39 protein-coding genes, 1 pseudogene and 1 riboswitch (2 of these 41 running past the window's edge) are annotated in these 57,671 nt (G+C 66.3%); of the genes and pseudogenes, 22 read left to right on the forward strand and 18 right to left on the reverse strand.

The window, feature by feature from the left end:
* Both XarbCFBP7408_RS02785 and XarbCFBP7408_RS02790 read left to right on the forward strand, forming a co-directional pair.
* Positions 1-491 carry the final stretch of a dicarboxylate/amino acid:cation symporter gene (locus XarbCFBP7408_RS02785; protein ID WP_046344222.1) on the forward strand. The gene continues 883 nt to the left of window position 1, outside the view, so 491 of the gene's 1,374 nt are visible here — the last part of the coding sequence; its start codon lies beyond the left edge, outside the window; the stop codon is at positions 489-491.
* A gap of 198 nt (positions 492-689) precedes the next feature.
* Positions 690-2,999: an NADP-dependent malic enzyme gene (locus XarbCFBP7408_RS02790; protein WP_024938976.1), complete on the forward strand. Its 2,310-nt coding sequence runs from the start codon at positions 690-692 to the stop codon at positions 2,997-2,999.
* Positions 3,000-3,321: 322 nt separating this feature from the next.
* On the opposite strand, the gene XarbCFBP7408_RS02795 is transcribed toward XarbCFBP7408_RS02790, so the two are convergent.
* Complete coding sequence (locus XarbCFBP7408_RS02795; RefSeq protein WP_104561178.1) at positions 3,322-6,684, reverse strand: GH92 family glycosyl hydrolase; 3,363 nt, start codon at positions 6,682-6,684, stop codon at positions 3,322-3,324.
* Positions 6,685-7,000: 316 nt separating this feature from the next.
* Between XarbCFBP7408_RS02795 and XarbCFBP7408_RS02800 the strand changes: the two genes are divergently transcribed.
* The 3 genes from XarbCFBP7408_RS02800 to XarbCFBP7408_RS02810 are packed head-to-tail and all read left to right on the forward strand — an operon-like array spanning position 7,001 to position 9,635.
* Positions 7,001-7,198: a zinc-finger domain-containing protein gene (locus tag XarbCFBP7408_RS02800; protein WP_104561180.1), complete on the forward strand. Its 198-nt coding sequence runs from the start codon at positions 7,001-7,003 to the stop codon at positions 7,196-7,198.
* Between the two features lie 9 nt (positions 7,199-7,207).
* The gene (locus XarbCFBP7408_RS02805) at positions 7,208-8,320 is read left to right on the forward strand and encodes a glycosyltransferase (RefSeq protein ID WP_104561182.1); all 1,113 of its coding nucleotides are present in this window, start codon (positions 7,208-7,210) and stop codon (positions 8,318-8,320) included.
* Positions 8,301-9,635: an O-antigen ligase family protein gene (locus XarbCFBP7408_RS02810; protein ID WP_104561184.1), complete on the forward strand. Its 1,335-nt coding sequence runs from the start codon at positions 8,301-8,303 to the stop codon at positions 9,633-9,635. Before XarbCFBP7408_RS02805 ends, XarbCFBP7408_RS02810 begins: the two co-directional genes overlap by 20 nt.
* Before the next feature lie 54 nt (positions 9,636-9,689).
* Here XarbCFBP7408_RS02810 and XarbCFBP7408_RS02815 read toward each other — a convergent pair whose 3' ends face one another.
* The gene (locus XarbCFBP7408_RS02815) at positions 9,690-10,610 is read right to left on the reverse strand and encodes an LpxL/LpxP family Kdo(2)-lipid IV(A) lauroyl/palmitoleoyl acyltransferase (RefSeq protein WP_104561186.1); all 921 of its coding nucleotides are present in this window, start codon (positions 10,608-10,610) and stop codon (positions 9,690-9,692) included.
* Between the two features lie 76 nt (positions 10,611-10,686).
* Here XarbCFBP7408_RS02815 and waaA point away from each other — a divergent pair, with 76 nt between their 5' ends.
* Entirely contained in the window at positions 10,687-12,003 is a 1,317-nt protein-coding gene (gene waaA / locus XarbCFBP7408_RS02820) for a lipid IV(A) 3-deoxy-D-manno-octulosonic acid transferase (protein ID WP_104561188.1), read from the forward strand.
* A 385-nt stretch (positions 12,004-12,388) separates the two neighbouring features.
* On the opposite strand, the gene XarbCFBP7408_RS02825 is transcribed toward waaA, so the two are convergent.
* The 3 genes from XarbCFBP7408_RS02825 to XarbCFBP7408_RS02835 form a co-directional block, all read right to left on the reverse strand.
* The gene (locus XarbCFBP7408_RS02825; protein ID WP_104561190.1) at positions 12,389-13,771 is read right to left on the reverse strand and encodes a TolC family outer membrane protein; all 1,383 of its coding nucleotides are present in this window, start codon (positions 13,769-13,771) and stop codon (positions 12,389-12,391) included.
* Between the two features lie 20 nt (positions 13,772-13,791).
* Entirely contained in the window at positions 13,792-14,448 is a 657-nt protein-coding gene (locus tag XarbCFBP7408_RS02830) for a protein-L-isoaspartate O-methyltransferase family protein (RefSeq protein ID WP_104561192.1), read from the reverse strand.
* Between the two features lie 128 nt (positions 14,449-14,576).
* Positions 14,577-15,230, reverse strand: a complete 654-nt coding sequence (locus XarbCFBP7408_RS02835) for a TetR/AcrR family transcriptional regulator (protein ID WP_104561194.1) — start codon at positions 15,228-15,230, stop codon at positions 14,577-14,579.
* Between the two features lie 276 nt (positions 15,231-15,506).
* Between XarbCFBP7408_RS02835 and XarbCFBP7408_RS02840 the strand changes: the two genes are divergently transcribed.
* Positions 15,507-18,509 carry a ligand-binding sensor domain-containing diguanylate cyclase gene (locus XarbCFBP7408_RS02840; RefSeq protein ID WP_104561196.1) on the forward strand — a complete coding sequence of 1,001 codons (3,003 nt, stop codon included), beginning with the start codon at positions 15,507-15,509 and terminating at the stop codon, positions 18,507-18,509.
* Between the two features lie 36 nt (positions 18,510-18,545).
* On the opposite strand, the gene XarbCFBP7408_RS02845 is transcribed toward XarbCFBP7408_RS02840, so the two are convergent.
* Positions 18,546-19,430: a LysR family transcriptional regulator gene (locus XarbCFBP7408_RS02845; protein ID WP_104561208.1), complete on the reverse strand. Its 885-nt coding sequence runs from the start codon at positions 19,428-19,430 to the stop codon at positions 18,546-18,548.
* A 120-nt stretch (positions 19,431-19,550) separates the two neighbouring features.
* Here XarbCFBP7408_RS02845 and leuC point away from each other — a divergent pair, with 120 nt between their 5' ends.
* The 3 genes from leuC (at position 19,551) to leuB (ending at position 22,877) form a co-directional block, all read left to right on the forward strand.
* Positions 19,551-20,990, forward strand: coding sequence for a 3-isopropylmalate dehydratase large subunit (leuC, locus tag XarbCFBP7408_RS02850; protein WP_104561210.1), 1,440 nt, complete (start codon positions 19,551-19,553; stop codon positions 20,988-20,990).
* 71 nt (positions 20,991-21,061) lie between these two features.
* Positions 21,062-21,709, forward strand: coding sequence for a 3-isopropylmalate dehydratase small subunit (leuD, locus tag XarbCFBP7408_RS02855; RefSeq protein WP_104561212.1), 648 nt, complete (start codon positions 21,062-21,064; stop codon positions 21,707-21,709).
* Positions 21,710-21,803: 94 nt separating this feature from the next.
* Complete coding sequence (gene leuB / locus XarbCFBP7408_RS02860; protein WP_104561214.1) at positions 21,804-22,877, forward strand: 3-isopropylmalate dehydrogenase; 1,074 nt, start codon at positions 21,804-21,806, stop codon at positions 22,875-22,877.
* Positions 22,878-23,202: 325 nt separating this feature from the next.
* Here the strand turns inward: leuB and XarbCFBP7408_RS02865 are convergent, their stop codons facing one another.
* The 5 genes from XarbCFBP7408_RS02865 to ilvC all read right to left on the reverse strand — a co-directional run bounded on the left by XarbCFBP7408_RS02865 (position 23,203) and on the right by ilvC (position 28,962).
* Complete coding sequence (locus XarbCFBP7408_RS02865) at positions 23,203-24,765, reverse strand: 2-isopropylmalate synthase (RefSeq protein ID WP_104561216.1); 1,563 nt, start codon at positions 24,763-24,765, stop codon at positions 23,203-23,205.
* On the reverse strand, positions 24,762-25,880 hold the full coding sequence (locus tag XarbCFBP7408_RS02870; protein WP_104561218.1) for a threonine dehydratase: 1,119 nt from the start codon (positions 25,878-25,880) through the stop codon (positions 24,762-24,764). Before XarbCFBP7408_RS02870 ends, XarbCFBP7408_RS02865 begins: the two co-directional genes overlap by 4 nt.
* A gap of 75 nt (positions 25,881-25,955) precedes the next feature.
* A complete protein-coding gene (locus tag XarbCFBP7408_RS02875) occupies positions 25,956-26,213 on the reverse strand; it encodes an ACT domain-containing protein (protein ID WP_104561220.1) in 258 nt (85 codons plus the stop codon).
* The gene (gene ilvG, locus XarbCFBP7408_RS02880) at positions 26,197-27,918 is read right to left on the reverse strand and encodes an acetolactate synthase 2 catalytic subunit (protein WP_104561222.1); all 1,722 of its coding nucleotides are present in this window, start codon (positions 27,916-27,918) and stop codon (positions 26,197-26,199) included. The genes XarbCFBP7408_RS02875 and ilvG overlap by 17 nt, the downstream gene beginning before the upstream one ends.
* A 42-nt stretch (positions 27,919-27,960) precedes the next feature.
* The gene (ilvC, locus tag XarbCFBP7408_RS02885) at positions 27,961-28,962 is read right to left on the reverse strand and encodes a ketol-acid reductoisomerase (protein ID WP_104561224.1); all 1,002 of its coding nucleotides are present in this window, start codon (positions 28,960-28,962) and stop codon (positions 27,961-27,963) included.
* Positions 28,963-29,604: 642 nt separating this feature from the next.
* On the opposite strand from ilvC, the gene ggt reads away from it, so the two are divergent.
* The gene (ggt, locus tag XarbCFBP7408_RS02890; protein WP_104561226.1) at positions 29,605-31,314 is read left to right on the forward strand and encodes a gamma-glutamyltransferase; all 1,710 of its coding nucleotides are present in this window, start codon (positions 29,605-29,607) and stop codon (positions 31,312-31,314) included.
* Between the two features lie 79 nt (positions 31,315-31,393).
* A complete protein-coding gene (locus XarbCFBP7408_RS02895) occupies positions 31,394-33,232 on the forward strand; it encodes a methyl-accepting chemotaxis protein (protein WP_181106155.1) in 1,839 nt (612 codons plus the stop codon).
* Positions 33,233-33,241: 9 nt separating this feature from the next.
* On the opposite strand, the gene XarbCFBP7408_RS02900 is transcribed toward XarbCFBP7408_RS02895, so the two are convergent.
* On the reverse strand, positions 33,242-35,215 hold the full coding sequence (locus XarbCFBP7408_RS02900) for a prolyl oligopeptidase family serine peptidase (protein ID WP_104561228.1): 1,974 nt from the start codon (positions 35,213-35,215) through the stop codon (positions 33,242-33,244).
* A 246-nt stretch (positions 35,216-35,461) separates the two neighbouring features.
* Positions 35,462-37,474 (reverse strand): annotated as a pseudogene (locus XarbCFBP7408_RS02905) (TonB-dependent receptor plug domain-containing protein); the annotation flags it as partial.
* A gap of 431 nt (positions 37,475-37,905) precedes the next feature.
* Positions 37,906-38,003, forward strand: a riboswitch (TPP riboswitch).
* Positions 38,004-38,117: 114 nt separating this feature from the next.
* On the opposite strand from XarbCFBP7408_RS02905, the gene thiC reads away from it, so the two are divergent.
* The 4 genes from thiC (at position 38,118) to XarbCFBP7408_RS02930 (ending at position 46,656) form a co-directional block, all read left to right on the forward strand.
* The gene (gene thiC / locus XarbCFBP7408_RS02915) at positions 38,118-39,995 is read left to right on the forward strand and encodes a phosphomethylpyrimidine synthase ThiC (RefSeq protein ID WP_104561232.1); all 1,878 of its coding nucleotides are present in this window, start codon (positions 38,118-38,120) and stop codon (positions 39,993-39,995) included.
* 425 nt (positions 39,996-40,420) lie between these two features.
* Positions 40,421-42,760, forward strand: coding sequence for a winged helix-turn-helix domain-containing protein (locus tag XarbCFBP7408_RS02920; RefSeq protein WP_104561234.1), 2,340 nt, complete (start codon positions 40,421-40,423; stop codon positions 42,758-42,760).
* 110 nt (positions 42,761-42,870) lie between these two features.
* Positions 42,871-43,764 carry a helix-turn-helix domain-containing protein gene (locus XarbCFBP7408_RS02925; RefSeq protein ID WP_104561236.1) on the forward strand — a complete coding sequence of 298 codons (894 nt, stop codon included), beginning with the start codon at positions 42,871-42,873 and terminating at the stop codon, positions 43,762-43,764.
* A 48-nt stretch (positions 43,765-43,812) separates the two neighbouring features.
* On the forward strand, positions 43,813-46,656 hold the full coding sequence (locus XarbCFBP7408_RS02930; protein ID WP_104561238.1) for a TonB-dependent receptor plug domain-containing protein: 2,844 nt from the start codon (positions 43,813-43,815) through the stop codon (positions 46,654-46,656).
* Positions 46,657-46,761: 105 nt separating this feature from the next.
* Here XarbCFBP7408_RS02930 and XarbCFBP7408_RS22280 read toward each other — a convergent pair whose 3' ends face one another.
* The 3 genes from XarbCFBP7408_RS22280 to ppa form a co-directional block, all read right to left on the reverse strand.
* A complete protein-coding gene (locus XarbCFBP7408_RS22280) occupies positions 46,762-46,965 on the reverse strand; it encodes a hypothetical protein (RefSeq protein WP_146093730.1) in 204 nt (67 codons plus the stop codon).
* The gene (locus XarbCFBP7408_RS02935; protein WP_181106157.1) at positions 46,962-48,110 is read right to left on the reverse strand and encodes an HDOD domain-containing protein; all 1,149 of its coding nucleotides are present in this window, start codon (positions 48,108-48,110) and stop codon (positions 46,962-46,964) included. Before XarbCFBP7408_RS02935 ends, XarbCFBP7408_RS22280 begins: the two co-directional genes overlap by 4 nt.
* 113 nt (positions 48,111-48,223) lie before the next feature.
* Entirely contained in the window at positions 48,224-48,760 is a 537-nt protein-coding gene (gene ppa, locus XarbCFBP7408_RS02940; RefSeq protein ID WP_005990841.1) for an inorganic diphosphatase, read from the reverse strand.
* A 198-nt stretch (positions 48,761-48,958) separates the two neighbouring features.
* On the opposite strand from ppa, the gene XarbCFBP7408_RS02945 reads away from it, so the two are divergent.
* Positions 48,959-49,441, forward strand: coding sequence for a hypothetical protein (locus XarbCFBP7408_RS02945; protein WP_104561242.1), 483 nt, complete (start codon positions 48,959-48,961; stop codon positions 49,439-49,441).
* 275 nt (positions 49,442-49,716) lie between these two features.
* On the opposite strand, the gene XarbCFBP7408_RS02950 is transcribed toward XarbCFBP7408_RS02945, so the two are convergent.
* Positions 49,717-51,744 (reverse strand): sodium-translocating pyrophosphatase, encoded by a 2,028-nt coding sequence (locus tag XarbCFBP7408_RS02950; protein WP_104561244.1) that lies wholly within the window; start codon positions 51,742-51,744, stop codon positions 49,717-49,719.
* 249 nt (positions 51,745-51,993) lie between these two features.
* On the opposite strand from XarbCFBP7408_RS02950, the gene XarbCFBP7408_RS02955 reads away from it, so the two are divergent.
* Positions 51,994-52,518 (forward strand): hypothetical protein, encoded by a 525-nt coding sequence (locus XarbCFBP7408_RS02955; protein ID WP_104561246.1) that lies wholly within the window; start codon positions 51,994-51,996, stop codon positions 52,516-52,518.
* A 265-nt stretch (positions 52,519-52,783) separates the two neighbouring features.
* On the opposite strand, the gene XarbCFBP7408_RS02960 is transcribed toward XarbCFBP7408_RS02955, so the two are convergent.
* The gene (locus XarbCFBP7408_RS02960; RefSeq protein WP_104561248.1) at positions 52,784-54,037 is read right to left on the reverse strand and encodes a 6-phosphofructokinase; all 1,254 of its coding nucleotides are present in this window, start codon (positions 54,035-54,037) and stop codon (positions 52,784-52,786) included.
* A gap of 156 nt (positions 54,038-54,193) precedes the next feature.
* Between XarbCFBP7408_RS02960 and XarbCFBP7408_RS02965 the strand changes: the two genes are divergently transcribed.
* The 4 genes from XarbCFBP7408_RS02965 to XarbCFBP7408_RS02980 form a co-directional block, all read left to right on the forward strand.
* On the forward strand, positions 54,194-54,757 hold the full coding sequence (locus XarbCFBP7408_RS02965; RefSeq protein WP_104561250.1) for an adenylate kinase: 564 nt from the start codon (positions 54,194-54,196) through the stop codon (positions 54,755-54,757).
* Positions 54,758-55,099: 342 nt separating this feature from the next.
* Positions 55,100-56,470 carry a UDP-N-acetylmuramate:L-alanyl-gamma-D-glutamyl-meso-diaminopimelate ligase gene (mpl, locus tag XarbCFBP7408_RS02970; protein ID WP_181106159.1) on the forward strand — a complete coding sequence of 457 codons (1,371 nt, stop codon included), beginning with the start codon at positions 55,100-55,102 and terminating at the stop codon, positions 56,468-56,470.
* Positions 56,467-57,063 carry an LON peptidase substrate-binding domain-containing protein gene (locus XarbCFBP7408_RS02975; RefSeq protein ID WP_104561254.1) on the forward strand — a complete coding sequence of 199 codons (597 nt, stop codon included), beginning with the start codon at positions 56,467-56,469 and terminating at the stop codon, positions 57,061-57,063. The genes mpl and XarbCFBP7408_RS02975 overlap by 4 nt, the downstream gene beginning before the upstream one ends.
* A 146-nt stretch (positions 57,064-57,209) precedes the next feature.
* Positions 57,210-57,671, forward strand: partial view of a bestrophin family protein gene (locus tag XarbCFBP7408_RS02980; protein ID WP_104561256.1) — the 5' portion only. 423 nt of this gene lie beyond the right edge of the window; 462 of the gene's 885 nt are visible here — the first part of the coding sequence; the start codon lies at positions 57,210-57,212; its stop codon lies beyond the right edge, outside the window.

Below are 57,671 nucleotides of genomic sequence, written 5' to 3' on the forward strand. Positions count from 1 at the left end.
CCTCGCTGATGGAGAAGATGGAAAAGGCCGGCTGCGAGAAGTCGGTGGTGGGCCTGGTGGTACCGACCGGCTACTCGTTCAATCTGGACGGCACCAACATCTACATGACCCTGGCGGCGTTGTTCATCGCCCAGGCCACCAACACCGAGCTCACCTTGGGTCACCAGATTGCGTTGCTGGCGGTGGCGATGCTCAGCTCCAAGGGCGCCGCTGGCGTCACCGGTGCCGGCTTCATCACCCTGGCCGCCACGTTGGCCGTGGTGCCGGAAGTGCCGGTGGCCGGCATGGCGCTGATCCTGGGCGTGGATCGCTTCATGAGCGAGTGCCGCTCGCTGACCAACTTCATCGGCAACGCAGTGGCCACCGTGGTGGTGTCGCGTTGGGAAAATGCGCTGGACCGCGACCAGCTGAAGCTGGCGCTGGACGGCGGTGAGCCACCGCTGCAGGCGCCGGTCGGACAGCCGGGCACCGCGCCGGCCAGCCTGCGCTGATGTTTCCTACGGCCCTGTATTCCGTCGGCCATGCCGGCGGGATGCAGGGCCGTTCTGCGTTGACCGCGAGCCCGGCCGCGGCGCACGACGCGCTGCAGCATGCGATCTCCCTGCCGCGCCGACAGCTGCGCGACAGGCCCTTGTTCAGGCAGGAGGGTAGAATTCAGCCCTCCTGCGCCTTCGAGACCCACACAGCCGATGTCCAACGACGACTTCAAACAGGCCGCCCTCGACTACCACCGCCAGCAGCCGGCCGGCAAGATCAAGGTCACCGCGACCAAGCCGATGCTGACCCAGCGCGATCTGTCGCTGGCGTATTCGCCGGGCGTGGCCTTCGCCTGCGAGGCGATCGTCGAGGAACCCACCCAGGCCAGCGAGCTCACCGCGCGCGGTAATCTGGTGGCGGTGATCACCAACGGCACCGCGGTGCTGGGCCTGGGCAACATCGGCCCGCTGGCCTCCAAGCCGGTGATGGAAGGCAAGGGCGTGCTGTTCCAGAAGTTCGCCGGCATCGACGTGTTCGACATCGAGATCAACGAGAACGACCCGGACAAGCTGGTCGACATCATCGCCAGCCTGGAGCCGACCTTCGGCGGCATCAATCTGGAAGACATCAAGGCGCCGGAGTGCTTCATCGTCGAGCGCAAGCTGCGCGAGCGCATGAACATCCCGGTGTTCCATGACGACCAGCATGGCACCGCGATCATCGTCGGCGCCGCCGTGCTCAACGCGCTGGTGGTCACCGGCAAGAAGATCGAAGAGGTGAAGCTGGCCACCACCGGCATGGGCGCGGCCGGCATCTCCTGCGTCAACATGCTGGTCTCGCTGGGCCTGAAGCCGGAGAACATCCTGGCGCTGGACCGCGATGGCGTGATCCACACCGGTCGTACCGACCTGGACCCGGACAAGCAGCGCTACGCGCGCGACACCGACAAGCGCACCCTGGCCGAGATCGTCGAGGGCGCGGACATCTTCCTGGGCCTGTCGGCGGCCGGCATCCTCAAGCCGGAGATGGTCGCCAGCATGGCGCGCCAGCCGGTGATCTTCGCGCTGGCCAATCCCAACCCGGAAATCACCCCGGAAGCGGCCAAGGCGGTACGTCCGGATTGCATCATCGGCACCGGCCGTTCGGACTACCCGAACCAGATCAACAACGTGCTGTGCTTCCCGTATCTGTTCCGCGGCGCGCTGGACGTGGGCGCCACCGGCATCAACGAGGAAATGAAGATCGCCTGCGTCAAGGCGATTGCGGCAATGGCGCGGCGCGAGGCCTCCGACCTGGGCGCGGCCTACGGCGGCGAGACCCCGAGCTTCGGCCCGGAATACCTGATTCCGCGTCCGCTGGACCCGCGCCTGCTGGTGGAGCTGTCGTCCGCCGTTGCGCAGGCGGCGATGGATTCGGGCGTGGCCACGCGCCCGATCACCGACATGGAGGCCTACCGCGACAAGCTCGGCCAGTTCGTCTACCGCACCAGCCTGATGATGAAGCCGGTCTACGACCGCGCGCGCGCCGACAAGCAGCGCGTGGTGTATGCCGAGGGCGAAGAGGAAGTGGTGCTGCGCGCGGTGCAGAACGTCGTCGACGAAGGCCTGGCGTTCCCGATCCTGATCGGCCGCCCGGACGTCATCGAGGCGCGCATCGAGCGCATGGGCCTGCGCCTGACCGCCGGAGTGGACTTCGAGATCACCAACATCCTCGACGACCCCCGCTTCAACGAATACTGGCAGTACTACCACGCGCTCACCGAGCGTCGCGGCGTGACCGTCACCGCCGCCAAGGAACTGATGCGCTCGCGTCCGACCCTGATCGCGGCGGTGATGGTGGCGCGTGGCGAAGCCGATGCGATGCTGTCGGGCGTGGTCGGCCGCTTCCACAAGAAGCTGGGCTACGCACGCAGCGTGATTCCGCTGGAGCCGCGGGTGAGCTCCACCTCTGCGATGACCGGCGTGATCAACCAGCTGGGCGTGTTCTTCTTCCTGGACACGCATGTGCAGGAAGACCCGACCGTGGAGCAGGTGGTCGAGGCGACGCTGCAGGCTGCGTACCGCCTCAAGCTGTTCGGCATCGAGCCCAATATCGCCCTGCTGTCGCACTCCAACTTCGGCAGCCACGACTCGCGCGATGCGCTGAAGATGCGCCAGGTGCGCGAAGCCCTGCTCAAGCGCAAGCCCGAGCTCAACATCGACGGCGAAATGCAGGGCGACACCGCCTGGGACGAGGCGCTGCGCAAGCAGATCATGCCCAACAGCACGCTCAAGGGCCGCGCCAACCTGTTCGTGCTGCCGAACCTGGAAGCGGCCAACATCGCCTACAACCTGGTACGCGTGTTCACCGACGGCGTGGCGATCGGCCCGATCCTGATGGGCATCTCCAAGCCGGTGCACATCCTCACCACCAGCGCCACCTCGCGCCGGGTGATGAACATGACCGCGATTGCGGCGGTGGATGCGCAGATCCGCCGGCAGCGCGATGCCGAGAAGACCGCCAGCGAAAAAAATAGCGATTGAGATTCCCCCACCGGGAAACATCAAAGACCGATCCGCTAGCGGCACCCCGCGTGCCGCGCCAACGCCCCTCTCCCATCGGGGCGACAAGGCACTGCTTGCGCGCCACTGGCGCGCGTGCCTTGAAGCGCCCGCGCCGCAAGCTCGGGCCGGCGCGCGGAGCGGGGGTTGGGGTGAGGGGACGGTTACCAGCGCTGCTGACCTTGCAGTAAAACCCCGCTCCGGCAGCCCCCGTGCAATTCCGTCGATTGCGTGAGCAGGTGCCTGCATCCTGCAGTCGCCTGCCTGCAGAAAGCAGCGCGATCAGCGATGCGAGACCTGCGCCTCAACGCGCCGCAGGCTCAGCCCCCAGCAACTCGATCTCCGCCAGCTGCAGTTTCGCAGGTGCGCTGAATCGCAGCCGATACTCGGCATACGCACCCGGGGAGGCAATGCGAAACGGCCGCGTCTGCAATGGCCAGTCAAACGTTTCCTCGCGGCGCTGATCGACCACCTTCCAGGCACCATCGGCCGTACGCGCTTCCAGCGTCCATCCGCTCGCCGCAATCGCCGCGTTGCCGCTGGTCAGCGTGTAGAGCGTCGGCGTGCCGCGCGCCATGCCGCTGAACGTCAGTGCCGATGCCGATGCAACTGCAGCGACCGTCCCGGCATCGTCGTCATGCAGTGCCGGGACATCGCCACCATCGGCCAGGGTGATGCGCGCCGTGTCTCCGAGCACATCACGCAAGGGGGCAGGGCGTTCACCCGCAGGCGTCAGCGATGGCGGCGCATCGTCCGGCCCGGTGCCCCAGCGCGAGGGCGTCGGCCCCGTGACGAAGTCCAGCGTCGCACCCCTGGCGATGTCTGCATGCGGCAACCAGGTCTTGCGCCAGGGCTTGCCGTTGACCTTGAGCGATTGCACGTACACGTTTTGCGGCGAATTCTGCAGCGCATTGACCGTCAGCGTCCCGCCGTTCGGCAAACGCAGGCTGGCGTGCGTGAACAGCGGCGAGCCGATCACATAGTCCGGCGTACCCATGCGCAACGGATACAAGCCCATCGCTGCGAACAGATACCACGCCGACATTTCGCCATTGTCCTCATCGCCGGGGTAGCCCTGGCCGATCTCGCTGCCCAGGTACAGGCGCGCCAGGATCTCGCGGGTCAGGCGTTGCGTCTTCCACGGCTGCCCGGCGTACAGGTACATCCACGGGATATGGTGCGCGGTCTGGTTGCTGTGCGCGTACATGCCCAGGCGCACGTCGCGCGCTTCGGTCATTTCGTGGATGGTGGAGCCGTAAGAGCCGGCGAACCTGGCCTCGGCGGTCTCGGGGGTGGCGAAGAACGTATCCAGCTTCGCTGCCAGACCGGCGCGTCCTCCATACAACGCGGCCAGGCCTTGCCCATCGTGCGGTGCGGTGAACGCAAACGTCCAGCCGCTGGATTCGGTGTAATCGTGGCCCCAGACGCGCGGATCGTACTGTGCCGCGTCCACGCGCCAGGTGCCGTCCGGGGTGCGGCCCTGGAAGAACCCGATCGCCGGATCGAACAGTGCCGAATAGCCTGCCGCGCGGTGACGGAAATACACAGCCTCGGTCGCGTAACGCTCGCGCGCCGTGGCTGTTTTCGCCTGCGTGGCCAGCGCATCGGCCATGTTGGCGATACCGAAGTCGTTGAGTGCGCCTTCCATCGACCACGACATGCCTTCGTGAGTGTCGGTATCGGCATAACCGCGAAAGGTCGAACGCGCCATGCCCTTGCGGCCGACATGCCTGTCGGGCGCCACCACGGTGGCGTTCTTGCGTGCGGCAACATACGCCTCGAGCGGATCGAAGCCCTGCACGCCCTTGAGCCAGGCATCGGCAAAGGCCACATCGGAACTGGTGCCGACCATCAGATCGGCATAGCCGGGCGACGACCAGCGCGCCACCCAGCCGCCCGCGCGCGATTGCTCCAGAAAGCCTTGCACCAGCGCACCGGCATCGTCGGGCGCGAACAAGGCGTACGCCGGCCACGCGGTGCGAAAGGTGTCCCACAAGCCGTTGTTGACATAGACCCGGCCATCGCGGATCGGCGCAAAGCTGCGCACCGCGCTGCCATCGATGTTGTCGTCCGACCAACTGCTCTGGCTGGCGTAACGCCAGTCCGGTGCGCTGGCGCTGCCGACGTTCTCATGGCCGGAGTTGGGATACAGGTGCAGGCGGTACAGTTTGGAGTACAGCGTGGTCTTCTGGTCGGCGGTGGCATCGGGCACCTCCAGGCGTCCCAGCAATGCATCCCAGGCGTCCTGCGCACGCGCGGCAACCTGCTCGAATGTTGCCTGCGGCGCGATTTCCAGGGACAGGTTGTGCCTGGCCTGATCCAGCGAGATCAGCGAGGTGGCAATGCGCATCTGCACCTGCCGGGTGCTGCCGGCATCGAACTTGATCCAGCCGGTGGGCCGGCCGGTATCGCTCAGGCCGCTGGTTTTCCACGGCGTGTCGAAGCTGGCATAGACATACATGCGCGTGGCCCCGGTCGATAGCCCGCTACGCACATCGGTGTAGCCGGAGAGCGTCTGTGTTGCCGCATCCAGGCGCAGCGCGCCGCGCGCGTCCACATTGTCGAACACCAGATTGGCATCGCCCTGTGCCGGGAAGCGAAAGCGGAACAGCGCGGCATGGTCGGTCGGTGCGATCTCGGCCTGGATCCCGTTGTCCAACTGCAGCGCGTAGCGATAGGGGCGCGCAGTTTCATTGGCATGCGAAAACGCCAGTGCACGTTGTTTGCGATCGGCTGGCGGCACGCCGGCGGCCAACGACGGCATCACCTGAAAGGTCTGGCGGTCGCCCATCCACGGGCTGGGCTGATGGCTGAGCGACAACGCCTGCAGGCGCGGGCGATTGTCCGCATCGTTATGTTCGTTCCAGCGATACAGCCAGGTCAGCGTGCCCGCATCGGTCACCGGCGTCCAGAAGTTGAAACCATGCGGCACGGCCGTTGCAGGGAAATTATTGCCGCGCGAGAACGTGCCATTGGATTGCGTGCCGCGCGTGGTCAGCACCCAATCCGACGGACGCGTTGCCGGCGTCAGCGGCACCTCGGCAAGCGCGATATCGTCGATCCAGCCGGCACTGGTCGCGCCTGCGGGCGGCGCAACGTCCAGCTCGATCGCACGCACACGGCGCCCACGCAGGCCGGGTACGTCGCCCAGCCGCACCGCCTTGCGCGCCCATTGCTGCGGATACAGCGTCTTCGACGCGCCTTGCGCCTGCGCAGCTAGCGCGACGCCATGCTGATCCCGCGCAGCGCTGGCAGACGCGCGCGTGCCGTCGTCCAGCAGCAGATCCAGGGACACATAGGTCGACGCCGCGTGCTCGCCGCCCACACTTTCAGGCAATACCAGCCACGACAGCGTCGTATCGGCACCGATCGGGACATCGGCGGTAAACAGGGTGCGCCGCCCACCTGCGGCGTGACTTCGATACCGCAAGGCATGCGCACCGCTGTAGCCGGCGTTGGGCTTGGCCGCATACGGCGCGGCCGGGCCGGTGCCGATGGCAATCTGCACATCGCCTGCCGCCGCGCTCACCGGCAACGGCTGCCCGGGCTCGAACGAACTCGACAACCCGGTTGCCGCGCTCACCGACAGCGGCGCAGCGCAGCCCAGGGCGACAACCAGCCGGAGCCACAGCTCACGCGGGTGCAACAGCACAACAGACGAGGTCACGTGGGAATGTCTCCTTGGGTGCGATACCGCAGGGCAGGTCCGGCCGAGTGCTGCGGGCGATCCGGACACGGGGCGCAGGCACGGGCGGTGCGCCACGGTCAGGCGATGATAAGCGCGATGTCCGGGTGGGTGGTCTGACCCCGCGTGCCTGCAAGGGGGCAGGCCCTGCCGGATCTCTCGCATCGCTCGACGTTGCCGGCGCCTGCGCTGGCGCGCAGACCCTCCCACCCGAGCCGGCGTCGCCCGCTCAATGGGCCGATCACCACGCAGGCTGCTAGAATCGTCGCTCTGCCTTTGCCTCTACGATCGTGCCGCCATGAGCCAGACCGCCACCGCGCCCGCCAATGCCGAATCGCGCTACACCGTGCAGCGCAGCGATCTGCCGCTGAGCTGCCCGACGCCTGCGATGGCGCTGTGGAACTCGCATCCGCGCGTGTACCTGCCGATCGAAGACGAGCCCAACGGCGAAGCCAAGTGCCCGTATTGCGGCGCGCTGTTCGTGCTCGCCGACTGATACTGGCCGGTGCACCGCCTGACCGTGGTGCAACTGCTGCCGGCGCTGCAGTCCGGCGGCGTCGAGCGCTCCACCCTGGAAATCGCCGCTGCGCTGGTGCAGGCGGGGCATCGCGCCGTGGTGGTGTCAGCCGGCGGTCGCCTGGTCCAGCCATTGCTGGACGCCGGTGGCGAGCATCTGACCCTGGATATCGGCCGCAAGTCCTTGTTGACGCTGCGGCATGTGGTCGGCCTGCGCCGGCTGTTCGCCGAACTCGGGGCCGACATCGTGCATGCGCGGTCGCGCCTGCCGGCCTGGCTGGGCTGGCACGCGTTGCGCGGGATGCCGCCCGCGACGCGGCCGCGCTTGGTCACCACCGTGCACGGGCTCAATTCGCCCAGCCGCTACAGCGCGGTGATGACCTACGGCGAGCGGGTGATCTGCGTGTCGCAGACGGTGAGTGACTACGTCCGCGCGCATTACCCGCAGACCGACCCGGCGCGCGTGCGCACCATCCCGCGCGGTGTGGATATCGCGCAGTTTCCGCGTCGCCCGCATCCGGATCGCCGCGCGCGCGCCTGGGCACAGAGCATGCTGCCCGGCCTGCCGGCCGATGCGCCACTGCTGCTGCTGCCCGGGCGCGGCACCCGTCTGAAGGGGCACGCCGACGGTCTGCAACTGCTCGCCGACGTGCGCGCTGCTGGCGTGCCGGCCTGGTTGTGGCTGCCGGGCGCGCGCGAGCCGGGCCGCGAAACCTATCTGCGCGAGCTGGAAGCCGAGGCCACCAGGCTGGGCGTGGCCGGGGCGGTCGCCTTCACCGAACCCACCGCGCGCATTGCCGAGGCCTATGCCGCCAGCGATCTGGTGCTGCAGCTGTCGCGCAAGCCCGAGGCCTTCGGCCGCACCGTGGTGGAGGCCTTGTCGGTGGGCCGGCCAGTGCTGGGGTGGGCGCACGGCGGCGTCGGCGAGCTGCTGGCCGAGTTGCAACCCGGCGGCGCGGTACCGGCCTTCGATGCCGATGCCTTGCGCACCCGGGCGCTGCATTTGCTGCGGCAGGCGCCGACAGCGCCCGCCGTGCTTCCCTGCACGTTGCAGGCCATGCAAGCGGCCACCCTGAAGGTCTATGACGAACTCCGCCGCTGAGGCCATCCCTCCCGCGTCCGTGCTGACGCCCGATGCCGGTCGCTGGGCGCCGCTGTGGGTGATCCTGTTCGTGGCGCTGTGGCCCACGCCCGGGCTGGCCGAGACGGTGTTGTCGCTGGGCGCGCTGTTTGCGACGTATCGCCTGCTGCATGCACGGTTCCGCGGCGGCACCCGGCTGCTCAGCGGTGCGGCCTGGGCGCTGACCAGCGTATTGTTCTTTGCGTACTGGTTGCCGCAGATGCTGTCGGCGTTCGATGCGGTGGACGTGGGCCGCGCGCTGCGCAAGTCGGCCACCGATCTGCGCTATCTGCCTTTCATGTGGTTGTGCGCGATCGCGGTGGCCAATGCGCAGCGGCGTCGGCGCACTTTCACCGGCCTGGCAGTGATCGGCGCGGTGTGGACGCTGGATGCGCTGCTGCAGGCCGCGTTCGGCAACAGCCCGTTGTTCTTCGGCCTGGATCAGATCAAGCAACTGATCAGCGGGCATGGCCTGTGCACGCCGCAGGAGCTGGCCCTGGTCGACCGCCTTAGCGGCGTGCTGGGGCCGTGCAACCTCAAGTTCGGCCAGACCCTGGCCAGCCTGTCGCCCTTCCTGTTGCTGGCGCTGGGCCGGCGCCATGCCTGGGCCTGGGCAGGCGCTGCGGCGGCGGTCGGGGTGGTGTTGGTGCTGGCCGGTTCGCGGGCGTCGTGGATCACCTACGGCGTGATCGTGCTGCTGTCCGGCTGGCAGTTGCTGGGTGGCCGTCGCCTGCTGGGAGTGGTGCTGGTCGGCGCGCTGCTGGCGGCCGGCGTGGTGGCGGTGGCGCCGCAGGCGCGCGAGCGCATCCAGCGCACCGCCCTGGCCTTCGGCGACGGCGAGCAGGGCGTCGACCAGGCCCTGTCCGGGCGTGCGCAGATCTGGGGCGCGGCGCTGTGCATGATCCGCGCGCATCCGCTCAATGGCGTGGGCGCACGCGGATTTCGGCAGGCCTACCCGGCCTGCAATCCGGCCCCCGCGCAGGCGCCGGCATGGGGTGACGGGCCGGCCTTCCATGCGCACCAGATCGTGCTGGAAATCCTGGCCGAAACCGGGGTGATCGGTTTGCTGCTGTGGCTGGCCGGTGCGGCGCAGGCGTGGCGTGCGTGGCGCTATTCGAGCGTGGTGGCACGTGAGCAGGCGCGTCCGGCAATGATTGCGCTGGTGGCCACGGTCTTTCCGCTCAACACCCACCTGGCGTTCTATTCCAGCTTCTGGGGCGGGCTTAGCCTGATGCTGGCGGGTTTGTATGCGGGCGCGCTGCTCAACGACGACGCAGAGCAGGCACCGCCGCGCTAGCGACGCCGGCCGATCGATCACCTGCTCCTGCAGCACGCTGCAGGGCCGCGGGCGTCACTGGTAGAACGCGCTGCGGCCGCCCGGTTGGCGCTTGAAGCGCCGATGGATCCACAGGTACTGGTCCGGTGCCTCGCGCACCATGTCCTCGATCGCCGCATTGACCTGCGTGGTATCGGCAATCACATCGTCGGAGGGGATGTCTGCCAGCGGCGCTGCGATCTTGAGGAGGTAGCGGCCACCCTCGCGGCGATGGAAGTACGGCACCACCGCGCAGCCGGTCAGCCGTGCCAGTTGGTGGGTGGCGGTGATGGTGGAGGCCGGGTGCCCGAAGAACGGCACGAACACGGTGTCCTTGCCGCGCATGTCCTGGTCCGGCGCGTACCACAGAAAACCGCCGCGCTTGAGGTGCTTGATGGTGGCGCGCAGGTCCTCGTTGGCGAACATGTGCGTGGCATAGCGCAACCGCCCGCGCTTGACCGCCCATTCGAACACCGGGTTGCGATGCCTGCGGTACATGCCGGCCAGCGGCACGTAATCGCATAGCAGCCGCCCGCACATCTCCAGCGTCATGAAGTGGCCGGACACCAGCAACACGCCGCGCTTTTGTTCCTGCAGACGCTGCAGATGTTCCAGCCCTTCGACCTGCACGCCCGGACGGATGGCATCGATGCTGCCCCACCAGGCGCGCGCGAACTCGAACAGGCCCACGCCCAGCGCATCGAAACTGTCGCGCAATAGCCGCGCCCGCCAGGCATCGTCCTGTTCGGGAAAGCATAGCTTGAGGTTGACCTCGGCAGCGCGCCGACGCGTGCCGGCCAGGCGCATCGCGATCCAGCCCACGCCGCGGCCCAACGCGCGTTGCAGCGTCCAGGGCAGGCGCCCGGCCAGCACCATGACGGCCAGGCCCAGATACATGGGCCAGTGCCTGGGATTGCGCAGGGACGGGCGGACGGCGACGTTGGCGGGTTCTGACATGCGCCAATTCTAAGGGATCACGCGCGCGCGTCGGCGTGCACATGCGCACGCCGCAACGCTCCCGTATCCTGCAGCAATGCGGAAAGACCCGATCGAATGGCTGTTGCGCGGGCTGTACTCGGCGCTGCTGTACCTGTTGTTGCCGGTGACGGTGTATCACCTGGTGTGGCGCGGCTTTCGCGTGCGCGAATACTTCAACCGCTGGAACGAGCGCTATGCGTCCTACACGCATGCCTGTGGTCGCCCGCGCGTATGGGTGCATGCGGTGTCGGTGGGCGAGGTCAATGCCGCCGCGCCGCTGGTCAACGCCCTGCGCGCGCAGCGTCCGGATATCCGCTGGGTCATCACCACCATCACCCCCACCGGCTCCGAGCGCGTGCGCGCGGTGTGGGGCGATGCGGTCGACCATGTGTATCTGCCTTACGACGTGCCCGGTAGCGTGGGCCGGTTTCTGGAGCACTTCCGGCCACGGCTGGCGCTGATCCTGGAAACCGAACTGTGGCCGAACATGCTGTTCGGCTGTCGCGACCGCAAGATTCCGCTGTACATCCTCAATGCGCGGCTATCGGCGCGGTCGTTGCGCGGTTATCGCGTGCTGGCCCCGTTGATCAGCCGCGCGCTGCGCACGGTGACCTGCGTGGCGGCACAGTCGCAGGACGATGCGGAGCGTTTCATCACCCTTGGCGCGCGTCCGGACCAGGTGGTGGCACTGGGCAATCTCAAGTTCGATATCGCCGCGCCGGCGCAGTTGCAGGCGCTGGTCGCGCAGTTTCGCGCGCATGTGCCAGCCACCCGCCCGGTGTGGATTGCCGCCAGTACCCACGAAGGCGAAGAGGCAGCGGTGGCCGATATCCATGCGCGGCTGCTGCTGCAATGGCCCGACCTGTTGCTGCTGTGGGCGCCGCGCCATCCGGAACGGTTTCCCAAGGTCGAGGCGCTGGCGCGCGAACGTGGCTGGGCCGTGTCCACACGCAAGACCCAGCAATGGCCGCAGGCGCGCGACAAGGTGTTCGTCATCGATACCCTGGGCGAGCTGATGAGTTTCTACGCCTGCGCGCAGGTCGCCTTCGTCGGCGGCAGCCTGCAGCCGATCGGTGGACACAATCTGCTCGAACCCGCTGCGGTCGGCACACCCGCAGTCACCGGCCCGCATCTGCATAACTTCTCGGAGATTTCGCGGCGCATGCGCGAGGCCGATGCCGTTGCCATCTGCGAGGACGCCGAGTGCGTGTACCAGGATCTGGCGCGCCTGCTGGGTGACCCCGCACAACGCGAAGCAATGGCTGCCGCAGGCCTGGCACTGGTCGCCAACGGCAAGGGCGCAGTGGCCCGCACGCTGGTGCAGATCGCAGCGGATCTACCGCCGGTGGTAAGCGATGGCGTGGCGTCTTGAAAGATATAGCTGTGCATGCCGCATCGTTGCAGTAAATCTGTTGCAGTCATGCCAAGTCACGTCATCAAGCGGTCTTGGAGCGACCAAGTCCGAACAACGAATGTCGTGCATTGCTTATAACCATGCACACCGACCATCATGATTGGTCCTTGCCCGCCTACCGTCGCAGGACCTTACGCGGCATGGATGCCGCGTAAGAGCTTACAGGGACGTACTTGCAGCGTGTCCTGCGGCGGTAGGCGGGCAAGGGCCCTCCAGCCAAGCCGCAGATCACCCGCGATGTGGCAGTCGTCGTAGGTATTGCGCGCAGTCGCGCATACGCGGTTGCATCGGACAGAAAAAAGGCGGGCCTGCGCCCGCCTTTTTAGTTACCTATCCGCTCGTCTTACTGCAGCGAGCCACTGCCCTGTAGCTTGGACTCGGCATCCTGCGACAGCAGGCGGTTCACGTCCTGCAGGTCGGTGATGTCGAGCTTGCCGATCGCCTGGCCCAGCAGCAGACGGTTCTGCAGGAAGTTGTAGCGCGACTGCGCATAGTTCAACTGCGCCTGGAACAGCGTGCGCTGGTTCTGCACCACGTCCAGCACCGTACGGGTGCCGACTTCCAGACCGACCTGCGAGGCGTCGTACGCGGCCTGTGCGGAGACCACGGCCAGGCGGCGGGCTTCCACTTCACTGATGCCGGCAACCACGGTCTGGTAGGCATTGCGCGTGTTGCGGTCCAGCGCGCGCTTCTGCTGCTCGTAGGTGTCTTGCTGGATATCGCGACGCGAGAGCGCCTGACGCACGGCGGACTGCGTGGCACCGCCAGCGAAGATCGGAATCGACAGCGTGATGCCGATCGAATCGGTATCGATATCGCGGCCCTGCGTGGTGAAGTTGCCCGCTGCCTGATCGGCCGCCCCCTGGCCGCCCCAGCTATTGCTGCGGCCGACATTGGCACCCAGGTTCAGGGTGGGGAGATGGCCGGCACGTGCAGCGTTGACCTGCGACTCGGCTGCGCTGACCTGCAACTGCTGTGCCTTCAACGCGGGGTTATCGGCAATGGCGGTGGCCACCAGTTGATCGACATTGGCGTAAGCGGCGGGCACTTCCGGGCGGAATTCTTCCGGCAGCGCGCGCAAGCCAACGACGGGCTGGCCGGTAAGCTCGGTCAGTGCCTGGTAGTAATCCTTGAGCGTATTGCGGGCATTGATGGTGTCGGCGCGCGCCTGATCGTACTGGGCACGGGCTTCGTGCACGTCGGTGATCGGGGCCAGGCCCACTTCCAGGCGCTTGTCGGCGTAGTCGAACTGCTTCTTGGCCGCCGCTTCGTTGGTCTCGGCTGCGGCCAGCGATTCGATCCCCACCAGCACCTGGAAATACGCCGCCGAAGTGCGGGTGATCAGGTCGTTGTTGGCAGATTCCAGCGTGAAGTCGGCCGCCTTGGCCACTTCACGCTGCGCGCGCAGATTGGCGAACTGGGCCCAGTTGAAGATGGTCTGGTTGCCTTGAACCGAATACTGGCGCTGCTTGGTCGTCGTTCTGCCATCGACGCCTTCCAGCTCGCGATGCGCCTGGGTGAATCCGGCAGTGCCGTCCAGCTGCGGCAACAACGCCGCACGCGCCTGCACCTGGCCTTCCCGATTGACCAGCCGCGTGGACTCGGCCACGGCCAGCTGCGGATCGCCGTTGCGGGCCATTTCGTAGACCTGCAGCAGGTCGGTGGCGTGCGCAGCCATCGGAGACAGGGCGGCGGCCAGCGCCAGGACGAGGGATCGGCGAATCATCGGGAAAGCTTCCTTGGGAATCAGAATTGGAATCGGGGCGTCGGTGCGGCGCCCTGGAGATAGGCGAGGTCGGTTTCGAACAACGATTCGATGCGCGGCGCGTTGACGTCGCCACGGACCAGGACCGCTTCCATCACCGGATCGTGACCGCGCACCACGAACAGCCGTCCGTTCGGACGCAGCCACTGCAGCCATTGCGTCGGCAGCGACTCGACCGCGCCGGTCACGCAGATGGCGTCGAAGCGGCGCTCGCTCTGCCAGCCGAACACGTCGGCGGTCTCGATACGCACGTTGCTGCCCAGGCCGCTGCTGTCCAGATTGGCGCGTGCAGCGGCAGCCAGCGTCGGGTCGATCTCCAGGCTGAGAACCTCGCGCGCGAGCGCGGCCAGGCAGGCGGTGGCAAAGCCGCTGCCGGTGCCCACTTCCAGCACCTCTTCGCCGGGCTGCAGATCCAGCGCCTGCAACATGCGGCCTTCGACCACCGGCTTCATCATCTTGTGGCCGGCCGACAGCGGGATTTCCACATCGACATAGGCCAGGGTCTTGTAGGCCTCGGGCACGAAGGCTTCGCGCGGCAGGCGCGCCAGCACGTCGAGCACGCGCAGGTCCAGCACGTCCCACGGCCGGATCTGCTGCTCGACCATCTTTTCGCGGGCCTGGGTGAAATCGATCGTCATGGTGCGGTTATCCAACGCGGTGGGGCGAACATTTTACCGGTGCGCGAGGCGCCTGGCGCATCTAGCATCGCCGCGCGCCGCCAACCGGCGCAGTGCCGGAAGTCATCGCCACCACAGGCCGGGGGCCCTCAGCGCGGCGCATACGCCCTCAAAAAGAAGTCCACGCTGGTGTCGATATGCTCATCCACCTGCGCGCGGGTGGGCTGGCCGTGCAGGCCGCACATCATCAAGGCGTACAGCTCGCCCTTGAGCAGGCAGAAGAATTGCGACGCAGCGCGCGCCAGATCCGGGATCTCCAACTGGCCGTCGGCGACCCGCGCGGACAGAAAATCCGCCAGCGCCTGTTGCGTGCGCTTGGGGCCTGCGTCCCAGAACATCTCGCGCACATGCACGTCGCCGGTGCCGGGCGCCATCATCATGCGGTGGGTGGAGATGGCAGATTCGGTGCTGACCATGGCGAAGAAGGCGTGGGCGATTTCGATCAGCTGATCGCGCAGCGCGCCCTCGGGGGCGTGGTCGAACAGGTCGTCCGGCATCATGTGCTGGCACTGCGCACGGATCGCCTCGGAAAACAGGCTCTCCTTATCGCCAAAATGACTGTAGACGGTGAGCTTGGACACGCCCGCCTGCGCGGCGATGCCATCCATGCTGACACCGGCATACCCCTGTTCCATGAACATGGTGCGGGCAGCGCCAAGGATGGCGGCGCGTTTCCCAAGATCCTTGGGCCGTCCGGGGCCGTTGCTCCTGGCCTTGGACTTGAGGGGGGGCGAGCTGGACATGCGTCAATACTAGACCATCGGGTTCTATATTTATACTCGCCGCCCGCGCAGCGCCTTGAAGCGCTCAGGAACGGTCGCCCCTTCGTGTTAGCTACGCATCGGTTTGGTGATGGCCGGTAATTGTTTCAGCTGAATGCCTCCCGGTGTCATGGTGCGTCCCATGCGTGTGGGGAATCCACCTAGGGCGTTGAAAAACCCCCGGTGATAGATTGCCTAACGGTCTGTTGGCGCACGTCGGCAGCACCTTCTGCCAGCACGACGAGGGGATGGGAGAGCGTGGACAGGGTTTGGGCGCATGTGCATGCAGGCTGCGTCCGCAGCACATGCGTGCGGCGGACCGGGCTGCTGTGGCGATGGGCATTGCTGGCCTGCATCCTGCTCGGCGCGTGGCCGGCCGGCGCCCAGCCGCCGACCCATACCGCGTATCACACCGTCACGCGCTGGAGCATGGACGACGGCCTGCCGCACAACCTGGTGCATGCGGTGGCGCAGGGCGCCGACGGCCTGATCTGGCTTGGCACCTGGGAAGGCGTGGCGCGTTTCAACGGCCGCGACTTCACCGTGTATGACCGCCAGAACACACCGGGCGTCGAGCTGGGGGGCGTGTTCGTGGTGGCACGCGACAGCACCGGCGGGATGTTGTTCGGCACCGCATTCGACGGGGTCTACCACTACCAGGACGGCCACTGGCAGCAACTGGGCGACGCTTCGGCGCGGCATCTGGCGGTCAGCGCGTTGCTGCGGCGCGCCGACGGCGCATTGTGGGTCGGCACGCCGCAGACGCTGTACCGCATCGAGCCGGACGGGCGGGTGGTGGATGTCGGTCGCCAGGCCGGCCTGCCGCGCGCGCGCATCACCGCGCTGGCGGCCGAGGGCGGCGGCGATTTATGGGTGGGCACCGAAGTCGGGCTCTATCGTCTGCCCCGCGACGGCAGCGCAGCCGAGGCCTGGGGCAAGGCACATGGGATGCGCGCCGCACCGGTGCGGCGGCTGGCCGGCGATCGTCAGGGCGGCCTGCTCGTTGCAGGCGACGACGGCGTGTGGTGGTGGAGCCGCGGCGGCGGCCTGCAGCGGTTCCGCCAGGGCCAGCGGGTGGATGCATTGCTGCTGGATCGACGCGGGCATCTGTGGATGAGCCTGCCCTCGGGCACGCTGGTGGTCCACAGCGGCGCGGATGCGCCCGACGAACAGATCGCCATTTCAGGAGTGGCCAGCCCGGCGCTGCTGGAAGACGCCGAGGGCCTGATCTGGGTCGGCAGCACGCACGGCCTGTTCCGCATTGCCGAGGGCGCCGCGCACGGCATCACCCACGAGGACGGGCTGGCCTCGGACTATGTGCGCACGGTGTTGCAGACCGGCGACGGCACCGTGTGGGTGGGCAGCGCGGTGGGCCTGGACCGCTGGCGCAATCGTCAGATCAGCCGTGTGTCGGTGGTGCCGAACCAGGGCGGACGCGTGCTGGAGCAGTCGGTGCTGGCCCTGGCCGACGCCGGCGATGGCGGCGTCTGGGCCGGCACCTACAGCCAGGGCGTGGTGCGGCTGGACGCGCAGGGTCGCGTGCTGGCGCGCATCGGCGCGGCCGACGGCCTGCCGTCGCTGTCGGTGCGCGCGGTGCTGCCGGACGGCCAGGCGCTGTGGATCGGCACCACGGCCGGGCTGGTGCGCTGGCGCGATGGCAAGGCACGCCGCTACACCGCCGCCGACGGCGTACCCGATGGCTCGGTGCAGGTGCTGTATCGCGACACGCTGGGCACTGTATGGATCGGCACCGATCGCGGCATGACCGCGCTGTCGGCAAACGGCAGCACGCGCGCGTGGCTGGGCGAGCAGGATTTTCCCGGGCAGAACGCCTTCGACTTCCTGCGCGATGCCAAGGGGGATCTGTGGATCGCCAGCGATCGCGGCCTGCTGCGCCTGAGTGGAGAGACCTTTCGCGTCTACGACCACCGGGTCGGGTTGCCGCGCGACAAGGTGTTCCGGGTGATCGATGACGGCCGCGGTTATTTCTGGTTGTCGAGCAACCATGGCGTGTTCCGTATCGCGCGCAGCGACTTCGATCAGCTCGATGCCGGTACGCGCGAGCAGTTGAGCGTGGAGGTGGTGGATCGCAGCGACGGCATGCCCGGCAATCAGGGCAACGGCAGCAGCGCGCCGGCCGGCTGGATGACGCAGTCCGGGCAGCTGCTGTTCCCCACCGCCGCGGGCCTGGGGGTGATCGATCCGGCGCGCGTGGGTACCTTGCAAGGCCATCGCGTGCCGATCGTGTTCGAGCGCCTGCTGGTCGACGGCACGGTGCAGCCGCTCAATGGCCTGCATCGCTTCGGTGCGGAGACCCGGCGCATCGCCATCGGCTATGCCGGGTTGAATTTCCGTGGCCCGGACAAGGTGCGCTACCGCTACCGGCTGGAGGGCTTCGACCCGGACTGGGTGGACGCCGACAGCGCCAGCGAGGCGGTCTACACCAATCTGCCGCCGGGCCGTTTCCGCTTCCGCGTCCAGGCGATGTCGCTGCCGGTGGACTGGCGGCAGACCGCGCTGTTGGGCGAATCCAGCCTGGCGATCGTACTGGCGCCACCGTGGTGGCGTCGCGGCGAAGTGATCGCCCTGGGCATCCTCGGCCTGGGCAGCCTGGTCTACGGGCTCTATCTGTGGCGCACCGCCAGTTATCGCCGGCGTCAGCGCCAGCTCAACACGGTGATCGACAAGCGCACACGCGAACTGAGCGACAAGAACCTGGCGCTGCAGCAGGCCAGCCAGGAACGCGAAGCGTTGATGCGCCAGCTGGAATACCGCGCCAGCCACGACGTGCTGACCGCCCTGCCGAATCGGCGCGAGGCCGAGCGTGTCCTGCAGCAATGGTTCGACGATGCGCACGCCGGTGGCGCCCCGTTGGCGTTGGCGCTGATGGATATCGACCACTTCAAGCGCATCAACGACGACTATGGCCACGAGGTCGGCGACGCGGTGCTGCGCGCGATCGGCGAAGCACTCAACGAGCGGGACCGGGCGCAGTGCTTTGCCGCGCGCCACGGTGGCGAAGAGTTTCTGCTCGCGGCAGTGGGTGTGGACGCGGCGCAGGCGCGCGCGCTGTTCGAACGCATGCGCCAGCGGCTCGCCGCGATCGCTGTCCAGACGCAGGGCACGACGGTGCGCTGCACCGCCAGCATGGGCATGGCGATGAGCGATGAGGCACCGAGCCGGCGCGAATTGCTGGCGCTGGCAGACCGCCGCCTGTACCAGGCCAAGCGGCTGGGGCGCGATCGGTTGGTGGATCAATAAGGCTGCTGCGTTGCCGGCTGCGTGGAGCTGCCGCGCTCACGTCTGCAGCGGATCCGCCTGCGCATGCAACAACGCAACAAACGCCTGCGCGGCGCGCGACAGGGTGCGCCCGCCATGGGTCACGCAGCCCAGCTCGCGCGACAGCGTCACATCCGGCAGCGGCAGCGCCACGATCTGATGGTCGATCATGCGCTCCGGCAACACGCTCCACGCAAGGCCCACCGACACCAGCATCTTGATCGTCTCCAGATAGTTGGTGGTCATGCGCAGGCTCGGCACCAGGGCGCGTTCGGCGAACAGGCCGGCGACGATGCGGTGGGTGAACGTGCCCGGGTCCGGCAGCACCGCCGGATGCGCCACCACATCGTCCAGCGACACCGCGCGCAAGGCGGCCAGCGGGTGATCCGGCGCCACCACGAACTGCAGGCGGTCATGCCAGATCGGCTGCGCACGCAGCGGCGCGCGCGTGTCTGGTGCCAGCGTGGTCACCGCCAGTTCCACCTCGCCGCGCAGCACCGCGGCATAGGCCAGCTCCGAATCCAGGAACTGGATGTCCAGCGCGGCCTGCGGGTGTTGTACGGCGAAGCCGCGCAGCAGGGCGGGCAGGCGGTGCAGGCCGACATGATGGCTGGTGGCCAGGCTCAGGCGCCCGCCGACCGCTGCGCCAAGATGCTCCAGCACGCGGCGGGTGTCCTGCAGCTCGGCCAGGATGCGTTGCGCGCGTGGCAACAGCGCCTGGCCGGCTTCGGTCAGCACCACTTGCCGACCCAGGCGGTCGAACAGCCGTGCCGACAGTTGCGCCTCCAGTTGCGCGATGCGTTTGCTCACCGCCGGCTGGGTCAGGTGCAAGGCCTCGCCTGCCGCCGAGAAGCTGCCGCTTTCGGCGATCGCCACGAACGCATTGAGGCTTGCCAGATCCATTGCCATTCCTGAAATTCATTTGTTGAATAAACAATATGAATTTGCGTTATCCAAGGCAAGCTCCTAGCATCGACCTCAGCCAGGTGGGTGCTCCCACCATCCGCCACTCGGGTTGCCGCGATGACTGCCAAGACGCTGTACGACAAGCTGTGGGACCTGCACGAGGTCACACGCCGTGACGATGGTTCGTCGCTGATCTATATCGACCGCCACATCCTGCACGAAGTGACCTCGCCGCAAGCCTTCGAAGGCCTGCGCCTGGCCGGGCGCAAACCGTGGCGCATCGACGCCAATATCGCCACGCCCGACCACAACGTGCCGACCACGCGTGCCGAGCGCCAGGGCGGCCTGGAGTCGATCTCCGACGAGGTGTCGCGCCTGCAGGTGCAGACGCTGGACGAGAACTGCGACGACTTCGGCATTCTCGAGTTCAAGATGAACGATGCGCGCCAGGGCATCGTGCATGTGGTCGGCCCGGAGCAGGGCGCCACCCTGCCGGGCATGACCGTGGTCTGCGGCGATTCGCACACCTCCACGCATGGCGCGTTCGGCGCGCTGGCGCACGGCATCGGCACCTCCGAGGTCGAGCACGTGCTGGCCACGCAGTGCCTGATCGCCAAGAAGATGAAGAACATGCAGGTGCGCGTGGAAGGCACGCTGCCGTTCGGTGTGACCGCCAAGGACATCGTGCTGGCGGTGATCGGCAGGATCGGCACCGCCGGCGGCAACGGGCATGCACTGGAATTTGCCGGCAGCGCGATCCGCGCACTGTCGATGGAAGGCCGCATGACCATCTGCAACATGTCCATCGAAGCCGGTGCGCGCGTGGGCATGGTGGCGGTGGACGAAAAGACCATTGCCTACGTGCAAGGTCGCCCGTTCGCGCCCAAGGGCGCCGACTGGGAGGCGGCCGTCGCGCTGTGGCGCACGCTGGTCTCCGATGCCGACGCGCACTTCGACACGGTGGTGGAGCTGCGCGCCGAAGACATCAAGCCGCAGGTCAGCTGGGGCACCTCGCCGGAAATGGTGCTGGCGGTGGATCAGCAGGTGCCGGACCCGGCCGCCGAACAGGATCCGACCCGGCGCGATTCGATCGAGCGCGCGCTGAAGTACATGGGCTTGCGCGCAAACCAGCCGATCACCGAGATCCGCCTGGACCGCGTGTTCATCGGCTCGTGCACCAACTCGCGCATCGAAGACCTGCGCGCGGCCGCTGCGGTCGCAAGGGGCCGCAAGGTCGCTTCCACCATCAAGCAGGCGTTGGTGGTGCCGGGCTCTGGTCTGGTGAAAGCGCAGGCCGAAGCCGAGGGGCTGGACAAGGTATTTCTTGACGCCGGTTTCGAATGGCGCGAGCCGGGCTGCTCGATGTGTCTGGCGATGAACCCGGACAAGCTGGGCAGTGGCGAGCACTGCGCCTCCACCTCCAACCGCAATTTCGAAGGCCGCCAGGGCGCCGGCGGCCGCACCCATCTGGTCAGCCCGGCGATGGCCGCAGCGGCGGCGGTGAGTGGGCATTTTGTCGATGTGCGTGCGTTGCAGGGAATCGAGAATCGGGAATAGAGAATCGCAACGTCCGTCCTGTCTCCGCTCTGCCAATTCCCCATTCTCCACTCCCAATTCCCGGCATTCCAATGACCCCTTTTACCCAACACACCGGACTGGTGGCGCCGCTGGATCGCGCCAATGTCGATACCGACCAGATCATTCCCAAGCAATTTCTCAAGTCGATCAAGCGCACCGGCTTCGGGCCGAACCTGTTCGACGAATGGCGGTATCTGGACATCGGCGAGCCCGGCCGCGACAACAGCCAGCGCCCGCTCAATCCGGAGTTCGTGCTCAATTTCCCGCGCTATCAGGGTGCCAGCGTGCTGCTGGCGCGCGAGAACTTCGGCTGCGGCTCCTCGCGCGAGCACGCGCCGTGGGCGCTGGACGAATACGGCTTCCGCACCCTGATCGCGCCCAGCTTCGCCGACATCTTCTTCAACAACAGCTTCAAGAACGGCCTGCTGCCGATCGTGCTGGCCGAAGCAGAGGTGGACGCCCTGTTCGAGCAATGCCTGGCCACCGAGGGCTACCGACTCACCGTGGATCTGGCCGCACAGCGCGTGCGCCGCCCCGATGGCGTGGAATACGGCTTCGACATCGATGCATTCCGCAAGCACTGCCTGCTCAATGGCCTGGACGACATCGGCCTGACCCTGCAGGACGCCGATGCGATCGGTCGCTTCGAGCAAGGCCATCGCGCGCGTCAACCGTGGCTGTTCGGCGCGCTGCGGTAATGTCGCCGGCGGTCACCGATGAGCCGGTCATGCCAGGTGCGTGTGGCGCGATGTTGATTTCCAAGGCGCTGCGGCGCCAACTGACGAGGATTGCATGAGCAAGCAGATTCTGATTCTTCCCGGCGACGGCATTGGCCCGGAGATCATGGCCGAAGCGGTCAAGGTGCTGACGCGCATCGATGCGCAGCACGGACTAGGCTTCAGCCTGGTGTACGACGAACTGGGTGGCGCGGCCTACGACAAGTACGGCAGCCCGCTGGCCGACGAAACGCTGGAGCGCGCGCGCGCTGCCGACGCGGTGCTGCTGGGTGCGGTCGGTGGGCCGCAATGGGACACCATCGACCCATCGCTGCGCCCGGAGCGGGGCCTGCTCAAGATCCGTTCGCAGCTTGGGTTGTTCGCCAACCTGCGTCCGGCATTGTTGTATCCACAACTGGCGGATGCCTCCACGCTCAAGCCGGAGGTGGTGTCCGGGCTGGATCTGCTGATCCTGCGCGAGCTCACCGGCGGTATTTATTTCGGTCAGCCGCGGGGCACGCGCACGCTGGAAAACGGCGAACGTCAGGCCTACGACACGCTGCCATACAGCGAAAGCGAGATCCGCCGCATCGCCAAGGCCGGCTTCGAGATGGCACGTCTGCGCGGCAAGAAGCTGTGTTCGGTGGACAAGGCCAATGTGTTGGCATCGAGCCAGCTGTGGCGTGCCGTCGTCGAAGAAGTGGCCACGGACTATCCGGACATCGCGCTGTCGCACATGTACGTGGACAATGCGGCGATGCAGTTGGTGCGTGCGCCCAAGCAGTTCGACGTGATCGTGACCGACAACATGTTCGGCGACATCCTGTCCGACCAGGCGTCGATGCTCACCGGTTCGATCGGCATGCTGCCCTCGGCCTCGCTGGATGCCAACAGCAAGGGCATGTACGAGCCGTGCCATGGCTCGGCGCCGGACATCGCAGGCAGGGGCATCGCCAATCCGCTGGCCACCATCCTGTCGGTGGCAATGATGTTGCGCTACACGTTTGCGCAATCCGCCGCAGCGGATGCGATCGAGCAAGCGGTCGGCAAGGTGCTCGACCAAGGCCTGCGCACCGCCGACATCTGGTCGGAAGGCACGACCAAGGTTGGCACGGTGGCAATGGGCGATGCAGTGCTGGCCGCGCTGTAGCAGCGCTCGCTTCCCCGAGGCTCCGTGGCTGTACTGGTGGCTATCGTTCTTCGGACGATAGCCACTTTCGTTTGGTTGACCGATTCGTGACCACATCATTCGACCGAGGCGCTGGCATGAAATCGGCGGATGTCGTGCGCAGGACTGGTCGGCACGCAGGGGCGGTCGGCGGCGCGGCGCCGCATCCGGTGTCGGTAGGTACACAGGCGCCCGCAGGAAGTCGACGCACTTGCAAGAAGGTTGGAACACCAAACACCAAAACCAAAACGGCCAGCAGATCACGCTGCCGGCCGTCAGGTTTGCATCGTCCAGCGAATGAGCGGTGTTACGCCACCGCAGCCGTCTTGCCGGCGACCACGCCACGCTCGCGCTGCCGCAGCAGGCGGTTGGCCACATCCAGCCATGCCAGGGCGCTGGCTTCGATGATGTCCTTGCTGGTGCCGGTGCCTTCGTATTCCACGCCGTCGTGGCGCACGCTCAGGCTGGCTTCGCCGCGCGCATCTGCGCCGATGCCCACGCTGTGCACCTGGTAGCTGTCCAATTCCAGCTTCACGCCCGTGGCCGAGGCCAGCGCGCCGAAGAGCGCATCCACCGGGCCATTGCCTTGCGCGGTTTCGGCCACGCGATTGCCTTCCGGGTCGGACAATTCCACCAGCGCATTGGCACGGCTGCCGACATCGCTGATGGTCATCGATGCCAGGCGGTAGCCTTCCTGCACGGTGACATCCTGCATCAAGGCCTGCAGGTCCGCGTCGGTGACCACGCGCTGCTTTTCGCACAATGCCTTGAACTGCTCGAAGACCAGTCTGACCTCCTCTTCCTCCAGCAGATAGCCCAAGGCACGCAGGCGCTGTTCCACCGCAGCGCGGCCGCTGTGGCGGCCAAGCACCATCTGCGAGGACTCCCAGCCCACGTCTTCCGGACGCATGATTTCGTAGGTGCCGCGATGGCGCAGCATGCCGTGCTGGTGGATGCCCGACTCGTGCGCGAACGCATTGCCGCCGACCACCGCCTTGTTGCGCTGCACCGGCATGCCGACCAGGCGCTGCAGCAACTGCGAGGTGGAGACGATGCGTGGGGTATTGATGTCGGTATCGATGTTGTAGAACGCACCACGCACCTTCAGTGCCATGGTGATTTCTTCCAGCGCGCAGTTGCCGGCGCGCTCGCCGATGCCGTTGATGGTGCATTCGACCTGCCGGGCGCCGCCTTCGATCGCCGCCAGCGAGTTGGCCACCGCCAGGCCCAGATCGTTGTGGCAGTGCGCACTGAAGATCACGGTGTCGGCACCTTCCACGCTGGCGATCAGGCGCGAGAACATGCCGCGGATTTCTTCCGGCGTGGTGAAGCCTACCGTGTCGGGCAGATTGATCGTGGTGGCACCGGCGGCGATCGCCACGCGCGCCACCTCGGCCAGGAAATCCTCTTCGGTGCGGGTGGCGTCTTCGGCGGAGAACTCGATGTCGTCGATATAGCCGCGCGCCAGCGTCACATGCTTGTGCACCGACTCCAGCACCTGCTCGCGGCTCATGCGCAGCTTGTGCTCGCGGTGCAGCGGGCTGGTGGACAGGAACACATGCAGGCGCGGATTGGCCGCCGCCTCCAGCGCGCGTGCGGAGGTTTCGATATCGGCCTGCAGGCAGCGCGACAGCACCGCCAGGGTGGGGCGGAGCAGTTCGCGGCCGATCATCGCGACGGCCTCGCGGTCGGAATGCGAACTGGCCGGGAAACCGGTTTCGATGATGTCCACGCCGAGTTCGTCCAGCGCGCGCGCCATCACCAGCTTTTGCTGGGGCGTCATGCTGCAGCCGGGGGATTGCTCGCCGTCGCGCAGGGTGGTGTCGAAAATTCGGATACGCGGGGTCTGGTTGGATACGGTCGTGTTCACCAGGAAGACTCCTCTACGGCGATGGCGGTGACAGGCGTTGAAGCGACTGCGGATGGGCGGGAAAGAACGGGTGTCTCGGGAAATGACTTGGCGCTGCGTTCGTTGCGAAGTCGCTCGGTATTGCGACGACGCGGCTTGCGTGGCGGCCGCGGCCGCACCTCGGACAAGAGTGTGGCCAGAACGGTTGCGTCGATATTACCGCCAGAGACCACCGCACACTTGCGTTTCCCCGAAACGCGGCGACCGGCGGCCAAGGCCAGCGCGCCAGCGCCCTCGGCGATGACGTGTTCTTCCAGGGCCAGGCGCACCAGCGTTTCGCGCAGTTCGGCCTCGCGCACGATCACCACATCGTCGAGCAGGCTCGAGCACAGGCGGCGGGTCAGAAAGCCGGGAATCTTGACCTTCACGCCGTCGGCCAGGGTGGGGACGGGAGCGATTTCGCGCAGATCGCCGCGGACGGCGCGCGCCATCGAATCGACCCCTTCCACCTGCGCGCCGACGATGCGCACGCCTTGCGATTTCAGCGCCAGCGCCACCCCGGAGGCCAGCCCGCCGCCGCCGATCGGCACGATCACCACGTCCGGCGCATGCGCCGCCAGCTCGATGCCGACCGTGCCTTGCCCGGCGATCACATCCGGGTCGTCGAAGGCAGACAGAAAGCGGTAGCCGTTCTGGTCGGCCAACTCGCGCGCGAACGCGAACGCCTCGTCGTAGCTGTTGCCATGCTGGCGCACGGTGGCACCCCAGTGGGCGACGCCGGCGATCTTGGTCTGCGGCGCGCCGTAGGGCATCACCGTGATCGCCTGCACGCCCAGCCGGTACGCCGACCACGCCACACCTTGCGCGTGGTTGCCAGCCGAGGCGCAGATCACCGGGCGCTCGTCGCCACGCTCCAGCCCCGCCAGCAACGCATTCAATGCGCCGCGCACCTTGTAGGAGCCGGTGCGCTGCAGGTTTTCCAGCTTCAACCACACGCCGAAGCGCTCGGCGTAATGCAGCGGCGTGGGCGACAGGTACTTGCGCAGACGGGCCTGCGCGGCCAGCACGTCGGCCACGCTGACCGCCACGTCGCCTACGTCTGGCTCCTGCGGGGAGGGGCGGCCGGAATCAGGCATTGCGGCACGCGCACGGCCGATCCGGGAGAAGACACCTCCGGACAGCGGTTTCATGCTCGCGCGAGGTCTGGGCGTTCACGCCGCGACCTCGACTGAGTCCAGCGCGGTGATCACCACCGCCTCGCAGTCGTAGACCTTTTCCAATTGCAGGCGCAGCGTTTCCGGCGGGCGGGAGCTGTCCACGTCCAGTTGCAGATGCCAGCGGCCGGCATCGTCCGGGGCGCTGGCGCCCTGGATGGCGTAGGGGCGGAAGCCGCGTCGCTCGGTCATGCCGAGCACGCGCACCAATGCGCCTTCGGCCGGCTTCAGCACCAGATCAAGCCGGTAACGCATGCGATGTCTCCTTGGCCGCATGTGCGGGATTGCTGTCCAGCATGGTGCTGTTGGCGTTGTTGGGCGGCACCAGCGGCCACACGTTGGCACGTGCGTCGATGGCCACATGCAGCAGGCCGGGGCCGGGTTGTGCCAGCAGGTCGGCCAGCGCGGCATCGACATCGCCGCGCGCGATGATGCGCTTGGCCGGGATGCCGAACACCTGCGCCAGCGCCGCAAAATCCGGGTTGTCGGACAGATCGATTTCGCTGTAACGCTCGGCGAAGAACAGTTCCTGCCACTGCCGCACCATGCCCAGCGAACTGTTGTCCAGCAGCACGATCTTCACCGGCAGCTTGCAACGCGCGATCGTCACCAGCTCCTGCACGTTCATCATGAAACTGCCATCGCCGGAGACCAGCACCACGGTGCGGTCGGGGCAGGCGAACTGCGCGCCCATCGCCGCCGGCAGGCCGAAGCCCATGGTGCCGAGCGCCCCGCTGGTGAGGTGATTGCGCGGATCGTTGAAGCGGCAATGCTGGGCCACCCACATCTGGTGCTGACCCACATCGCAGGCGATGATGGTGTCGGCCGGGGCCACTTCGCTCAGGCGCTTCAATAGCGCCGGCGCGTAGATATCGGTACCGGGCGCGTCGTAACGTGCGCCGAACTTTTCGCGGTTGGCAAAGCAGCGCGTGCGCCATGCCTGGCAATTGCCACGTGCTGCGCTCAGCGCTTTCAGACTGACCGCCACATCGCCGGGCACCGCGATATCGGCGGTGCGCAGCTTGGAGATCTCATATGCATCGGCATCCAGATGGATGACGCGTGCGAATGGTGCGAATTCGCTCAGCTTGCCGGTGGCCCGGTCGTCGAAGCGCGCGCCGACCACCACCAACAGATCGCATTCCTGGATCGCCATATTGGCCGCACGGGTGCCGTGCATGCCCAGCATGCCCAGATACTCCGGATGCGCATGCGGCAACGCGCCCAGGCCGCGCAAGGTCAGCGCGGTGGGAATGCCGGTGGCTTCGACAAAGCGCCGAAACGCCTCCACCGCACCGGCCAGGGCGATGCCACCACCGCCGTACACCACCGGGCGTTCGGCGCTGGCGATGGCCGCCAGCGCGTCGGCCAGTTTCGCATCTTCCGGAGCCGGGGGCGGCAGTACCGCCGCCGGCACATGATCGGGCAGATGCGAGGCGTCGGCGATCTGCACGTCCTTGGGCAGGTCGATCAGCACCGGCCCGGGGCGTCCCTCGCGCGCAATGCGGAACGCTTCGCGCACCACCTCCGGAAGCTCCTCCACACGCCGCACCAGAAAGCTGTGCTTGACGATCGGCATGGTCATGCCGAACACGTCCAGTTCCTGGAACGCGTCGGTGCCCAGCAATGGCGTGGCGACCTGGCCGGTCAGGCATACCATCGGCACCGAATCGAGCATCGCATCGGCGATGCCGGTGACCAGGTTGGAGGCGCCCGGGCCGGAGGTGGCCACGCACACGCCGACCCGACCGCTGGCACGGGCATAGCCGTTGGCGGCGAGCGCGGCGCCCTGTTCGTGACGGACCAGGATGTGCTTGAGCCTGGAATCCACCAGGGCGTCGTAGAACGGCATGATGGTGCCGCCCGGATAGCCGAACAGCGTTTCCACGCCTTCGGCTTCCAGGGCCTGCGTCAGCCAGCGCGCGCCGTTGCGGGGCGTGCTGTGTGCGGAGGTGTTCATGCGTTGCGGACCTTCGGTGTTAGCGGTGGGGGTGCGGCGGCATTACGCCGCTTGTTGATTCGCAGGTGCGGCAGCGGCCTGCTGTTCGCCGTTGAGCCACACCATCTTGGCGCGCAGCTTCTTGCCCACTTCCTCGATCGGGTGCTCCAGATCGGCCTGCTTGAACTTGGTGTAATTCGGCAGGCCGGCTTCGTACTCGGCCACCCAGTTCTTGGTGAAGGTGCCGTTCTGGATATCGGTCAGCACGTCCTTCATGCGCGCCTTGGTGCTGGCGTCGATCACGCGCGGGCCGCTGACATAATCGCCGTATTGCGCGGTTTCGGACACGAATTCCAGCATGCGGGTGATGCCGCCTTCGTAAAACAGGTCCACGATCAACTTCAGTTCGTGCAGCACTTCGTAGTACGCGATCTCCGGCTGGTAGCCGGCTTCCACCAGCACTTCGAACCCGGCCTGCACCAGCGACGAGGCGCCGCCGCACAGCACGGCCTGCTCGCCGAACAGATCGGTTTCGGTCTCTTCTTTGAAAGTGGTCTTGATGATGTTGGCGCGCGCGCCGCCCAGGCCGCCGGCATAGGTCAGCGCGAACTGCTCGGCCTTGCCGCTGGTGTCCTGGTAGACCGCATAGATGCACGGCACGCCGCGGCCGATCTCATATTCGCGACGCACCAGCGCGCCCGGACCCTTCGGCGCGACCAGCACCACGTCCAGATCGGCGCGCGGGGTGATCATGTCGAAATGCACGTTCAAGCCATGCGCGAACAGCAGGCAGGCGCCTTGCTTCATGTTCGGGGCGATGACCTCTTCGTAGAGCTTCTTCTGCACCATGTCCGGGGTCAGGATGGCGACCAGGTCGGCACTCTTGACCGCCTCGGCCGGCGCCACCACGGTGAAGCCGTCGGCCTGAGCCTTGGATTCGGTCGGGCCACCGGCACGCAGGCCGACGGTGACGTCGAAGCCGGAATCGCGCAGGTTCAGCGCATGCGCGCGGCCCTGGCTGCCGTAGCCGATGATCGCGATTTTCGGTTGGGTGTCGTTGCTCATGGAGTAGTCCTTGCGGGGTTGGCAGTGGGAAGAGGATCAGCAGGCAGCGTCAGCGGCTGGCCGGCCGACTAAGGCGGGGATGGACGACGGCACCGGCCACGCAGGCACTGCACCAGCGCAGTGGTCGGCGCGGGTAGGGCAGCTGCTGGCGATGTCGGTGATGTCGTTCATGTCATTCGAAACTTTTGGTGGTCCCTGAAACGCGAAACCCCGCGCCGTTGCCGGTGCGGGGTCTGATCGAAGCCTTGTGTGCCTGCTGCCTACACGAAGTCCCGTCCCGCACCGGTTGGCGAGGTAATAAGTACGAGCACGAGCAGCGACGCTGCCGACGCGCCTGTGGGCGCGGACACTGGGGCGTTCGAGGTGGTGTGGCGGTGCGACATGTGGCTGAGATAACCATCGCTGCAGGTGGGGTGTCAACCCTTGCGCATGAAACGGCCGCATCAATGGGCGCTGTGCCGCGCGAAACCGCGTGGCAGCAGCATGGTTGCTGTTGAAACCGCATCGCTGCAGGGCGGTGACGGGCGATGCGAGTCACCAAATGCGCGACATTTGTGCTGGCAGGCAGCGCTTGCCGAGCGAGGCGGCCCGACCCGCTGGTATGGTTGCCCACTCACCTGTGGTGTCCGGGGATCTATTGTCATGCGTCGTGTACCTGTGTTGTTGGTGTCTGCCCTGGCGCTGCTTGCGCCGCCCCTCAGTGCTGCCGACCGGATCACCGGGCAGCCGTTTGCCACCCGTTCGGAAGTCATCGCCCCGCATGCGATGGCAGCGACCTCGCAGCCGTTGGCCACCCAGATCGCGCTGGATGTCATGAAGAACGGCGGCTCGGCAGTGGATGCGGCGATTGCCGCCAATGCCGCGCTGGGCCTGATGGAGCCGACCGGCAACGGCGTCGGCGGGGATCTGTTCGCCATCGTCTGGGACCCCAAGACCAGCAAGCTCTATGGCTACAACGGCTCGGGCCGCTCGCCCAGGTCGCTGACCCTGGCCGAGTTCCAGCGCCGTGGGCTGAAGGACATACCGCCGACCGGCCCGTTGCCGGTCTCGGTGCCGGGCGCGGTGGATGGCTGGTTCGCGCTGCACGAGCGCTTCGGGCGCAAGCCGATGGCGCAGAACCTGGCCCCGGCGATCCGCTATGCCCGCGAGGGCCATCCGGTGGCCGAGACCATCGCCTATTACTGGGACCGCTCGGTGCCGCGGCTGTCGCAGTACCCCGGCTTCAAGGAGCAGTTCACCATCGACGGCCATGCTCCGCGCAAGGGCGAGCTGTGGAAGAACCCGAACCTGGCCAACACCTTGCAGCAGATTGCCGACGGCGGCCGCGATGCGTTCTACAAGGGCGACATCGCGCGCACCATCGGCGCCTATTTCAAGGCCAATGGCGGCTACCTGAGCTATGAAGATCTGGCCAGCCACACCGGCGAGTGGGTGGAGCCGGTGTCCACCCACTACCGTGGTTATGACGTCTGGGAGTTGCCGCCCAACAGCCAGGGTATCGCCGCGCTGCAGATGCTCAATATCTTGGAAGGCTACGATTTCTCCAAGATCCCGTATGGTTCGGCCGAACACGTGCACCTGTTCACCGAAGCCAAGAAGCTGGCCTTCGCCGACCGCGCGCGCTTCTATGCCGACCCCGCCTTCCAGCCGGCGCCGTTGACCAGGCTGGTTTCCAAGGACTACGCCGCGCAGCGCCGCGCGCTGATCTCGATGGACAAGGCACTCAAGGAAGTGCAGCCGGGCACGCCCAAGCAACTGGAAGAGGGCGACACCATCTACATGACCGTGGCCGATGCCGACGGCATGATGGTCTCGCTGATCCAGTCCAACTATCGCGGCATGGGCAGCGGCATGGCCCCGCCGGGGCTGGGCTTCATCCTGCAGGACCGCGGCGAGATGTTCGTGCTGAAAAAGGATCACCCCAACGGCTACGCGCCGGGCAAGCGGCCGTTCCAGACCATCATTCCCGCCTTCGTCACCAAGGACGGCAAGCCGTGGCTGAGCTTCGGGGTGATGGGCGGGGCGATGCAGCCACAGGGGCACGTGCAGATCGTGATGAACCTGGTGGACTTCCATATGAATCTGCAGGAGGCCGGCGACGCGCCGCGCATCCAGCACGAAGGCTCCACCGAGCCGACCGGCCAGGCCACCGCGATGAGCGACGGCGGCGAGCTCAACCTGGAAACCGGCTTCTCCTACGACACCATTCGCGCACTGATGCGCAAGGGCCACCGGGTGATCTTTGCCGATGGCCCGTATGGCGGCTACCAGGCGATCGCGCGCGACCCGGACAGCGGGGTGTATTACGGCGCGTCGGAAAGCCGCAAGGACGGGCAGGCCGCCGGTTATTGAGCAAGCGCCTGCGGTGCGCGGCGCCGCTCAATTGCAGCCGCAGTGCGCCGCTAATGATGGTGATGGATTAGGAATTCCCATGAGCTCGATGCAACAGCCCGACCCGCCGTCGCGAACGCACGCGACGCTGCTCCCCGATGCACCGGTCGCCCTGCTGCGGCTATCGGCCGAGGCCTGCGTGCTGGCCTGCAACCGTGCAGGCCTGGACGTCCTGGGCAAGACCGCCGACGAGCTGCAAGGCGCGCCGGCGTCGGTATTGTGGGGATTGCGCGCAGCCGATCTGGTCGGCGAAGACGGCGTCTGGGCGGCCCCGGGCGATGACCCGGCCCGGCGCGTGCGCTACGTGCGCGACCGCGAGCACGGTGGCTGGATGCTGTCGCTGCCGCATGTGGAAACCGCGATCCTGCTGCGCGAAGCCACCCGCCTGGCTGAAGACAGCCGGCCGGTACCGATCTCGCCGCTGCTGCAGCCGCTGGTGGCGCGCCTGCAGGCCGAGCACGAAGACCGCACCGTGCTGGAACGCACCGCCCTGGCGCTGGCCGGCTGCGAGCTGGAACTGCTGCTGCCGCCCGGTCTGGCGGAGACCGACATGGGGCGCCGGCTGCAGGCCGGCTTCGGCAATCTGGCCGAGGCGATCCGCCAGGCAGTGGCGTTGTCGGTGCAGATCGCCGCCGAAGTGCCGCCGCTGGTGGCCGAAAACGACGAGATGGTGCGTCAGTCGCAGGCGCAGACCGAAGCACTGGATGGCGCCCGCACGGCGGTGGAGCGCCTTGCTTCGAGCCTGCACGACGTCAATGCCGATCTGGCGCAGGTGATTGCGCTGGCCGCCAGTGCCGACGACAGCGCGCGTCAGGGCGTCGCCGCCGCACATGCGCTGGGCCAGGCCATGCACGAAGTGGAACGCCGCGCCGCACGTGCCGGCGAGGTCATCGAAGTCATCGACTCGGTAGCGTTCCAGACCAATATCCTCTCGATCAACGCCGGCATCGAAGCCGCGCATGCCGGCGATGCCGGGCGCGGGTTCGCGGTGGTCGCCACCGAAATCCGCCGCCTGGCCGAACGGGCGGCAGCGGCAGCGCGCGACGTGCGCGGGATCCTGGCCGAAACCAGCGCTGCGGTGGGCGAGGGCGCGGCCTCCGCGCGCGGCACCGAAGCGGTGCTCGATGGCATCACCCGCGTGCTCGGCCAGGCCAGCAGCGCGATGACCACGGTGGCCGGGCGGATCCAGGCACAGGACAGCGAGATCCGCGGCATCGAACGTGCCGTCGATGGCGTGGTGGCGCTGGGGCGCAGCAACCTGCAGCATGCCGCGCATGTGGCCGAACGCAGCGAGGCGCTGGAGCGCGGTACCGAAACGCTGCGCGATTGCGTGGGCCTGTTCCGTCTGCCGGCCGATCCGCTGACAGTGCCCCGGCACGCGCGCGTCAAGGAACTCGCCGTGGCGACCGCCGCGCGTATCGGTACAGCCCTGACACAGGCCATCGCGCGCGGCCAGATCGACGAAGCGGCGCTGTTCGCCCGCACCTACACGCCGATTGCCGGGGTGGAGCCCGCCAAGTTCAGCACCGACTTCGATGCGCTTTGCGACCAGGTGTTGCCCGCCCTGCAGGAGCCGTTGCTGGATGCGCATCCCTGGATCGTGTTCGCCATCTGCGCCAATCCCGACGGCTACGTGCCTACGCACAATCTGCGCTTCACCCAGCCGCTGACCGGCGATCCCAAGCGCGATCTGCTCGGAAACCGCACCAAGCGCAAGTTCACCGACCGCGTCGGCCGCAGCGTGGGCGCGCACACCGACCCGTATCGCCTGCAGGTCTACCGCCGCGACACCGGCCAGATCATGTTCGACCTGTCGGCCCCGATCTACGTCGGCCGCAAGCACTGGGGCGGTTTGCGGGTGGGCTATACGCTGGAATAGCTTGCGTGGTCACTGCGGCGCAGCGGATGCGGCACTGGACGTCGCCGCCGCGAGGTTGCCACCCAGCTGCTCGGCCAGAAAGCGTTCGAGGGTGCGATAGAACGTGACCTGATTGGCCTCCTTGTAGAAGCCATGCCCTTCCTTGGCAACGGCCATCCACTGCGGCGCGTTGCCGCTGCGCGTCAATGCCGCGCGCAGGCTCTTGGCCTGTGCAAACGGGGCGCGCTCGTCCTCTTCGCCGTGCACGAGCAGCACCGGCACCTTGATGCGGTCGGCCAACATCACCGGGGAATGCGCGGCCAGTTCGGCGGCATCACGGCCGATGGCGCGCTCCAGATAATTCAGGCCGTACTCGCTGCGATTGATGTCGCCCTTGCTGTACATCATCTGCAGATCGTAGATACCCGCCACGCCGACCGCGCAGCGGAACAACTCCGGCGCCTTGACCTGCACCATCATGGCGGCATACGCACCGAAACTGGCGCCATAGCTGCAGATGCGCGCCTGATCGGCGAGTCCCTGGCCCACCGCCCAGCGAACGCCATCGATCAGATCGTCCTGGATGCGTTCGCCCCACTGACGATACCCGGCGCGCTCGAACCGGTTGCCACGACCCTGGCCGCCGCGATAGTTGACCTGCAGCACCAGATACCCGCGGCTGGCCAGGAACTGGGCGTCGGTATCGAAGGCCCAGCCATCGCCATCCGCATGCGGGCCGCCGTGCGGCAGCAGGATCATCGGCAAGCGCACCCCGCTAGCGGCGGTGCCGGGAACGGTGAGCACGCCGTCCAGGGTCAAGCCGTCGCTGGCTTGAAAGCTCACCATGCGCCGCTCGCTCATCTGCGCCGCCTGCAATGCAGTGCGTGCCTTGACGACGAGTTTGAGCGTATTGCTCGGCCGGTCGAAGACGTACCACGCTCCGGCATCGCGGTCGCTGTAGGCCCGCAGCAGCAAGCCATTGCCGTCCTCGGTGAAATTGATGAAGTCCACGTACTGGCCGGCCAGGGTCTGGCTCAGGCTCCGGTGCAGTTGCGCTTCGGCGGTGTCCTGCCCGAAATAGCGCAGTGTCGGCCGCCCTGGTCCCAGTCGTGCAGCAAACGGCGTTTGCGGCGCCGGACCCCATTGCAGGTCGTCCACGCTGTAGAACGGGTCCGATGCGAGCACGCTGCGCTGCTGGCCATCGGGATCGGTGGCTACCAGGACTGCAGGGCCGCCGGCCTCGCTGTACCAGCCATAGAGGCGGCCCGGCTGGCGCGCGAATGCGATCGGTCGCCAGTTGGCCTGGACCTGGGTCATCGGCGACCAGCCATTGCCCGATCGGCGGAACAGCAAGGGGTTATCGTTGTCGTCGCTGCCGTACGCGTAATGCGCCACGCCATCGCGGTCGAGCACGAAGCGCAGATCGGGGACGTCGATGTCGGCCATCAGCCGATGGGTGGTGGTGTTGGCGTCGACGTCGTAGAGCATCGAATGGCGCGAGTCCAGCGACAGACGCCGCATGTAGAAGTGCCCGTTGCGGCGACTCGGCAGGCCCTCGATATAGCCGAATCCGCGCTCCAGACCGGCATTGCGGGTGCTTTGCAGGTAGCCATACACATAGCGCTGATTGCTGCCATCCAGGTCGGTGGCGATGATCTCGCCCATCGGCACGGGCTCTTCCAGCGAGCCGAGTTTGCGCCCCTTGCCGATCACCAGCCGGCGGTCGCTGACCCAGGCAATGCGCACCGGCAATTCATAGCGCGGCAAGCGCAGCATGGTGGTGGATTGCATGCCGGCGATGCGGTAGACCACCAGCGCATAGTTGCCATCGCCCAGATCCGCGCTGACCGCCAGATGCTTTCCATCGGGTGACATCGCCGGCGAGGAGATCGGACCGGATTCGACGAACGCCTCGACAGGCGGCGGGGAGGCGGCCTGCGCGGGCCCTGCAAACAACCCCATCAGCAGCACTGCTGCCCAGCCACACCGGTGCATCCCCTGCATCTGCGTCGTCCATCCCCTGTTTCACAGAACGATAACGAACCGGCGATGGCTGTGGCAAGTAGGTCGCAAAAAAAAGCCGCCGAAGATCGGCGGCAGGGAGAGAGAGCAGGTTTCTTGTTGTAGTGACTGCAGGCTAGCGGGGTGATGTGCCGTGGAAATGTCCCTGCATGGCGCCGCTGGCGTGCTGCGTGCCAGGCGGCCGCCTGCGTGTCAGCCCTGGCACATGCACAACGACCCCCCAAAGCAGGCCGCATTGTCGTCCTGCTTCTGCCCGTTGACGGCCACGTAGGTCGAATCCAGCGTCAGCATGAACTGGCCGATCGCGGTCTGCGGCAGCTTGTAGCGCGCGGTGAAATCGTAGCCCTGCATGCGTTGCTCGCCGACGTTCACCGGCTGGATCACCAGGCCGGTGATGGCGCCGGTGGCATCGCGGGTGACCAGGTCGCAGAACGCCGAGACATTGAACTGGTAACACTGCGACAGGATCTGGTTGGCGCTGAATTCGGTGATGGCGTCGGTGATCCTGATCTTCCACCAGTCCAGCGACACATCCAGGCCTTGCACCGAGGCGGGGCTGTAGACGAAACCGAGCGTGGCGTTCTTGGACTTTTACGGCTGCAGGTGGGCGTTGCTGGTGTAGGTGAACGGATAGATGGTCTGGCCGGAGTTGCCGCTGGCGCTGTTGTATTCGGCCACGTAATTGGCTGGCACGCCGCCGGCCGAGCACGCGGCGGCAATCGCGCCGGTGTAGGAGGCGCTGTTGGTCGAGCAGGGATCGGAATAGGTATCGAAGCTGTCCGATGCGCCCAGGTACAGGTTTTCGATCGATGGCGCGCGGAAGCCGGTGGCGTAGTTGCCACGGATCAACAGGTCGGCGACCGGCTTCCACTTGAAGCCGAATTTGCTGTTGGTGGTGCTGCCGAAGGTGTTGTAGTCCGAGTAACGCACGGCTGCGCTCAATTCCAGCAACTGCGCACCGGCCACATCCTTCAATAGCGGAATCGCCACTTCGGTGTAGTAGTCGTTGAGCGTGTACGAGCCGGAGGTCGGCGTGAATGAATTGCCCGAGGTGTAGCCGGCCGAAATCAAGGCGTCCGGCGAGGAGAAGCCGCTTTCCTCGCGGTGTTCGACACCGGCGGCGAAACTCATCCAGCCGGCGGGAAGCTCGAACAGGTCGCCGGTGAGGTTGGCGGTGAAGCTGCTGTTCTTGTACTGGTAGGTGTTGTGCGCGGTGAACAGGATGTAGTCCAGCATCTCCTGGGTCACGCCACCGGCCGGCGACAAGGGATTGAACGGCACGCAGCCGGCGATGACTGCGCCGCCGCTGTCCAGGCACGACAAGATGCCATTGACGATCACGTACAAGGCGTCGCGCTTCTGCGGTGTGACCAGGTAGTTGTCCTTGGCGTAGTTGTAGCCGTAGTCGGAGGTATTGAAGGCGGTGTACTGGTCCAGGCCGTAGCGCGGATAATTGCTGTCGCCGCTGGCGGTTGCGCTGCCGGGCAACACGGTCCAGGCACCGCTGTTGCCACCTGCACGCAGACGGCCACTTGCCGAGTAGCTGCTGTATGCCGACGACCCTGCGCCATACACCGGCTCGGCCGAGATCGCGCGGTCGCCTGCCATCACCGCGTCTTCCTTGACGCTGGACAGCCCGATCACCAGGTTGCCGCGCTCGCTGGTGGCGCCCACGGTGGCATCGAACGCGGTGCGCTGACCGTCGCCCTGGCCGTACTGGCCGACGTAGGCATTGACCTCGGCACCATCGAAATCGCTGCGGGTGATGATGTTGACCACACCGGCGATGGCATCGGAACCATAGATCGACGAGGCGCCGTCCTTGAGCACTTCCACCCGCTCCACGATGGCCGACGGAATGGTGTTGAGATCCACCGAGCCGGACAGGCCAGACACCCAGCGCCGTCCGTTGACCAGCACCAGGGTGCGCGAGGCACCCAGGTTGCGCAGGCTCACGGTGGCCGAGCCGTCGCCGCCGTTGTTGACGGTGGAGTTCATGGTTGCGCCGTTGGAGGGAATGCGCTTGAGCACATCGGCCACCGAGGTCAGGCCCTGCTTTTCGATGTCCTGACGCGTGAGCACCAGCGCCGGTTGCGAATTTTCCACATCGACCGAGCGGATGCGTGAGCCGGTGACTTCGATCTTGTCCAGATTGGTCGGACTCTTGTCTGTCTGTTCCTGGGCAACGGCACTGGTGGTGATGCACAGGCCGATGGCGATCGCGAGCGAGCCCCGACGCAGGGTCGGGTGGAGCGTGGACATAGTCATGTGTACGGCGATTCCCGGTAGAGGAGGAACGACAGCGCGATCCCCGTTGGATGGCACCTGCGCATGTACATCTTCATCGGCACGACACGCAGGCTTAGCGGAAATTTAACGAGCGGGTGTCGCCACCGTTTTTCGCCGATCGGTGTCTTGTTGCGGCGCGGCGCGCGCAGTGCGCGGTCGCGCCATGCAATGCCGTGGGGAGGCCGTGCATGTGCACCGTCGACCTGCGGTGGCAGGCGGAGACATATGTCCCTGTGGAAGGCGAGGCTACTGCTGCACGCTCTGCCAGGTGGGCAGCGTTCGCTGCCCAGAACGGCATGCGCCGCTGGCGCACTCGGTGCGGGCGCGTTGCCGACGCCCCGCGATATTTTTTCAGCCGCGCAGGGTGCGATGTGGTTTAATCGCCGCCGAAGTGGGGGTACCGCAGTGCGCTGCGGTTGAGATAGTCCCTTCGAACCTGATCCGGCTGATACCGGCGTAGGGAAGCTTCGTTAGATGCGATGGTCCGTGCCTGTACGGGCGCATCGCCATTGAGCGCCGCCGCTTCGTCCGCCTGCGAATCCTTCGCAGGGCCAGCGCCGTGGGTGCTGGTCTTCCAGCACACAGGACGAACGCCATGAATGCCGCGCCGACCGTTTTGCAGCAACAAGCCCAGTCGCTGTCCGAGGCTGTGACCCAGCCGATTCCAGGCTCCCGCAAGATTTTCGTGCAGGGCTCGCGCGCCGACCTGCAGGTGCCGATGCGCGAGATTGCATTGACCCGCACACCGACCCTGTTCGGTGGCGAGGACAATGCGCCGCTGAGCGTCTACGACACCTCAGGGCCGTATACCGACCCGCATGCCGCGATCGATCTTGCCGCCGGTCTGGCGCCGCTGCGCGCGCGCTGGATCGCCGAGCGTGGCGATACCGTGGCGCTGGATGGCCTGAGTTCCAGCTTCGGCCGCGGCCGCGAGCACGATGCGCGCCTGGATGCGGTGCGTTTTCCTGCGCGGCGCCTGCCACGCGTGGCGCGCGAGGGTGCCAACGTCACCCAGATGCATTACGCGCGGCGCGGCATCATCACCCCGGAAATGGAGTTCGTGGCGATCCGCGAAAACCAGCGCCTGGAAGCGGTGGCCGACGCGATGCTGCGCAAGCAGCATCCGGGGGAAGCCTTCGGTGCCGCGATCCAGCAACGCATCACGCCGGAATTCGTGCGCGACGAAATCGCACGCGGCCGCGCGATCCTGCCCAACAACATCAATCACCCGGAAAGCGAGCCGATGATCATCGGTCGCAATTTCCTGACCAAGATCAACGCCAACATCGGCAACAGCGCGGTGTCGTCCGGCATCGCGGAAGAAGTCGAAAAGCTGGTGTGGTCGATCCGCTGGGGCGGCGACACGGTGATGGACCTGTCCACCGGCAGGCACATCCACGAAACGCGCGAATGGATCATCCGCAACTCGCCGGTGCCGATCGGCACGGTGCCGATCTACCAGGCGCTGGAAAAGGTCGACGGGCGTGCGGAAGCGCTTACCTGGGAGATCTTCCGCGACACCTTGATCGAGCAGGCCGAGCAGGGCGTGGATTACTTCACCATCCACGCCGGCGTGCTGCTGCGCTATGTGCCGCTGACGGCCAAACGGGTCACCGGCATCGTCTCGCGCGGCGGGTCGATCCTGGCCAAGTGGTGCCTGGCCCATCACAAGGAAAACTTCCTCTACACGCACTTCGAAGACATTTGCCAGATCATGAAGGCCTATGACGTGGCGTTCTCGCTGGGCGATGGCCTGCGCCCGGGTTGCATTGCCGATGCCAACGACGCAGCCCAGTTCGGCGAGCTGGAAACGCTGGGCGAGCTGACCAAACTGGCGTGGAAGCACGACGTGCAAACCATGATCGAGGGTCCGGGGCATGTGCCGATGCAGCTGATCAAGGAAAACATGGACAAGCAGCTGCGCGAATGCGGCGAGGCGCCGTTCTACACCCTGGGGCCGCTGACCACCGACATCGCACCGGGCTACGACCACATCACCAGCGCCATCGGCGCGGCAATGATCGGCTGGTTCGGCACCGCCATGCTCTGCTACGTCACTCCGAAAGAACACCTGGGCCTGCCCAACCGACAGGACGTGCGCGACGGCATCATGGCCTACAAGATCGCCGCGCATGCGGCCGACCTCGCCAAGGGGCATCCGGGCGCGCAGGTGCGCGACAACGCCTTGAGCAAGGCGCGTTTCGAGTTTCGTTGGGACGACCAGTTCCATCTTGGCCTGGATCCTGAAAAGGCCAGGGAGTTCCACGATGAGACCCTGCCCAAGGACGCGCACAAGCTGGCGCACTTCTGCTCGATGTGCGGGCCGCATTTCTGTTCGATGAAGATCACCCAGGACGTGCGCGATTACGCGGCCGAGCACGGCATGAGCGAGGCGCAAGCGCTATCGACGGGCATGCAGGAAAAGTCCGCGCAATTTGTCGCGCAGGGTGCACAGGTCTATCGCGCCACCTGACGCGCGAGATGGCAGCGCTTCACAGACCGGATGTAGCGCCTGCTTAGGAAAAATTCAGTTTTGTATAAAACAGATTGCAGCGCGGCTCGCAAGTGCCGCGTTACGACCGGGTTGCAAGCGATTCCAGTCGATAAGGGTTTCGGCTGATTTAGCTGAATCGCAGATAAAAAAATCGCGCCAGAAGGCGCGAAGGGGACATCGTAATTATTCGAGTTCGTCGGCGAGAGAGAGAGAGCCTGACGTCGCCACCTGTCGTAGGAAGCAACGGGGCATAGCGTAAAATTTGCACCAAATGGATGCATGACACAGTTGGTCGTGGTCCTTTGCTGAATTTGGCGTTTCGCGCCAAGTGCGCGTTGCGTTCTTTGTAGTCCTTTGCATGCCGATGCGTGTTCTTGCCGATGAGTGTTCCTCCCGCTAATGCGATGCCGCCGGGCCGGTTACGGGTCGGCCAGTGCGTGGTCGACGTCGCCTCGCGTGAAGTACATGCGCCCGGCGCCAAGCGCGCCGTGCGCCTGGCACCGAAATCCCTGGCGGTGCTGCTGACGCTGGCGCGGCAGCCGGGCCAGGTGGTGACGCGCGAGCAGTTGCTGGCCGAGGTCTGGCCCGACACCTTGCCGACCAACGACGTGGTGACCCAGGCGGTCACGCAACTGCGCAAGGCATTGGCCAGCAATGGCAGCCAGCGCTTCGAACATATCGAGACCATCGCCAAGACCGGCTACCGCCTGCTGGCCCCGGTTGCGTGGGAGCAGCTGTCGGACAGTCCGGCCGATGTTGCCGCGCCTGCAACGGCTGTGACCGCATTGGGCAATGAGCCCGACGAGCGCAACCGCACCGCCGGCGTCACAGCCGCTACCGCGTTGGAGCGCAGCCCTGCAAACCAGCAGCCTCCAGCATCGGTTCCGCCTGCGTCGGCTGCAGTGCGGCAGCGCCGATGGATGGCACTGGCGGTGGCCAGCGTGGCCTTGCTGGTGGTGCTGGTGCTGGCGCTGGCGGCGCGGACGTTGTGGATGCGCGCGCCCGACCGAGAGGCGGCAGCGGCCTCGGCAGTGCTGGGCAGTCCCAAGCGCCCGTATCAGATCATCACCGCAGGCGGCGGTTTCGATCTCACGCCTAGCCTGTCGCCGGACGGGGCGATGGTGGCCTACGCCTCGCTGACCGGCGATCGCGCGGGCACCTCGATCCTGGTCAAGACCACCAACAACGCCTACCCGCGCGTGCTCGATACGCCGGCGGCCGGTATCTCCGATCGACTGCCGGCCTGGTCGCCGGACGGACGCGAGATCGCCTTCTCGCGGCAGGCGCCCGATGGCAGCTGTCGCATCATGATCGCCGCCGCCAACGGCCCGGCCGCCGCACGCGAGGTGGCGCGCTGTGACGGCGCGGACATGCTGAGTTTCAGTTGGTCGCCGGACGGTCGTGCCCTGCTGTTCGGCAGCATGACCGGCGCGCACGGGGCGCCGCGCATGCGGCGGCTGGATCTGGAAACCGGCCAATGGCAGCAGTTGAGCTACAGCGCGCAACCGACCGACTTCGATTACACGCCGCGCTATTCGCCCGACGGGCACTGGATCGTGTTTCTGCGCAACCCGCAGCTTGGCGATCTGTGGCGCATTCCGGCACGCGGCGGAGCTGCCGAGCGGCTGACCCACGACAACGCCGATATCCGTGGCTGGAGCTGGTTGCCCGACGGCAGCGGCCTGATCTTCGGGCGCCGTGTGGACAGCGAAGCGCGGCTGTACCGGCTCGATCTGGTCGACCGCAGCCTGCATGATCTCGGCGTGGACGATGCGCAGGCGCCGGATGTGGCGCAGGGCGATCTGGTCTTCGTGCAGCGCAAACCGCAATTCGGCGTGTATCAGGTCATTCACGACCCCATGAATGGCGGCTACATCCGCCGCCGGCTGTTTCCCTCCAGCGGGCGCGACGACCAGCCGATGATCGCGCCGGACGGGCGCCAGCTGATCTTTGCCTCCAATCGCTCCGGTGCGTACGGCCTGTGGTGGGGCGATGTCCGCAAGCCTGGTTCGGTGCGGCTGATCGAAGGCCTGCGGCCGGATGCGCGCCAGGCCGCCGACTGGTCGGCCGATTCACAACGCGTGCTGGTCAGCGGCAGCGACGCCCAGGGGCATGCGGCACTGTTCGAAGTGACCCCGGGCACCGGCAAGGCGCTGCGGCTACCTGTGCCGCAGCGGCGACCGTTGCAGGCGATCCATCTTCCCGATCCCGATCGGTTGTTGGTGGTGGCTGCCGCCGAGGACGGACGCACCTTCGCCACGCTCTACGACAGACGCAGCGTTCCATGGCGCGCGCTGGCGTCGCTGCAGGACGTCTCGCAGCTGCGGCTGGACCGGGTCAGCGGCCAGGTATTGCTGACGCGCCTGAGCGGTGGCGGGCTATGGCAGGTCGCCCCGTCGCTGGCGGCCGACACCTTGCAGCCGGTCGATCCGCAGCAACCCTCGCGCTGGCGCTACCGCAGCTGGGCGCCGGGCGCGCGGGGTCAGGTGCATTACCTGTCGTCCACCGACGCCTGCGCCGCCGATGACAGCGACCTGCGCGGCGGTGACCGCAACTGCCTGGATGTGGCCAAGTACACCACCATCAACGGCTTCAGCGTGGATCAGCGCAGCGGTGCGCTGTACGTGGCACTGGCGGAGGAAGATGGCAGCTCGATCGCCTTCATGGCGTTGCCGGAACGCCTGGCCACGCCGCTGGGTGTGATGTCCAACCTCTTGATCGTGTTCAGGAAAATCGCCTCGTAAGTTCTTCGGAAAGACTTCGTGGCAATTTCGGCAGACCTTCGTCGGAACTTCCTGACTGACGCCAGATTCGGCAAAACACTACGCCCTCTTTTGTACAGGGGGCTGCCACCATGCAACAGGTCATCACCGCAGATCGCGGGCTCGCACTTTCCTTGGACGGTGCCAGCGAGCCGACGTCGACGACCTGTCTGGCGGTCTCGCGCCTGGGCAGCATCCGGACCGCCGCCGCCACCTTCACGCTGTGGGTGCAGCTGCGCGGTCGCGCCTGGGTGGAGTCCAAGGAAGGGCGCTTCCGTCTGCGCGCCGGCGACTGGATCGCCTTCGACAAGGAATCCCATCCCACCGTACAGGCCGACCGCAGCGCGCTCTGTGTCGGCGTCAGCCTGGATGGCGACAGCCTGCAGTCGCTGGCCGAGTTGACCGACGCCACGTTGTATCCGGGACGCAGCCAGCTGTCGCGTGGCGATCTGCGCATTGCACTGCGTCTGTGGCGTAACGCGGCTGCGCAGAGCGGCGATGCATCGGCACGCCCGTTGTTGCTGCATCTGGCTGCGATGCAGCGCGACTTCATCGCGCAGGAGCAGCGCTGCCCGGGGCGTTCGCGCAGCCGTCGTCGTCAGGTCTTCGGTCGCATGCAACGCGCGCGGCTGTACCTGGAAGGCAACAGCGACCGCGTGGTGCGCATTGCCGAGCTGGCGCAGCTGACCAACTTCTCCAGCTGGTACGTCTCCAAGACATTCCAGAGCCTGTACGAGGAAAGCCCACAGGCACTGTCAGCACGCCTGCGCCTGGAGCGCGCCTCCGATCTGCTGCGCGATACCTCGATGATGATCGGGGAGGTTGCGGCGGCAAGCGGGTTCGACAATTGCTGCAGCTTTGCGCGTGCGTTTCGTGCGCGTTTCGGTGTCTCCGCATCGCATTACCGCGACCAAACGACAAATCCGCCAGATTCGGCAAAGCCACGGAACGTGACGCGCAAAGCGACGATGTTCACGCAATCGTAATTTGCACAGGGGCGCTTAACGCGCCACTAACGAACCCTGGAGAGATTGATGAACCTTCGCACCTCCGCAGTGCGGCTGGGCCTGTTGCCCGCCGGTATTGCGATCGCGTTGACGCCGGCATTTGCCGTCGCGCAAGAATCGACCACCACGCTGGACCGTATCGAGATCACCGGTTCGCGCATTCGCAGCGCCGATGTCGAGACCCAGCAGCCGATTTTGACGCTTGACCGTCAGGCACTGGAAAAGCAGGGTCTGACCTCCGTCGCCGACGTGCTGCAGAACCTGACCTCCGCCGGCTCGCCGGCGATTTCGCGCGCCGATGCACTTTCGTCGGGCGAAGATGTCGGTGGCTACTACGTCGATCTGCGCAACCTCGGTGCGCAGCGTACGTTGGTGCTGGTGAACGGTAAGCGCCTGGGTGCATCGACCTCCGGTCTGCAGGATCTCAGCCAGATTCCGATGTCGGCGATCGAGCGTATCGAAGTGCTGAAGGATGGCGCCTCGTCCATCTACGGCTCCGACGCCATTGCCGGTGTGGTCAACGTCATCACCCGCAAGCGTTTCGACGGCGCGGAAGCCAGCGTGCAGTTCGGCCAGTTCGGCCAGGGCGACGGTGACACCACGCAGTACTCCTTCACTGTCGGTTCGCAGGGCGAGCGCGGTGGCGTGACGTTGTCTGCCGAGTATTCCAAGCAGGATCCGGTGTTCGCCAAGAACCGCTGGTTCAGCCGCGACGGCTCGCGTGGTCCCAACTCGACCCCGAACAGCTGGAGCCCGATCAGCCAGAATGGTTCGTGGTGCAATCCGCTGCAGGTCGACTGCAACGATCCGGACACTGCGGTGTGGCAGACCCTCAACGCCGGTGGCAACCCCAACAACCCGGCCGACTATCACCGCATCACGCCGGGCGAGTACGCCAACTCGAACCAGCAGATGATGGTGCAGACCGGTATCGAGCGGAAGTCGATATTTGCCAACGTCAACTACGACGTTGCCGATGCCATCACCTTCAACGCCGACATTGCGTACAACGAGCGCACGACCGATGGGCAGATCGCGGGCTACCCGTATCAGTCCGGTTCGTTCGGCACTGCGCTGGAAGCGGGCAGCGCATTCAACCCGGTCGGCCAGGATGTCGACTTCCGTCGCCGCCTGTGGGAAGTGCCGCGCGCCAGCGAAAACCAGCTCAAGACCTTGCGCTTCGCGCCGACCTTGAGCGGCTACTTCGATCTCGGCGGCAAGACCTGGGATTGGGATGTCGGTGCGTTGTGGAACCGCAACGAAAACACCAAGCGCAGCCGTGGCGACATGAGCCTGATCGCTTCGCGTCAGGCGCTGGGCCCGTCCTTCATCAACGGCCAGGGCGTTGCGCAGTGCGGTACCGCTGCCGACCCGATCTCGCTGTCGGCTTGCCGTCCGTGGAATCCGTTGCTGCCTTACAACGTCGCTGGCCAGGGCTCGCTTGCCGACCCGGCGCTGCAGGAATTCCTGTTCCCGACCTTCACCGACACCGGTCTGACCAAGACCACCAGCTTCACCGCAAACCTGTCCGGTTCGGTGGTCGAGCTGCCGGCTGGCGATCTGGGCATCGCGGTGGGCTACGAACATCGTAAGGAAGAAGGTCGCTTCTCTCCTGATGCGTTCGCACAGTCGGGCGAAAGCACCGGCCTGGGTGCCAAGACCACGCAGGGCCAGTACTCGCTGGACGAAGTGTATCTGGAGTTGAACGTTCCGCTGCTGAGCGATGTCGCCTTCGCCAAGGAACTGACCTTCAACGCCGCCACGCGTTATTCGGACTACAGCAACTTCGGTGACACGCTGAACTCGAAGTTCGGCCTGACCTGGCGTCCGCTGGAAGACCTGCTGGTGCGTGCGACCTATGCGGAAGGCTTCCGTGCTCCCACCATCAGCGATCTGTACGGCGGCCTGAGCAGCAGCTTCGAGTCTTACATCGATCCTTGCGGCGTCGGCGCCCCGAACAGCGTCAACGGCAACGCGGCCTGCACCAACGCTGGCGTGCCGCTGGGCTACACCCAGCTCGGTCAGGGCTATGTGCCTTGCACGACCTATCCGTGCCAGACGCCTGACGAATTCGTCAGCGGCGCCAACCCGAACCTCAAGCCGGAAACCTCCACCAGCAAGACCGCTGGTCTGGTGTGGAGCCCGCGTTGGGTGCAGGGCCTGGACATCTCGCTGGATTGGTACCGCTACGAGATCAACGACATGATCATCGCCGATAGCGTCGACCGTATCCTGCGCGACTGCTACGTGCTGGGCAATTCGGAGCGTTGCGCAGGCGTGACGCGTGCAGCCGACGGCCATATCTCGTCGATGACCTACGGCGTGGCCAACCTCGGCCAGATGGAAACCGAAGGCTACGACCTGGGCGTGAAGTACCGGTTGCCGGAAACTGCAATCGGCTCTTTCACCCTGGATTGGCAGACCAGCTACGTCAGCAAGTACGACGAGGCCGGCCAGGACAGCGCAGGCAATGCGATCATGATCGGCCGCGTTGGCGAGCCGGGCATCTTCCGCGTGCGTTCCAACGTTGGCGTGAATTGGGCACTGGGTGATGTCGGCGTCAACTACACCCTGCGTTACTACTCGGGCATGAAGGAAAGCTGCATCACGCTGGCCGATGGCTATTGCGATGCACCCGACCATTTCGCCAATGGCGAATCCGATCCGTTGCGCCATACCGGTTCCAACACCTTCCACGACCTGCAGGTCAACTGGAAGGCACCTTGGGACGCGACGGTTGCACTGGGCGCGAACAATGTGTTCGATCACCCCGGTCCGCTGCAGTACTCCGCACCGAACAGCAGCTTCGCCTATTACGGCGGCTTCGAAATCGGTCGCTTCGTGTACATGAAGTACACCCAGCGTTTCTGATCCATCGACGCGCTGTAGCATGAAGGACGGGCCGCAAGGCCCGTCCTTTTTTGTGGAGAGGTGGAGGCGCTGAAGACATCTGCAGCCTGCCTGATCGTCCGCCCGTCAGGCGACTGTGCCGACACGGTGCCGGCGGTCAGCCGACGCGACAGCCATCACCGATGCCATCTGCGTCGATGTGGCAAGCCGCCGACGGGAAAGAATGCGCCAGCCCCAGTTCGGCGGCCGTGTTCCAGTGCAGCCTTGTTGCAGCGGTGCGGCAAAAAAAACGCGGCTTTCGCCGCGTTTTTTCACTTGCAGGCCGCTCAAGCCTCGGCAAGCCCCAGCAAGGTATCGGCCTGTTCGCGCCAGGCTGGCAGGCGTGCGAGCACGCCGACCTTGGACAGGTACTCTTCGTCCACGGTTTCGCCGCTGGCCAATGCGGTCGCCACATGCACCGCGCCGGTCACCCAGAAACTGCGCAGGCTGGAGCGCTGCGGGTGGCGATGGAAGGCCACCGCTTCGATGATCGGCATCGGCAGGCCCCACAGGCCGAGCAGGTACGCGCCGGCCTCGGTATGACCCAGGCGCTCGTCGCTGCCTTCCGGCGCCGGTTCGCGCTCGTCGCGCACGCCGGGCAGCAACAGGCCGATATCGGCCAGCAGCGCGGCGGTGGAGCCGAGTTCTGCGCTGGTGGGCGGCAACACCTTGGCCGCCAGCCGCGAGGAGAGCAGCGCGCGGCGCTGCATCGCATTGCGCTCGGCCGGGGTCAGCGTCTGCACCGAGAACACTTCGCTGGCCAGGACCAGATCGCGCAGCGTGGCCACGCCCAGGCGGGTCACTGCCGTGCGCAGATCGGTGATGCTGCGGCCGCCGGAAAAGAACGCGGAATTGCACAGCTGCAGCACCTTGGCGGCAATCGCCGGGTCGCCGGCGATCAGCTTGGCGATATCGGCCGCGTCGGCGCCATCGTCTTCTTCCAGTGCATGCATCAGGCTCAGATACAGATGCGGCGGCGACGGCAGTTTTTCGATCCGGCCGATGGCGGCGCGCAAGCGCGGATTGCCGAGCAGATCGCGCAGTTCTTCCAGGCTGGTGATGGCTTCGAGCAGGACTTCCGGGGCCAGCGGCACCGGCAGGAAGCGGTGCGCCACGCCAATGATGCGAGCCGGCGGGGTGCGCTGACCATCCTGGGCATCGATCAGGGCGATGCGGATGGTGTCCGGGCGCAGCGTACGGATCTGCCCCAGCAACGTGGCGGACGTGAGATCGGGCAGGACGGGGGCGACGATGACCGCGTCGAACGGCGATAACGCGGCCGCCTCGATCGCCGAATTGCCGTCGGCCACCTGCTGCACCTGCCACTGATCACCCAGATCGGCGACATAGTCGCTCAATTCGGACGGAAGACTGGCTTCGTCCCCAACAAACAGAATACGCAAGACACTTCCCCAAGAGTCACCGGTGACAGACACCGGCCAAACGCTGTCGGCAATGTACCCAATCTGCCGCCGGCGGTCACCGGGATCACGCCGGAAGCGTGATCCCGATCGCCCCGCGGTTGCGGGGCTGCGTCACGGTCGTTGGATCAGGGTGCGTCGGAATTATAGCGTTCCACCGACTCCACCAGGATGCGCTTGGCCTCGGCCGCGCCGCCCCAGCCATCCAGCTTGACCCACTTGCCCTTCTCCAAGTCCTTGTAATGCTCGAAGAAATGGCCGATGCGCTCCATCCAGTGGCTGGACACCTGGTTGATGTCCTCGATATGCGCGTAACCGGAGAAGATCTTCTCGATCGGCACTGCCAGGATCTTTTCGTCGCTGCCGGCCTCATCGCTCATGCGCAATACGCCCACCGGACGGCAACGCACCACCGAGCCAGGCACCAGCGGCAGCGGCAGCACCACCAGCACGTCGGCCGGGTCGCCGTCGCCGCACAGGGTGTTGGGCACATAGCCGTAATTGCAGGGATAACGCATCGGGGTGGACAGGATGCGGTCGACGAAGATCGCGCCGCTGGCCTTGTCCACCTCGTACTTGACCGGCTCCGAATCCTTCGGAATTTCGATGACGACGTTGATTTCTTCCGGCAGATTCTTGCCGGAGGTGACCAGTTCAAGACCCATGCGCGTAACTCCCGAGGCGTCATCTAGTGTGTGGAGCGCGATTCTACGCGTTCGGCTGTTGCGGTGCAGCGACACTGAATGGGCAATGTTCTGACCGCCGCGCGCGGCATAGCCCGCATTCATCCCGGGGAGCTCTCCGATCGTCGCGGCTCGCGGCGCGGCGCACGCTGCAGACTCATCCACTGCTCGGGAACTGCCATGTCCAAGCCTGTGCGTTTGCTCGTTGTGCTGCTGCTCTCCGGTGCCGCCCAGCTCGCCTCTGCGGCGACGTCGGCGCCGACCTTTGTCGATGCGGTGGACTGGCCCGCCAATGGCGAAGGCTGGGACGCCTTTGTCGATCTGGAGCAGCGGCTGGAGCAGGATTTCGACAACATCTGCGGCGACACCTTTTGCGGCGGCGAGTTCAGCGACTACCAGCCGCTGCGCTTGCGTTGCTCGGTGCATCGGGTCAGCGGCGTGGTGCGCAGCTGCATCTGGACCTTCGGTGCGAGCGAGGTCAGCGTCGACCCCGGCAGCGGGTACCTGCGCTCGGACAGTCGGGTCTGGCGCTGCACGGCGCCGCTGAAGGCAGGGACGCATCTGGACGAGATGTACCGCACCCTGGCGGTGAACAACCCGCTGTTCGAGCCACTGCCGGGTGGGGCGCCACCGATCTATGACGGCTTGATCGGTTGCCTCTGAGGAACGTTTGCACCGCAAGCCGTGGCGCGCGGTGTGCTGCGCGGTGCAGCGATTGCGTGCATGCGCAGGACCTGCCCTGCGTCGGCACGTGCAAGCCGATGCGGCACGCGAGCATCAAAACCACAGGCCTATCGCGTGCCTGCATCGGCCCGACGAAGTGCCGCAAGCCGGCGCAGGGACCAGTGCGGCGCCTGGGCCCCGGAACGTGAGCCGGCTCGTTGCGGGTCCCGGCTTCCATCAGCTTCGATCGGCCGGCCGCTTGCGGCACGTCGTCCTCAAAGCAGCGGTACCAGCAGCAGGGCCACGATGTTGATGATCTTGATCAGCGGATTGATCGCCGGCCCGGCGGTGTCCTTGTACGGGTCGCCTACCGTATCGCCGGTGATGGCGGCCTTGTGCGCCTCGCTGCCCTTGCCACCGAAGTGGCCGTCTTCGATGTACTTCTTGGCGTTGTCCCAGGCCCCGCCGCCGGTGGTCATCGAAATCGCCACGAACAGGCCGGTCACGATCGTGCCGATCAACAAGCCGCCCAGGGCACGCGGGCCGAGCAGCAGCCCGACCACCACCGGTACCATCACCGGCAGCAGCGAGGGCAGGATCATTTCGCGGATCGCCGAGCGGGTCAGCATGTCGACGGCGCGGTCGTATTGGGGCTTGGCGGTGCCGGCCATGATCCCGGGAATCTCGCGGAACTGGCGACGCACTTCTTCGACCACCGCGCCTGCCGCGCGCCCCACCGCTTCCATCGCCAGTGCACCGAACAGGTACGGGATCAAGCCGCCGATCAACAAGCCGATGATCACGCTGTGGTCGGACAGGTCGAAGGCGAAGACCTGGCCGGGATTGGCCGCCTGCAGGTTGTGCGTGTAGTCGGCAAACAGCACCAGTGCGGCCAGTGCGGCCGAGCCGATCGCATAACCCTTGGTGACCGCCTTGGTGGTGTTGCCCACCGCATCCAGCGGGTCGGTGATGTTGCGCACTTCCGGCGGCAGCTCGGCCATCTCGGCGATGCCGCCGGCGTTGTCGGTGATGGGCCCGTACGCATCCAGCGCCACGATCATGCCGGCCATCGACAGCATTGCCGTCGCTGCGGTCGCGATGCCGTACAAGCCGCCAAAATGAAACGCGCCCCAGATTGCCGCGCACACCGCGATCACCGGCAGCGCGGTGGACTTCATCGAGACGCCCAGGCCGGCAATGATGTTGGTGCCGTGGCCGGTGGTGCTTGCGGCGGCCACGTGCTGCACCGGCGTGTACTGGGTGCCGGTGTAGTACTCGGTGATCCAGACGATCAGGCCGGTAAGCACCAGGCCGATCAATGCGCAGGCATACAACGCCGTGGCGCCATGGATGTTGTCGCGCATCAGCGACTGGGTGATCGGCCAGTAGGCGAGTGCGGCCAGTACGCCGGAAACGACTACGCCCTTGTAGAGCGCGCCCATGATCGAGCCGCCCGCTTTGACCTTGACGAACGAGGCGCCCACGATCGAAGCGATGATGGAGACACCGCCCAGCACCAGCGGGTACAGCACCGCCTGCGGCCCGGTTTCGCTCAGCGTCAGGCTGCCGAGCAGCATCGTGGCGATCACGGTGACCGCATAGGTTTCGAACAGATCCGCCGCCATGCCTGCGCAGTCGCCGACGTTGTCGCCCACGTTGTCGGCGATCACCGCCGGGTTGCGCGGGTCGTCCTCGGGGATGCCGGCTTCCACCTTGCCGACCAGGTCTGCGCCCACATCCGCACCCTTGGTGAAAATGCCGCCACCCAGGCGCGCGAAGATGGAAATCAGCGACGAACCGAATGCCAGCCCCACCAGCGCATGCAGGTTGCGCTCCAGCGGCAGGCCCATCGCCTGCAGCACCGCGTAATAACCGGCTACCCCGAGCAATCCCAGCCCCACCACCAGCATGCCGGTGATGGCCCCGCCACGGAACGCCACATCCATCGCACGGCCGATGCCGTGACGTGCGGCCTCGGCCGTGCGCACGTTGGCGCGCACCGACACGTTCATGCCGATGTAGCCGGCCAACCCGGATAGCACCGCACCGATCGCAAACCCGATGGCGGTGTACCAACTCAGAAACAGCCCGACCAGGACGAACAACACGCCGCCGGCAAGCGAAATGGTGAGGTATTGCCGGTTGAGATACGCGCGTGCACCTTCCTGGATCGCGGCGGCGATCTCCTGCATGCGTGCGTTGCCGCTCGGCTGCGCGATCACCCAGCGTGCCGATACACCGCCATAGACGATTGCCAGGACCGCACATCCCAGCGCAAGTGGTAACCCGTAGTGTTCCAGCATGACCCCTCCCAGAGAATGGATGTCGTCCGGTCGGGACGAACCAAGGGCGATGCACGCAGCGAGTGGGGTGGCGAATACGGACTCGCCGGCCATGCAGGCCGCAATATGCGTCGCGATGTTCGGGTGGCCGGATTGCGGGCGAGTATGCGCCGCGGCCTGCGCCGCTGCCACCACCGCGGCTTTGGCGCGTCGTTCAGTCGCGGCATGACAGCCTGCGGCCAACGTGATCGAGCCGATCCAGGAGTGACGATGTCCCACCATGCCGCGTCAACATATGCCGTGACCATCGCTGCAGTGCTGCTCAGCGCCCATGCGCTCGCTGCCGACCCGACGCCGGAGCTGAAACAGCGCCCGGCCGGCACCGCGCAGGCGGTCGGTGCCGTGCACACCCTGCGCCAGATTCCCGAAGCCTGTGCGCGCCTGGAAGGCGTGTTCACCGGCAATGCCGCGCAGCCGTATACCTTGTCGGTGGTGCGCAGCAGTCCCACCTGCCAGCCGCGCGCCCGCTTCGTGGATTTCGCCAAGGCCACGCCCAGCGTTGCATCGGGCTGGATCTTCAACGACATGATCCGCGTCCCCAGCGCGGCCTGCCCGGCGCAGCAGGCGGTGGTGCGCGTCTGGCGCAAGCCGGTGGATGCCAAGCCGCAGCTCGACGGGCAAGGCCAGTCGCGCATCTATCTGGAAGACGCCAGGCAACAGGCCGCCGCCGGAAAGATCCCGCAGGTGCCCATGTTCGCTGCGCAGATGACGGTGGAAGGCAAGGCCTGTCAGTAGTTCAGGCACTCGCTTCGGTCACTCGATCAACGACACCCCCGGCCTGGCCAGGGGTGTTTGCATGGCGCCTGGCAAGGCCGCGATGCAGGGTCGCAGCGGCGCATCCGTCGATCAGTGTCGCCAGAAACCTGGACGACGAAGGCCAACGCTGGATCGATGCCCTGCATCGGCCGTTGCGGTACATGAGCACTGAGGGAAACGTTCGGGCGGGTGCCTGGGCATGCAGCGTCGATGAGTCCTTCCGATCGCCGGCGTCGACAGTTTATCACTCCCACTTCGGCAGTTTTTTCGCCACCGCCACGTTCTTCAACGTCACGTACTTGGGCAAGCCGTCGCTGCCGTAGGCCAGCGGCGCTTCGCCCTTGATCAACGGGGCGAAGTAGCGGCGGGCGCGCTCGGTGATGCCGAAGCCGTCCTTGCGCAGGAAGCTGGGCGGCATCTTCTTTTCGTGGTTGGCCACCTTGTGCAGCGGGGCCGGCACGATCTTCCAGCGGTACGGGGCGTCGCTGACGCGTTCGATCACCGGGATCACCGCGTTCATGCCCTTGAGTGCGTATTGCACCGCGGCCTTGCCGACGGCCTGCGCCTGTTCCCAGTCGGTCCTGGACGCCAGATGGCGTGCGGAACGCTGTAGGTAATCGGGCAGGGTCCAGTGCACCTTGTAGCCGAGCTCCTGCTTGACCTGCGCAGCGAGAAACGAAGCCACGCCGCCCAGTTGCGCATGGCCGAACGAATCGGCCGCGCCGCCGGCATCGGCGACGAAGCTGCCGCGTGCGTCCTGGATGCCTTCGCTGGCAACGACCACGCACCAGCCGACCTTGTCCACCACCTGCTTGACCTTGGCCAGAAACGCGGCCTGGTCGTAGGCACGCTCGGGCAGCAGGATGATCTGCGGGGCGTCGTCCGGGCCCTGGCCGGCCAGGCCTGCGGCAGCGGCGAGCCAGCCGGCGTGGCGTCCCATCGCCTCGTAGATGAAGACCTTGGTCGAGGTGTCGGCCATGGCGGCGACATCCAGTGCCGCCTCGCGCACCGACACCGCGGTGTATTTGGCCGCCGAGCCGAAGCCGGGGCAGGTGTCGGTCACCGCCAGATCGTTGTCGATGGTCTTCGGCACGCCGATGCAGTGCAGCGGGTAGCCATAGGCCTTGGCCAGCTGCGAGACCTTCCAGGCGGTATCGGCCGAGTCGTTGCCGCCGTTGTAGAGGAACCAGCGCACGTCGTGCGCACGCAGCACATCGAGCAGGCGCTCGTACTTGGCGCTGTCGTCTTCCAGCGATTTGAGCTTGTAGCGGCATGAGCCAAACGCGCCGCCCGGGGTCTGCGCCAGTGCGGCGATTGCGGCGGCGGACTCCTTCGAGGTATCGATCAGCTCCTCGCGCAATGCGCCCAGGATGCCGTTGCGTGCGGCCAGCACCTTGATCCTGCGTGCGCGCGCCTCGGTGATCACGCCGGCGGCGGTGGCGTTGATGACGGCAGTGACGCCGCCGGACTGGGCATACAACAGGTTGCCAGTAGACATAGGGGACGGGCTCCTCGATGGGACATGGCGCAGGGGACAGTGCCGGGACATTCCCCGGATGCGGTAAGCTGCACGACCATACGGTCAGCGCTGGCGAAGACCTGAGTCTAACGCCGCCCACCGCAACGCGTTTTTATTCGAAAGTGGAGTCCACTGATGCGATTGGTTCTGTTGGGACCGCCCGGTTCGGGCAAGGGCACCCAGGCGACACGTCTCAAAGACACGTTTGGGATCCCGCATATTTCCACCGGCGATCTGCTGCGCGCCGAAGTGGCCGCCGGCTCGCCGCTGGGCCTGAAGGCCAAGGAAGTGATGGCACGCGGTGATCTGGTCTCCGACGAGATCCTGCTCGGCATGCTGGAGGCGCGGCTCGGCCAGGCCGATGTCGCCAAGGGTTTCATCCTCGACGGCTATCCGCGCAATGTGGCGCAGGCCAATGCGCTGGACGAGCTGCTCGGCAAGATCGGCCAGCCGCTGGATGCGGTGGTGCAGCTGGATGTGGCCAGCGAATTGCTGGTCGAGCGCATCGCCGGCCGTGCCAAGGCCGAGGGCCGCGAGGACGACAATCCCGAGTCGGTGCGCAAGCGCCTGCAGGTCTATACCGACTCCACGGCGCCGGTGATCGGTTTCTACGAACAGCGCGGCAAGCTGGCACGCGTGGACGGCGTGGGCTCGCTGGATGAAGTGCTGGAGCGTATCGGCGCCGCGCTCGGTCGCTGAGCCGGTTGGGGGCGGGCAGGGGGCCCGCTCCCCGCCGCGCGCTGGCAGCCGGCGCGGCTTCGCAACGCATTGATAATGCAAAAGAAAAACCCCGGACGTACAAGACGCCCGGGGCAGAATAACGCCAGTTAATGAGCTTGCTCAGAGCCCCGCAGCATGAGCTCCCTGGGGATTTGGCCTCTTGGGGAGTAGGACCAAAGGGGTGCTGCGACTGGCGTTCAGCATAGTGATGGATGTGACGCAGTTCGCATATCGGGAAATTCCCGACAGTACGGTAGGTGTTTCCTGACACTGCGCTCGGCAACGAGGCGGAATGGCCGGCAACTCCGGCGATCGGCGACAATGCGCCCCATGACCAAACTCCACATCCTCGGCATCGCCGGGACTTTCATGGGCGGTGTCGCCGCCCTTGCGCGCGAGCTGGGCTGGCAGGTAGAGGGCAGCGACCAGGCCATCTATCCGCCGATGTCCACCCAGTTGGAAACCCTCGGCATCGCGCTGGCACAAGGTTACGCGCCGTCCACTATCTCGGCCGATGCCAGCGATGTCGTCATCGGCAATGCCTTGTCGCGCGGCAACCCGGCGGTGGAAGCGGTGCTCGATGCCGGCCGTCGCTACAGCTCCGGTGCGCAGTGGCTGGCCGAGCAGGTGTTGCCGGGCCGCGACACCCTGGCCGTCGCCGGCACCCACGGCAAGACCACCACCACCACCATCCTGAGCTATCTGCTGGAAGCCGCCGGGCGCGCGCCGGGCTTTCTGATCGGTGGCGTGGCCGAAGACTTCGGCGTGTCGGCGCGGCTGGGCCAGGGCCGCGAATTCGTGGTGGAAGCCGACGAATACGACACCGCGTTCTTCGACAAGCGCAGCAAGTTCGTGCACTACCGGCCGTTGGTGGCGATCCTCAACAACCTCGAGTACGACCACGCCGACATCTTTCCGGACGTGGCCGCGATCCAGCGCCAGTTCCATCATCTGGTGCGCACGGTGCCGGCGCGCGGGCGGCTGATCGTCAACGGCGAGGATGCGCGCCTGGCCGAGGTGCTGGCGATGGGCTGCTGGACGCCGGTGGAGCGCTTCGGTTTCGATGCCTCCCTCGACTGGAGCGCCCGCTTGATCGCTGCCGACGGCAGCGCGTTCGCGGTGCTGCAGCGTGGGGTGGAGATCGGCCAGGTGCAGTGGCCGCTGGTGGGGCGGCACAACGTGCTCAATGGATTGGCGGCGCTGGCGGCCGTGCATGCGGTCGGCGTGGATCCGGCGACGGTGATGCCGGCGCTGGCGCGCTTTCACAGCGTCAAACGGCGGCTGGAGCGGTTGGGGCAGGCACGCGACATCACCGTGTACGACGACTTCGCCCATCACCCCACCGCGATTGCGACCACCTTGCAGGGCCTGCGTGCGAAGGTCGGCGCGGCGCGCGTGCTGGTGGCGATGGAGCCGCGCAGCAATTCGATGCGGCTGGGTGCGCATGCGCAGGCATTGGCGCCGTCGTTGCGCGATGCCGATGCAGTGGTGTTCCTGCATCGCCCCGAACTGGCCTGGGACGCCGCACCGATCATCGCGCAGGTGCGCGGTGAGGCGCACGTGGCGCATGACGTGGACGCATTGCTGCAGACGCTGGGCGAGATTGCGCAGGCGGGCGACCATGTGGTGTTCATGTCCAACGGCGGTTTCGATGGCGCACCGCGTCGCTTCCTGGCGCACTTGTCCCGATGACCGAGCCCACCAGCACCGCCGAGGCCAGCGTCTTGCCGCTGTTTCCGCTGCACAACGTGCTGTTGCCGGGTGCGGCAATGGGCTTGCGCGTGTTCGAGCGCCGCTACCTGGATCTGGTGCGCGAAAGTGGCCGCACCGGCAGCAGCTTCGGTGTGTGCCTGATCCTGGAGGGGGCCGAAGTCGGCATGCCGGCGACACCGGCTGCGTTCGGTACCGAGGGACGTATCGAGGATTTCGATGTCGGGGCCGACGGCGTGCTGGTGCTGCGCCTGCGTGGCACGCGTCGCTTCCGCGTGCAGCGCTCGCGCATCCGCGACAACGGGCTGGTGGTTGGCGAGGTGAGTTGGTGCGATTCCGACAGCGATGACGAGCTGCAGCCCGAGCATGGCCTGCTGGCAACCGTGCTCGAGCGCATGCTCGAACAGGTCGGCGGCGAATTCGCCTCAGCCGGGCCGGAGCTGCTGGACCAGGCGGCATGGGTCGGCTGGCGGCTGGCCGAGCTGCTGCCGCTGACCGAGCAGCAGCGTCTGTCGCTGTTGCAGCTGGACGATCCGCACCGGCGCCTGGACCAGTTGCTGGCCTGGATGCCGTGACGCGGTGAGACAACCGCGCGCGCGACCCATCACCGCGCTTGCACCCTTGCAACGGCACACTCGCCACGCTTGAGTGCGCTCACGATGGCATCCATGCAGTGGATGCGCGCATGGGCGCCACTCGTTATCGATCCACGGAGTGTGCCTTGATCATCGATGTCAAACCGCGTGTGGCGGATGTGTTCAGTCAGGTCTGGCGGACCCTGGCGGTGTTGTTCGTGTGGGACGTGCTGATCACCATCATCTACTACGTGTTGCCGTTCCGCGCGCCTGCATTGCCATTGACCATCTTCGGTTCGGCGCTGGCATTGTTCCTCGGCTTTCGCGCCAACTCGACCTATCAACGCTGGTGGGAAGGACGGGTGCTGTGGGGCCAGATGATCAATGCATCGCGCAATCTGGTACGCCTGGGCGTCAGCATCCTGTCCGCGCCGGAAGCGGCAGCACTGGGCCGCACCATCGCGCTGCGCCAGATCGCCTACGTCAATGCGTTGCGCTGCCAATTGCGGCGGCTGCCGGTGGCGATGGCGCTGGAGCCGCGTCTGCATGCCGACGAAGTGGCTGCGGTGATCACGCGCACCAATGTCGCCAATGGCCTGCTCGACACC

The sequence above is a fragment of the Xanthomonas arboricola pv. guizotiae genome (assembly GCF_002940205.1).
In the GTDB taxonomy this organism is placed as follows: domain Bacteria; phylum Pseudomonadota; class Gammaproteobacteria; order Xanthomonadales; family Xanthomonadaceae; genus Xanthomonas; species Xanthomonas arboricola_C.

Bases quoted from the DNA above. Each gene is read 5' to 3' on its own strand.
- XarbCFBP7408_RS02790 (WP_024938976.1), top strand. From the start codon at position 690: ATGTCCAACGACGACTTCAAACAGGCCGCCCTCGACTACCACCGCCAG.
- XarbCFBP7408_RS02800 (WP_104561180.1), top strand. From the start codon at position 7,001: ATGAGCCAGACCGCCACCGCGCCCGCCAATGCCGAATCGCGCTACACC.
- XarbCFBP7408_RS02810 (WP_104561184.1), top strand. From the start codon at position 8,301: ATGACGAACTCCGCCGCTGAGGCCATCCCTCCCGCGTCCGTGCTGACG.
- XarbCFBP7408_RS02815 (WP_104561186.1), bottom strand. From the start codon at position 10,610: ATGTCAGAACCCGCCAACGTCGCCGTCCGCCCGTCCCTGCGCAATCCC.
- waaA (WP_104561188.1), top strand. From the start codon at position 10,687: ATGCGGAAAGACCCGATCGAATGGCTGTTGCGCGGGCTGTACTCGGCG.
- XarbCFBP7408_RS02825 (WP_104561190.1), bottom strand. From the start codon at position 13,771: ATGATTCGCCGATCCCTCGTCCTGGCGCTGGCCGCCGCCCTGTCTCCG.
- XarbCFBP7408_RS02830 (WP_104561192.1), bottom strand. From the start codon at position 14,448: ATGACGATCGATTTCACCCAGGCCCGCGAAAAGATGGTCGAGCAGCAG.
- XarbCFBP7408_RS02835 (WP_104561194.1), bottom strand. From the start codon at position 15,230: ATGTCCAGCTCGCCCCCCCTCAAGTCCAAGGCCAGGAGCAACGGCCCC.
- XarbCFBP7408_RS02845 (WP_104561208.1), bottom strand. From the start codon at position 19,430: ATGGATCTGGCAAGCCTCAATGCGTTCGTGGCGATCGCCGAAAGCGGC.
- leuC (WP_104561210.1), top strand. From the start codon at position 19,551: ATGACTGCCAAGACGCTGTACGACAAGCTGTGGGACCTGCACGAGGTC.
- leuD (WP_104561212.1), top strand. From the start codon at position 21,062: ATGACCCCTTTTACCCAACACACCGGACTGGTGGCGCCGCTGGATCGC.
- leuB (WP_104561214.1), top strand. From the start codon at position 21,804: ATGAGCAAGCAGATTCTGATTCTTCCCGGCGACGGCATTGGCCCGGAG.
- XarbCFBP7408_RS02870 (WP_104561218.1), bottom strand. From the start codon at position 25,880: ATGCCTGATTCCGGCCGCCCCTCCCCGCAGGAGCCAGACGTAGGCGAC.
- XarbCFBP7408_RS02875 (WP_104561220.1), bottom strand. From the start codon at position 26,213: ATGCGTTACCGGCTTGATCTGGTGCTGAAGCCGGCCGAAGGCGCATTG.
- ilvG (WP_104561222.1), bottom strand. From the start codon at position 27,918: ATGAACACCTCCGCACACAGCACGCCCCGCAACGGCGCGCGCTGGCTG.
- ilvC (WP_104561224.1), bottom strand. From the start codon at position 28,962: ATGAGCAACGACACCCAACCGAAAATCGCGATCATCGGCTACGGCAGC.
- ggt (WP_104561226.1), top strand. From the start codon at position 29,605: ATGCGTCGTGTACCTGTGTTGTTGGTGTCTGCCCTGGCGCTGCTTGCG.
- XarbCFBP7408_RS02895 (WP_181106155.1), top strand. From the start codon at position 31,394: ATGAGCTCGATGCAACAGCCCGACCCGCCGTCGCGAACGCACGCGACG.
- XarbCFBP7408_RS02900 (WP_104561228.1), bottom strand. From the start codon at position 35,215: ATGCAGGGGATGCACCGGTGTGGCTGGGCAGCAGTGCTGCTGATGGGG.
- thiC (WP_104561232.1), top strand. From the start codon at position 38,118: ATGAATGCCGCGCCGACCGTTTTGCAGCAACAAGCCCAGTCGCTGTCC.
- XarbCFBP7408_RS02920 (WP_104561234.1), top strand. From the start codon at position 40,421: ATGCCGCCGGGCCGGTTACGGGTCGGCCAGTGCGTGGTCGACGTCGCC.
- XarbCFBP7408_RS02925 (WP_104561236.1), top strand. From the start codon at position 42,871: ATGCAACAGGTCATCACCGCAGATCGCGGGCTCGCACTTTCCTTGGAC.
- XarbCFBP7408_RS02930 (WP_104561238.1), top strand. From the start codon at position 43,813: ATGAACCTTCGCACCTCCGCAGTGCGGCTGGGCCTGTTGCCCGCCGGT.
- ppa (WP_005990841.1), bottom strand. From the start codon at position 48,760: ATGGGTCTTGAACTGGTCACCTCCGGCAAGAATCTGCCGGAAGAAATC.
- XarbCFBP7408_RS02945 (WP_104561242.1), top strand. From the start codon at position 48,959: ATGTCCAAGCCTGTGCGTTTGCTCGTTGTGCTGCTGCTCTCCGGTGCC.
- XarbCFBP7408_RS02950 (WP_104561244.1), bottom strand. From the start codon at position 51,744: ATGCTGGAACACTACGGGTTACCACTTGCGCTGGGATGTGCGGTCCTG.
- XarbCFBP7408_RS02955 (WP_104561246.1), top strand. From the start codon at position 51,994: ATGTCCCACCATGCCGCGTCAACATATGCCGTGACCATCGCTGCAGTG.
- XarbCFBP7408_RS02960 (WP_104561248.1), bottom strand. From the start codon at position 54,037: ATGTCTACTGGCAACCTGTTGTATGCCCAGTCCGGCGGCGTCACTGCC.
- XarbCFBP7408_RS02965 (WP_104561250.1), top strand. From the start codon at position 54,194: ATGCGATTGGTTCTGTTGGGACCGCCCGGTTCGGGCAAGGGCACCCAG.
- mpl (WP_181106159.1), top strand. From the start codon at position 55,100: ATGCGCCCCATGACCAAACTCCACATCCTCGGCATCGCCGGGACTTTC.
- XarbCFBP7408_RS02975 (WP_104561254.1), top strand. From the start codon at position 56,467: ATGACCGAGCCCACCAGCACCGCCGAGGCCAGCGTCTTGCCGCTGTTT.